This window comes from Geoalkalibacter ferrihydriticus DSM 17813, assembly GCF_000820505.1.
Taxonomy (GTDB): Bacteria; Desulfobacterota; Desulfuromonadia; order Desulfuromonadales; family Geoalkalibacteraceae; genus Geoalkalibacter; species Geoalkalibacter ferrihydriticus.
This window is the reverse complement of sequence record NZ_JWJD01000001.1, coordinates 112,470-170,140: the sequence shown is the minus strand read 5'-3', so window position 1 is coordinate 170,140 and position 57,671 is coordinate 112,470. Positions and strand designations below refer to the sequence as shown.

General features: G+C 54.5%; 50 protein-coding genes and 7 pseudogenes (1 of these 57 only partly in view). 18 read left to right on the top strand and 39 right to left on the bottom strand.

The window, feature by feature from the left end:
* The first annotated feature begins 104 nt into the window (after positions 1-104).
* Both GFER_RS00845 and GFER_RS00840 read left to right on the top strand, forming a co-directional pair.
* Positions 105-2,567, top strand: coding sequence for a two-component system response regulator (locus tag GFER_RS00845; RefSeq protein ID WP_040095222.1), 2,463 nt, complete (start codon positions 105-107; stop codon positions 2,565-2,567).
* A gap of 175 nt (positions 2,568-2,742) precedes the next feature.
* A complete protein-coding gene (locus GFER_RS00840; RefSeq protein ID WP_074669545.1) occupies positions 2,743-4,500 on the top strand; it encodes a thiamine pyrophosphate-binding protein in 1,758 nt (585 codons plus the stop codon).
* A 60-nt stretch (positions 4,501-4,560) separates the two neighbouring features.
* On the opposite strand, the gene GFER_RS00835 is transcribed toward GFER_RS00840, so the two are convergent.
* From GFER_RS00835 to GFER_RS18965, 5 genes are all read right to left on the bottom strand, one after another.
* Positions 4,561-5,286, bottom strand: coding sequence for a citrate synthase family protein (locus GFER_RS00835; protein WP_200889275.1), 726 nt, complete (start codon positions 5,284-5,286; stop codon positions 4,561-4,563).
* Between the two features lie 91 nt (positions 5,287-5,377).
* Positions 5,378-6,208, bottom strand: a complete 831-nt coding sequence (locus GFER_RS00830) for a citrate synthase family protein (protein ID WP_040095218.1) — start codon at positions 6,206-6,208, stop codon at positions 5,378-5,380.
* 2 nt (positions 6,209-6,210) lie between these two features.
* Positions 6,211-8,364 (bottom strand): TonB-dependent receptor plug domain-containing protein, encoded by a 2,154-nt coding sequence (locus GFER_RS00825; RefSeq protein WP_052445823.1) that lies wholly within the window; start codon positions 8,362-8,364, stop codon positions 6,211-6,213.
* 94 nt (positions 8,365-8,458) lie between these two features.
* The gene (locus GFER_RS00820; protein ID WP_040095216.1) at positions 8,459-10,105 is read right to left on the bottom strand and encodes a sensor histidine kinase; all 1,647 of its coding nucleotides are present in this window, start codon (positions 10,103-10,105) and stop codon (positions 8,459-8,461) included.
* A 10-nt stretch (positions 10,106-10,115) separates the two neighbouring features.
* On the bottom strand, positions 10,116-10,829 hold the full coding sequence (locus GFER_RS18965; RefSeq protein ID WP_161807368.1) for a type 1 periplasmic-binding domain-containing protein: 714 nt from the start codon (positions 10,827-10,829) through the stop codon (positions 10,116-10,118).
* A gap of 497 nt (positions 10,830-11,326) precedes the next feature.
* Between GFER_RS18965 and GFER_RS00810 the strand changes: the two genes are divergently transcribed.
* The 4 genes from GFER_RS00810 (at position 11,327) to GFER_RS00795 (ending at position 15,873) form a co-directional block, all read left to right on the top strand.
* Positions 11,327-11,959, top strand: coding sequence for a hypothetical protein (locus GFER_RS00810; protein ID WP_040095215.1), 633 nt, complete (start codon positions 11,327-11,329; stop codon positions 11,957-11,959).
* Between the two features lie 254 nt (positions 11,960-12,213).
* Positions 12,214-13,566, top strand: coding sequence for a nitrogenase iron-molybdenum cofactor biosynthesis protein NifE (gene nifE, locus GFER_RS00805; protein ID WP_040095212.1), 1,353 nt, complete (start codon positions 12,214-12,216; stop codon positions 13,564-13,566).
* Entirely contained in the window at positions 13,554-14,849 is a 1,296-nt protein-coding gene (gene nifN / locus GFER_RS00800) for a nitrogenase iron-molybdenum cofactor biosynthesis protein NifN (RefSeq protein ID WP_040095209.1), read from the top strand. The genes nifE and nifN overlap by 13 nt, the downstream gene beginning before the upstream one ends.
* 7 nt (positions 14,850-14,856) lie before the next feature.
* Positions 14,857-15,873, top strand: a complete 1,017-nt coding sequence (locus GFER_RS00795; RefSeq protein ID WP_040095206.1) for a nitrogen fixation protein NifQ — start codon at positions 14,857-14,859, stop codon at positions 15,871-15,873.
* Between the two features lie 81 nt (positions 15,874-15,954).
* Here GFER_RS00795 and GFER_RS00790 read toward each other — a convergent pair whose 3' ends face one another.
* Positions 15,955-16,647, bottom strand: coding sequence for a superoxide dismutase (locus GFER_RS00790; protein WP_040095204.1), 693 nt, complete (start codon positions 16,645-16,647; stop codon positions 15,955-15,957).
* Between the two features lie 108 nt (positions 16,648-16,755).
* Positions 16,756-18,072, bottom strand: coding sequence for a protoporphyrinogen/coproporphyrinogen oxidase (locus GFER_RS00785; RefSeq protein ID WP_040095202.1), 1,317 nt, complete (start codon positions 18,070-18,072; stop codon positions 16,756-16,758).
* 160 nt (positions 18,073-18,232) lie between these two features.
* On the opposite strand from GFER_RS00785, the gene GFER_RS00780 reads away from it, so the two are divergent.
* The 8 genes from GFER_RS00780 (at position 18,233) to selD (ending at position 31,669) form a co-directional block, all read left to right on the top strand.
* Positions 18,233-18,610, top strand: a complete 378-nt coding sequence (locus GFER_RS00780) for a hypothetical protein (RefSeq protein ID WP_040095200.1) — start codon at positions 18,233-18,235, stop codon at positions 18,608-18,610.
* A gap of 80 nt (positions 18,611-18,690) precedes the next feature.
* The gene (locus tag GFER_RS00775) at positions 18,691-18,876 is read left to right on the top strand and encodes a hypothetical protein (protein WP_040095197.1); all 186 of its coding nucleotides are present in this window, start codon (positions 18,691-18,693) and stop codon (positions 18,874-18,876) included.
* Between the two features lie 235 nt (positions 18,877-19,111).
* On the top strand, positions 19,112-20,350 hold the full coding sequence (locus GFER_RS00770; RefSeq protein ID WP_040097082.1) for a molybdopterin molybdotransferase MoeA: 1,239 nt from the start codon (positions 19,112-19,114) through the stop codon (positions 20,348-20,350).
* A gap of 52 nt (positions 20,351-20,402) precedes the next feature.
* Positions 20,403-22,346, top strand: coding sequence for a molybdopterin biosynthesis protein (locus GFER_RS00765; protein ID WP_040095195.1), 1,944 nt, complete (start codon positions 20,403-20,405; stop codon positions 22,344-22,346).
* 129 nt (positions 22,347-22,475) lie between these two features.
* Positions 22,476-27,020, top strand: coding sequence for a CheR family methyltransferase (locus GFER_RS17350; protein ID WP_074669546.1), 4,545 nt, complete (start codon positions 22,476-22,478; stop codon positions 27,018-27,020).
* A gap of 143 nt (positions 27,021-27,163) precedes the next feature.
* Complete coding sequence (gene selA / locus GFER_RS00755; protein ID WP_040095192.1) at positions 27,164-28,582, top strand: L-seryl-tRNA(Sec) selenium transferase; 1,419 nt, start codon at positions 27,164-27,166, stop codon at positions 28,580-28,582.
* Positions 28,575-30,500, top strand: a complete 1,926-nt coding sequence (selB, locus tag GFER_RS00750) for a selenocysteine-specific translation elongation factor (RefSeq protein WP_040095190.1) — start codon at positions 28,575-28,577, stop codon at positions 30,498-30,500. Before selA ends, selB begins: the two co-directional genes overlap by 8 nt.
* Positions 30,501-30,628: 128 nt before the next feature.
* Positions 30,629-31,669: a selenide, water dikinase SelD gene (selD, locus tag GFER_RS00745; protein ID WP_082047731.1), complete on the top strand. Its 1,041-nt coding sequence runs from the start codon at positions 30,629-30,631 to the stop codon at positions 31,667-31,669.
* A 22-nt stretch (positions 31,670-31,691) separates the two neighbouring features.
* On the opposite strand, the gene GFER_RS00740 is transcribed toward selD, so the two are convergent.
* Together GFER_RS00740 and GFER_RS00735 are read right to left on the bottom strand one after the other, a co-directional pair.
* Positions 31,692-32,486: a sulfite exporter TauE/SafE family protein gene (locus tag GFER_RS00740; RefSeq protein ID WP_040095188.1), complete on the bottom strand. Its 795-nt coding sequence runs from the start codon at positions 32,484-32,486 to the stop codon at positions 31,692-31,694.
* A 199-nt stretch (positions 32,487-32,685) separates the two neighbouring features.
* The gene (locus GFER_RS00735; RefSeq protein ID WP_040095185.1) at positions 32,686-32,931 is read right to left on the bottom strand and encodes a YheU family protein; all 246 of its coding nucleotides are present in this window, start codon (positions 32,929-32,931) and stop codon (positions 32,686-32,688) included.
* 181 nt (positions 32,932-33,112) lie between these two features.
* Here GFER_RS00735 and GFER_RS00730 point away from each other — a divergent pair, with 181 nt between their 5' ends.
* Complete coding sequence (locus GFER_RS00730) at positions 33,113-33,379, top strand: GIY-YIG nuclease family protein (protein WP_040095182.1); 267 nt, start codon at positions 33,113-33,115, stop codon at positions 33,377-33,379.
* 36 nt (positions 33,380-33,415) lie between these two features.
* Here GFER_RS00730 and GFER_RS00725 read toward each other — a convergent pair whose 3' ends face one another.
* From GFER_RS00725 to GFER_RS19655, 5 genes and pseudogenes are all read right to left on the bottom strand, one after another.
* Positions 33,416-33,631: a hypothetical protein gene (locus GFER_RS00725; RefSeq protein WP_040095181.1), complete on the bottom strand. Its 216-nt coding sequence runs from the start codon at positions 33,629-33,631 to the stop codon at positions 33,416-33,418.
* A 386-nt stretch (positions 33,632-34,017) separates the two neighbouring features.
* Positions 34,018-35,319: a hypothetical protein gene (locus GFER_RS00720; protein WP_040095179.1), complete on the bottom strand. Its 1,302-nt coding sequence runs from the start codon at positions 35,317-35,319 to the stop codon at positions 34,018-34,020.
* Positions 35,320-35,330: 11 nt separating this feature from the next.
* On the bottom strand, positions 35,331-35,729 hold the full coding sequence (locus GFER_RS00715; RefSeq protein ID WP_040095176.1) for a hypothetical protein: 399 nt from the start codon (positions 35,727-35,729) through the stop codon (positions 35,331-35,333).
* Between the two features lie 92 nt (positions 35,730-35,821).
* Positions 35,822-35,899: pseudogene (locus GFER_RS19660) on the bottom strand (type II toxin-antitoxin system BrnA family antitoxin); the annotation flags it as partial.
* Positions 35,889-36,031, bottom strand: a pseudogene (locus GFER_RS19655) (BrnT family toxin); the annotation flags it as partial. The pseudogenes GFER_RS19660 and GFER_RS19655, both read right to left, overlap by 11 nt.
* A 133-nt stretch (positions 36,032-36,164) precedes the next feature.
* Here GFER_RS19655 and GFER_RS00710 point away from each other — a divergent pair.
* Both GFER_RS00710 and GFER_RS00705 read left to right on the top strand, forming a co-directional pair.
* Positions 36,165-36,386 (top strand): TA system antitoxin ParD family protein, encoded by a 222-nt coding sequence (locus GFER_RS00710; RefSeq protein WP_040095174.1) that lies wholly within the window; start codon positions 36,165-36,167, stop codon positions 36,384-36,386.
* Positions 36,379-36,668 (top strand): annotated as a pseudogene (locus GFER_RS00705) (type II toxin-antitoxin system RelE/ParE family toxin). The gene GFER_RS00710 and the pseudogene GFER_RS00705 overlap by 8 nt, the downstream one beginning before the upstream one ends.
* 164 nt (positions 36,669-36,832) lie before the next feature.
* Here the strand turns inward: GFER_RS00705 and GFER_RS00700 are convergent.
* From GFER_RS00700 to GFER_RS00630, 15 genes and pseudogenes are all read right to left on the bottom strand, one after another.
* Positions 36,833-37,492 carry a hypothetical protein gene (locus tag GFER_RS00700; RefSeq protein ID WP_040095171.1) on the bottom strand — a complete coding sequence of 220 codons (660 nt, stop codon included), beginning with the start codon at positions 37,490-37,492 and terminating at the stop codon, positions 36,833-36,835.
* Positions 37,493-37,632: 140 nt separating this feature from the next.
* Positions 37,633-38,226: a HEPN domain-containing protein gene (locus GFER_RS00695; RefSeq protein ID WP_040095169.1), complete on the bottom strand. Its 594-nt coding sequence runs from the start codon at positions 38,224-38,226 to the stop codon at positions 37,633-37,635.
* Positions 38,219-39,268 (bottom strand): DUF262 domain-containing protein, encoded by a 1,050-nt coding sequence (locus GFER_RS00690; RefSeq protein ID WP_040095167.1) that lies wholly within the window; start codon positions 39,266-39,268, stop codon positions 38,219-38,221. The genes GFER_RS00695 and GFER_RS00690 overlap by 8 nt, the downstream gene beginning before the upstream one ends.
* A 106-nt stretch (positions 39,269-39,374) precedes the next feature.
* Positions 39,375-39,683: a hypothetical protein gene (locus tag GFER_RS00685; protein WP_040095165.1), complete on the bottom strand. Its 309-nt coding sequence runs from the start codon at positions 39,681-39,683 to the stop codon at positions 39,375-39,377.
* The gene (locus tag GFER_RS00680) at positions 39,680-39,886 is read right to left on the bottom strand and encodes an addiction module protein (RefSeq protein ID WP_040095163.1); all 207 of its coding nucleotides are present in this window, start codon (positions 39,884-39,886) and stop codon (positions 39,680-39,682) included. Before GFER_RS00680 ends, GFER_RS00685 begins: the two co-directional genes overlap by 4 nt.
* 57 nt (positions 39,887-39,943) lie before the next feature.
* Positions 39,944-40,444: a hypothetical protein gene (locus tag GFER_RS00675; protein WP_040095161.1), complete on the bottom strand. Its 501-nt coding sequence runs from the start codon at positions 40,442-40,444 to the stop codon at positions 39,944-39,946.
* 126 nt (positions 40,445-40,570) lie between these two features.
* A complete protein-coding gene (locus tag GFER_RS00670; protein ID WP_040095159.1) occupies positions 40,571-41,167 on the bottom strand; it encodes a hypothetical protein in 597 nt (198 codons plus the stop codon).
* 194 nt (positions 41,168-41,361) lie between these two features.
* Positions 41,362-41,847: pseudogene (locus GFER_RS00665) on the bottom strand (tyrosine-type recombinase/integrase); the annotation flags it as partial.
* A gap of 552 nt (positions 41,848-42,399) precedes the next feature.
* Complete coding sequence (locus GFER_RS17345; RefSeq protein WP_161807366.1) at positions 42,400-44,115, bottom strand: PAS domain-containing sensor histidine kinase; 1,716 nt, start codon at positions 44,113-44,115, stop codon at positions 42,400-42,402.
* A 95-nt stretch (positions 44,116-44,210) separates the two neighbouring features.
* A pseudogene (locus GFER_RS19650) lies at positions 44,211-44,357 on the bottom strand (addiction module antidote protein); the annotation flags it as partial.
* Between the two features lie 111 nt (positions 44,358-44,468).
* Positions 44,469-45,539 carry an AI-2E family transporter gene (locus GFER_RS00650; RefSeq protein ID WP_082047729.1) on the bottom strand — a complete coding sequence of 357 codons (1,071 nt, stop codon included), beginning with the start codon at positions 45,537-45,539 and terminating at the stop codon, positions 44,469-44,471.
* A 465-nt stretch (positions 45,540-46,004) separates the two neighbouring features.
* Entirely contained in the window at positions 46,005-47,078 is a 1,074-nt protein-coding gene (locus GFER_RS00645; protein ID WP_040095152.1) for a hypothetical protein, read from the bottom strand.
* 242 nt (positions 47,079-47,320) lie between these two features.
* Entirely contained in the window at positions 47,321-48,052 is a 732-nt protein-coding gene (locus tag GFER_RS00640; protein WP_052445818.1) for a helix-turn-helix domain-containing protein, read from the bottom strand.
* Between the two features lie 93 nt (positions 48,053-48,145).
* Positions 48,146-48,829: a hypothetical protein gene (locus GFER_RS00635; RefSeq protein WP_139172125.1), complete on the bottom strand. Its 684-nt coding sequence runs from the start codon at positions 48,827-48,829 to the stop codon at positions 48,146-48,148.
* Positions 48,830-48,834: 5 nt separating this feature from the next.
* A complete protein-coding gene (locus tag GFER_RS00630) occupies positions 48,835-49,221 on the bottom strand; it encodes a hypothetical protein (protein WP_040095148.1) in 387 nt (128 codons plus the stop codon).
* Positions 49,222-49,545: 324 nt separating this feature from the next.
* Between GFER_RS00630 and GFER_RS00625 the strand changes: the two genes are divergently transcribed.
* On the top strand, positions 49,546-50,130 hold the full coding sequence (locus GFER_RS00625; protein WP_040095146.1) for a DUF6448 family protein: 585 nt from the start codon (positions 49,546-49,548) through the stop codon (positions 50,128-50,130).
* 79 nt (positions 50,131-50,209) lie between these two features.
* Here GFER_RS00625 and GFER_RS00620 read toward each other — a convergent pair whose 3' ends face one another.
* From GFER_RS00620 to GFER_RS00585, 10 genes and pseudogenes are all read right to left on the bottom strand, one after another.
* A complete protein-coding gene (locus GFER_RS00620) occupies positions 50,210-50,749 on the bottom strand; it encodes a hypothetical protein (protein ID WP_040095144.1) in 540 nt (179 codons plus the stop codon).
* A 2-nt stretch (positions 50,750-50,751) separates the two neighbouring features.
* On the bottom strand, positions 50,752-51,282 hold the full coding sequence (locus tag GFER_RS17340) for an RNA polymerase sigma factor (protein ID WP_052445817.1): 531 nt from the start codon (positions 51,280-51,282) through the stop codon (positions 50,752-50,754).
* A gap of 484 nt (positions 51,283-51,766) precedes the next feature.
* Positions 51,767-52,180, bottom strand: a complete 414-nt coding sequence (gene rnk, locus GFER_RS00610) for a nucleoside diphosphate kinase regulator (protein WP_040095142.1) — start codon at positions 52,178-52,180, stop codon at positions 51,767-51,769.
* A gap of 33 nt (positions 52,181-52,213) precedes the next feature.
* Entirely contained in the window at positions 52,214-52,810 is a 597-nt protein-coding gene (locus tag GFER_RS00605) for a DUF2179 domain-containing protein (protein ID WP_052445816.1), read from the bottom strand.
* 262 nt (positions 52,811-53,072) lie between these two features.
* Complete coding sequence (locus GFER_RS19065; protein WP_167334939.1) at positions 53,073-53,411, bottom strand: cytochrome b5-like heme/steroid binding domain-containing protein; 339 nt, start codon at positions 53,409-53,411, stop codon at positions 53,073-53,075.
* Positions 53,356-53,484: pseudogene (locus GFER_RS19475) on the bottom strand (TetR/AcrR family transcriptional regulator); the annotation flags it as partial. The pseudogene GFER_RS19475 and the gene GFER_RS19065, both read right to left, overlap by 56 nt.
* 175 nt (positions 53,485-53,659) lie before the next feature.
* Positions 53,660-54,373 carry an iron-sulfur cluster repair di-iron protein gene (gene ric, locus GFER_RS00600; RefSeq protein ID WP_040095139.1) on the bottom strand — a complete coding sequence of 238 codons (714 nt, stop codon included), beginning with the start codon at positions 54,371-54,373 and terminating at the stop codon, positions 53,660-53,662.
* Positions 54,374-54,614: 241 nt separating this feature from the next.
* On the bottom strand, positions 54,615-56,279 hold the full coding sequence (locus tag GFER_RS17335; RefSeq protein ID WP_052445815.1) for an ATP-binding protein: 1,665 nt from the start codon (positions 56,277-56,279) through the stop codon (positions 54,615-54,617).
* Positions 56,280-56,537: 258 nt separating this feature from the next.
* Positions 56,538-57,008, bottom strand: a pseudogene (locus GFER_RS19645) (transglutaminase-like domain-containing protein); the annotation flags it as partial.
* A gap of 58 nt (positions 57,009-57,066) precedes the next feature.
* On the bottom strand, positions 57,067-57,671 hold the 3' portion of the coding sequence (locus GFER_RS00585; protein WP_040095137.1) for a class I SAM-dependent methyltransferase. 148 nt of this gene lie beyond the right edge of the window; the window shows 605 of its 753 coding nt (coding positions 149-753); its start codon lies off the right edge, out of view; the stop codon is at positions 57,067-57,069.

Genomic DNA, 57,671 nt, shown 5'->3' with positions numbered 1-57,671 from the left:
ATTTTTTTGCGGTTGACAGGCCTGATTCATAAAAGCTATTTTTTAATCTCACCTCATGCTTTTAATGATGAAATCATTGAGAAAAATTTTCCGGAAGTTCTGCAATGCCCACAAATTCCCATATCCTTTTGGTCAACAGCGCCGCGGAAATCCGCTGCATGTTGCGCAGGTTACTGGAAGAAGCGGGATATACGCATATCTCTGAAGGCCAGTGTGGACTGAGCGCCTCACAGATGCTTCGCACGACCCCTGTTGATCTGCTGATTACCGACATCGAAGTACCCAGCCTCGACGGCTGGCGGTTGGCGCGCCTGATTCGCAGCGGTGTCTTCAGATGCAAAAGTGATATCCCCATCATCGTCGTTGCCAAAACCTGGTGTGAACGCATTGCAGAAACCACCGCCCGCGAATTCGGCGTGAACGCGCTGGTTGCCCTGGAACATTATCAACGTCTGCCACAGGTGGTGCAAAACTGCCTGAACACCCCGACGGAAGCCTTTCGTAATCCAACGGTACTGGTCGTGGAGGACACGCCCGATACGGCGCAAATCGCCCAGCGCGTACTGAGTCACCGTTTCGACGTCGAAATCGCTGTGGACGGCCCTTCTGGCCTAGCCGCCTGGACCGCCCGTCGTCATGATCTTGTGCTGCTCGATACCATGCTTCCCGAGATGTCCGGGCCAGAGGTTCTTGCCGAAATCCTCAAACTCGACAACGCCCAGCCGGTGGTCGTCATGACCGCCTTCAGCAGTGTCGAGCTGGCCGAAAAGCTCATGCATCAGGGTGCCGCAGATTTCATCGCCAAGCCATTCAGGGCCGATCAGTTGCGCCGCGTGTGTGAACTGGCTGTGCGGCGTGAAGATTATCTGGTGAGCAACGCGCAATTTGCCGCGCGTGTCCGCGAGGTTAAGGAGCGCACGGAAGCCTTTCACCAGGTTTCACAAACCCATCAGCGTCTGCTGGACAATCTGCGCACGGTCGTGGTCGAACTCGATCATGATGGAGAAATTGCCTTTCTCAATCAGGCATGGACCGAACTTACCGGTTTCTCGTTGGACGAGTCACTGAACAAGCCCCTCGCCTCTTTTCTGCTGCCCGACGGTGACGGTCTGCGACCGCTTTTGTCAGCCAAATTGCACGAACTTCAGGGTGAGATGCGCCTGCTCGACAAACAGGGTGCCGTGCTCTGGGTCGAGTTCAGACTCAATTCCATGGTATCTCCAGGCGGCCGACGCACTATTTTCGGCTGCCTGGACGACATTTCCGAGCGCAAGAAAACCCAGAAACAACTCGATTTTCTCAACATGCATGATCGCGTCACCGGCCTTTACAATCGCCACTACTTCAATGGCTCCCTGCGTCGTATGGCCGCGGTCAGCGCCCGGGGCAAAGCCAGCCATGCCTTGCTGTATCTGGACATTGATCATTTCAAAGTCATCAACGACAATTTCGGCCACCAACGCGGCGATGCCATCCTGCGTGAAATTGCCGAGTTGATGAAATCACGACTGCGCCGATCCGACGTTTTGTGCCGCTTGGGCGGCGACGAATTCGCCATTCTCATTCCCGACGCCGATTTAACACAGGCTTGCCAAGTGGCCAACGAGATGTCTCAGATCATTCAAGGTCATTCGCTGCAAATGGACGCGCGGCAATCCCTGGAACTCAGTTGCAGCGTCGGCGTCAGTGAAATTGACGGCAGCGCCGGTAGCGCCGAAGAATACCTCAAGCAAGCCGACATCGCTCTTTATGCGGCAAAACGGCGGGGCCGCAATCGCATCCAGATTTATGACCCCGCAGACCGGGAGAATGACGCCTTGCGTGCCAGGCTCAACTGGGTCCGGCATCTTCGTCGCGCCATCGAGGATAATCGCCTGCTGCTGTATTTTCAGCCCATCATGCATATCGCCAGCGGTGAAATTGTCCATTACGAAGCTCTGGTGCGCCTCGATCTGCCCGAGCGCGGCATCGTTTCTCCCGGTGAATTTATTCCAGCCCTCGAGAGCGCCGGCGAAATGACCTTGCTCGACCACCAGGTTATCCGACAAGCCGTCGACCACCTCAAGAACTACCCCGGATTGCGGCGCATCGCCGTCAATCTCTCGGCGCAAGCTTTCAGCGATTTGGATCTGGTGCCCCTGGTAGAGGAGCAATTGCACCGGCACGGCGTCGAACCACGCCGCCTGATGTTTGAGCTGACGGAAAGCGCCAGCATCAGCAACATCAGCGGTGCGCAGCACATGATGACTCAACTCAACGATCTGGGGTGCGCATTCGCCCTGGATGATTTCGGCACAGGTTTCAGCACCTTCGGTTTCCTCAAGCAGTTTCCCGCCGATTACGTTAAAGTCGACGGCAGTTTTATCAGGAATCTCGACCGCGATCCCATTGACCAGGTTCTGGTGCGCTCCATCTGTGAAGTGGCCGCCACCCTGGGCAAAAAAACCATCGCCGAATTCGTTCACAACCAGGTGGTGCTGGATCTTGTGACCAAATTGGGTATTGATTACGCACAAGGCCATCACATCGGCCGCCCCCTGCCGGTGGATGCTCTCGGACTAACCTAGGACCCCGCTCGGCAAGTCGGAAATTATTCAGGAACTGTTCAACTGCAACGTCCGAAAGTGTTGCGGCAAATGTCTGAGCCGCAGGCGAGTTTTTGCCGCACGCGATGCCGCCGCGCTCCACGGTGCCTGCTGAACAGTTACCGTTGCTGATGGTCATTACATCGAGGAGAATTTTATGGGTGACTTCAGGGTATCAGAAATTGTCGACACACCACCTGTGACAGAACCTGCAAGACAACCCGAGTTAGGCGACCTGGTCGTTGAGTATCTGGAAGGCATCGGGGTCGAATATATTTTCGGAGTTCCCGGCGGCGCCATCGAACCCCTCTACAACGCCATGGCGCGCAGCGCTCGGCGCGGCGGGTTGCGCACCATCGTCGCCCGCCATGAGGCGGGGGCGGCGTTCATGGCCGACGGCTACGCCCGTGAAACAGGCAAACTCGGGGTGTGCTGCGCCACCACCGGGCCGGGTGCGACCAACCTCATCACCGGGGTGGCTTCGGCCTATTCCGACAACATTCCGATGCTGGTTCTGACCGCCCAGACCGCCCTGCCCCAATTCGGCAAAAGAACTTTGCAGGAATCCTCCTGCACGGCGGTCAATACAGTGGCCATGTTTCAATCATGCACCCGTTTCAGCAGCCTGGTGTCGCATCGCGGACAACTCGAAGGCAAACTTCTCTCCGCCATCCTCGCGACCCAGGGTCCACCCGCCGGGCCTGCCCATCTGAGTATTCCCATGGATGTATTGGCCTCACCCCGGCGCCTGCGCGCTGATGCCTATACCCCTTTGTTCAAAAGCCTGTTCAATAGTCACGACATGACCAATCAGCAGGCGATCGATGCTCTTTACGATGCCGTTGCAAAAAGTTCGCGCATTGTATTGGTGCTCGGTGAGGATTGCGGCGGCGCCATGTCTCCCATTACGGACTTTGCCGAAGCCACGAATGCCCATATCGTCAGCGGGCCCGCGGGCAAGCGCTGGGCAGACCATGACCACCCCCGGTATCACGGCGTGCTCGGCTTCGGAGGCCACGAAAGTGCCGCCCGGACCATCAATTGCGCAGAGGTGGATCTGATCCTGGCAGTCGGAACGCGCATGGATGAGTTGGCCTTCGGCAAACTCGGGAAAAGCAAAGCATTTCAGGAAAAACTGATCCAGATCGATGTGACTGCCGAAAACTTCTATCTTGCGCCTCTTGCGCACCTGCATGTCTGCGGCACCATTGATACTATCTTTCGCGCCCTCAATGAGCGCCTGCAAAAAGAACATCGTCAGCGGTTTCGCCTCGTGTATGCCCGCTGTGCCCCTCATCACTTGACCCTCAACGAACCAGAAAAATTTCATTCCGATGCCGTCCCTATCAAGCCACAGCGGCTAATGCGTGATTTGCCGATCAGATTTCCCGCCTCTACACGATTCATCATCGATGCGGGCAGTTGCTGGGCCTGGTCGATGCACTATCTTCTGCCTAAAAGCCAAGGGCTTTACCGTATCGCAATGGGTTTCGGCGCAATGGGTTGGGGCATAGGGGCGGCCGTCGGCACCGCGGTTGGTTGTCCGACCGAACCTGTGGTCTGCCTTACTGGAGACGGTAGTTGGCTGATGAGTGGCCAGGAACTAACCGTTGCAGTGATGGAAAAATTGCCCGTTATCTATGTCGTGCTTAACGATCAAGCTCTGGGGACGATCAAGCACGGACAACGTCTAGGAGGGGCCGAACCCGTGGGTTTCGAGTTGCCGCCGGTGGATTTCGCACAGATGGCCCGCGCCATGGGGGCTGTTGGCCTCAACATCCACACCATGGAGGATTTCGACAACCTCGATTTCGATGCACTTTGCCGCCGATCCGGTCCGACTGTTCTCGACGTACAGATCGATCCCGAAGAGGTTCAACCCATGGGTTTTCGCATGAAGACGCTGGAAAGATAAAAAAAACAAAAACTCAAACGGCCAGGGAAAAATCCTTAGTCGTTCGTCGTTTGAACTGGATTAACGCTCGTCCGGCAATGGCACCGGCCGCGGTGGCGGGCCCTGATAGTCAATGTCTTCACAACGCATCGGCAAAAAAGATTCTGGAGGTCGTTCGAAAGTATCGACGTAGCAGGCTGTAACGCCACTGGTCACAAGTACCGCGCACACCTGATAGGCCTCCTGCGCCGTCAAACCCTGATCGGCCAGAAAAGCACAGATGTAGCCGTTAAAGTTCATGGCCTCATCAAAATCCTCAAGCAAAACTTTCTCAATCTCCAAAGCCAAGGAAAGATGTTCTCCGACAGGAAACCCTAGGCGTTTCTGGATATTGAAAAATTCAGCCAAGCGTTCATCGCCTTTGGCTATTGGTCGGGAATATCCCATAAATTTCGGTTTGCCACCATGGCGGGCACACTCTTCCGCCACGATGTATTTTACACTTTTGCCCTTCCTTGCGCCCTTGAAGACCCGTTCGATAAAAGCGAAACCTTCAAGAATGGTTCCTTGACCATAGGCACGAGAATCCGCTGCCAATATTCCTGCAACCGTCGCGGCAACCACCGACGAACGCATGGTGCCTCCTAGAGCGCCAATCTGGTTGCACCAGATACGTGCATCAGGCCAACTCAGCCCGACGTGCATGGCTTCGAACCAATCTGCCAGGGGTTTTTCAACCAGTCGCCCGATGGCATTGAGAATCAGAACCTGGAAAAAGGAAACCTTTCCCATGAGGTCCTTGTTCATCTCAAAGCCATGAGAGAAAACACCCTTTCCCATGACCCACCCTCCCTTAAGGGAGTGTATCTTGCCACGGCGTTCGTCCCAATAGCGGGTATCAGTGGCCATCGGAATCCACCTCGATGAAATAGTTTTCGTCGGACGGAAAAGGAAGGGCAGTCAAGGGTTTGTTGACCATTTCCAGGCCATGGGCGAGCAAACCTGGAGCTTGAAAGTATTGGAAAAGCCCGGCTCCTGCCCTGGGGTGGAAACCTATATCCGCCAACACCGCTGCTGCCACACCTGGAAACTGCCAGCCTATTTCATAGGGGCGAAGGATTTCCGAGAAGGAACATCCCCACAAAAGCGCTTTGCCTGCGCCGGGAAGTCGGCTCAATTGATCAGCTAGTTTCCTTGGCATCTCATCTATACCGCCAAACCGGCTACCAAAACCCGGGACGGGATGCCAATCACCCTCAGTTGGCCGTTTTTCCCTTTGAAGCAATTCGCAACAAACGATTTTCGGATCACGCTTTGCGGCCTGGCGAAAAAAACGCATGGCTGGTTCAATACAGCCGGCGCCTTGGTGGGCGCCTCCCATAATGCTCAAAGATATGGGCAGAATGTGAGCGGGATTTGTTTTTCCGACCCCGGCATGCATGGCGGCGCGAGTTGCCGGATGACGAGGACCGGGATTGATGAGACCGATCATCAACTTTTCCAAGATTTGAGATTGATCGCCGGTTGGCAGTTCCCCGCGAAATAGCAAAAACAGGACATCAATGAAGCTGCGCTTTTCCATTAGCTCATGAAGATCGTAACCATGACAGCGAAGAGCCGATGCAAGGTAAGGATTCTCTTCGCTGGATTGTTCCTCCCAAACCCTTGTTGCTGGGCGCTGGGCAAAGATTTGCTCACGACTGGTAATGTTCTCATGTTTTGATTTCATGTTCAGAACCTGTAACTGATTTCGGCCCACGCTTGGCGGCCCTCAAGGGGGTAGTCACCGGCAATGACTGAGCTGCTCGGCTCGCGAGCATCCTCGTCAAAAATATTGCGCACCGCGAAGGCCGTGTCGAATAGTCCAAAAATACGATTTTTTCTAATAATCACATCAACCAGAGAATAGTTGTCTATAACCCCTCGAGGGTCGCTTATGGCACGTTTACGGCTTCCGATCCATCGATATTGAGGGCAAATCTCCCACTCTGGAAGAAATTCCCATTTCGCCGCTAAATAAACCATTTGCCCAGGTGCATCCGCAATCCTTTGCTTCGTTTCCACGTCTTTGGAACGCTGCCAGGCATAATACCCCTGCAATCGCAGTGTATCGAGAGCCCGCCAATCCATTTCCAGTTCAAACCCATACCCGTCTTGATCCCGGGCATTCTGCGCCGTCCGGGTAGTTCCTCCGGGATCGGCAGCAAACTCAATTAAATCCCTGGCGCGATAAGCAAACACGGAAAGATTTGTCTGTAAATCAAACGTGGGCCTGTAGTCAAAGGAAAGTTCGAGGGTATCGATTGTTTCAGGATCCAAATCGGGATTACCCAAGCCCACAGGATTGTTAATGGAGAACTGTTCACTGAATGAAGGAGCGCGAAACGCTCGGCCATATAGAATTTTCGCGGTCAGATCGTGGCGAGTGGCCCAAACCAAAGCGAGTCGCGGATTTACCGTGTCGCCAAAGTCCGAATAATGATCATAACGAACACCAGCGGTCAGTTCCCAATTGGGCACAAATTGCCATTCGTCCTGCAGCGACAGATACCAGACGGTGCGTGAAGCATCACGCAAAAAGACAAATTCGGTGTTTGTTATGTTCGTTAACGTACCATCAACGACCGGTCTGGTTCCATCGATAACGCCAGGACCAAAATTTTTTTCTTCTTTTTCAAGCTTGAATCTAAAGCTTTTGACACCAGCACCAATTCGCCAGCGATGATCGGCCATGCCGGTGTAAACCGCGGCGAAATCGATGCCGCCGCCGTCTTCCTCACCCACGGGTTTACCGATCATTCCCTCGGTAAACAACACGGAATTGGCGGTTTCGGAAAAACTCAGATTGCCATCGCTTCCTATGGGGAGAATAGCGCCCGGCGGAAACGCCACAAACCGGCTTTCGCTGTCACGATGCAGATAATGTGCATTAAGACGGAAGTCCCAATCCGCAACGAGATCAGCTGTGGAATAGGTTAAATCCACGAGATGCTGAGTCAGACTTTCCTCGCCCACGGGATCTAACGCCAGGGCACTGCCCGCCCCCAGCCCGGCATCCTGTTGCCGCCAAAGCCAATAGCGCAACTGCCAGTTATCACGACTCAGATTCAAATGCGTATCGAGCACATCATAACGGGTACTCAGGGCCCCAGGGGCAAGTGAAGCGTTCGTGTTAAAACGGTTATCGATAATGGTCTGTTGATCCGCTGCAATCCGACGGTCCCGGTCGCCGGCGCTTTTTTGCCATTCCAGAGAGAAAGCAAGGTCCCATTCACCGTACGGTCTGCCATGTTGAAGCCATAGATCTTGGGTATCAAACGATCCTGCCCGACCTCCGATCTCAGTGCCCTGAATGTCGGAGGCATCCTTGGTAATGATATTGATCACCCCGCCAAAAGCATCGGCGCCATAGACCGCCGAGCCGGGGCCGCGAATAACCTCCACCCGAGCAATGGCGTTCACTGGCAGACGGAAATGAAAGGGCCGTCCCCCGGAGAAATGAGGGAAAGGAATACCATTCATCAACACCAGCACTTGAGGATTGAAGCTGGTGTGAATCCCGCGGATGGAGTAGATCGAGTCAAGACGTCCTTGAGTGGACGGCACCACATGCAGCCCGGCCACGGTTTCCAGCACCTCGTCGAGATTACGCGCGCCCATGGCCTTGATTTCCGCGGAGGTAATCACCGTGGCCACGGCCGGTGCCTTGTAGATCGGTTTGCGGCTGCCGGTGGCAATGGTGATAAAGGCTTCGTCGCCGTAAAAATCACGCATCTCCTGAAGCATGGGGGATTCGGGGTCCAACCCCTCCAGTGCTTGCGCCGAACCGCTCCAAGGCAGGGATAGGAGGACCGTCAGCCCCAGGCACATCAACCCATTACGCATGAATTTACCTCCTTTTGCACTGGCTGCGCCACTCCCCTTCATTGCTGCAAATGACGGATTAACTCTTTCAGAGGTCCAGTCACTGCATCCATCTTCACTGCAAACCATCTCCCGATTCGAACAGAGTCGTATCAAAACTTAACTGTTCCTCACCTGCCTGAGCCGGCGCATCCCCGGCGACAGAAACAGGCAGGGGAATATAAATGGTAAAGGTCGAGCCGCGGCCTGGTTCACTCTGCACATCGATGGTTCCCCCCATCATTTCACAGAACCGCTTGGTGATGGTAAGACCAAGCCCCGTGCCCTCAAACTTGCGGGTGTAGCTGCCATCGACTTGTCGGAATTCTTCAAAAATCATGCGTTGCTGCTCCAACGTCAGACCGATGCCGGTATCGGCCACCAGGATTTTCAACAACCGCGGCGTCTGCGCCACCTTAAGCGCTATTGTGCCGGAAGTGGTAAACTTGGCGGCGTTACTGAGCAGATTGAGCAGGGACTGGAGAAGCTTTTCACGGTCGATTTCAACATCCGCTTCGGCATGGATATCCAGCGAGAGACGATTATCGTTTGTTGCCAGCAGGGGTTGCATCGTTTCAACGGCATCCTTGACCAAAACATGCAAATCCACGCTCTGTAACCGCACCTCCATGCGACCCGCTTCGGCCTTGGCCAACAGTAAAATATCATTGATCAGCGACAACAGGCGGTTGGCGTTGTGAATCACCCGCTCAAGTTCCTGAGCACTTGCATCCATGCCTTCCATTTCCAGATCTTCACGGACCACGTCGGCGTAGCCGATGATCGCCTGCAAAGGGGTACGCAGTTCGTGACTGATGCTGGAGAGAAACTCGGATTTGTAGCGATTGGCGCTCAAGGCGGCATCACGGGCCTGCACAAGTTCGCGAGTGCGCAGCGCCACCTCGGTCTGGAGAACCGCCTTGTGCTGGCGCAGTCCCCGGTCGCGCTCCTGCAAACTGGTCATCATGCGGTTGAACACGCCGGCCATGTGGGTGATTTCTTCAGGTCCTTTGAGATCGGCAAACACATAACCGTTTTTTTCTTCGGCTTCGCGCATGAGCGCCGATAATTCATCCAGCGGTCGCAATAAGCGTTTGATGCCGATATTCAGGCCGAACACAATGACTGCGGCAAAAGACAAGCCGATAATCAGGTTGTTGATGAAAATATCCATATTGAGGGTATGCAGGGCTCGCTTGTTCATGGTCACGTAGGCAAACCCGAGAAGTTCTTTAGGCGGCGCCTCCAAATCGAAGGGAGATTCTGTGGGATTTAACATTTCGCTGGAAGAACCTGCGTAAACCGGCGATACAAAATGCCAGGAAAAAGGCGTTTCGCGGGCCAGGGCGGGGACCCCGCCCGCTGCGATGCGTCGCACGGGTGGCAGGGACGCGTGATCGGCACCGACGATAAGCAGAGCCCGGCCGTCCGGATCAAAGATTCCGGCATAATCGACATGGGGAAATCCCATGATGGCCAGCAGAGGTTTTTCAGCGTTCTCGCGACTACCGAACAGAAGAGCCAGCGCGCTTTGTCCGGCAAGAGTATCCGTCACCTGAAGCCCCTGGGCCACCATCTGCGCACGGGTTCGATTACCACTCACCCAGGCCGTCATCAGGGCGGCAGTCAAAGCCAGGCAGAGAATTCCCAATGTCACGATCCCCAGAAGGCGTGTGCGGAAACTGGAAAATAATTTTCGTTTCTCGGCGAAAGCGCGCATCATTACCAAATCTTCAACGGGTTGGGAAAACCAGATCAAATCTCTCTTGCTGGCGCGGGGTGAAACGCAACCCAAGATGAAATGCCGTACGCAGGTTAACGGCCAACTGCACATCGGCCAGCGGAACAATTCCGGTGGATTGCTGACCTGAAGTGGCCATCCGCGCCAGACTTTGTCCCATGGCGAAATGCTCGGGAAAAACGGTAAAAAGAACCCCACGTTGAGCATGTGCGGGCTTGCTTGAAAAAACCACAAGTCCTCTTTCGAGCGATCCCTGCAGAACCAGTGGCAGTACCAGCTCATCATCGGCTGTGATGTTATCCAGAGGTAGCCAGATTGCTTGTGACGGACCGCGCAACGTTTGCAGCAAGTTGCGATATTCATGCACCGCCTCGCGCAGATCCTGAACCCGGTAAGCGGTAAAATCCAGCCCCTGAGCGGCAGCAGCGGACTCAGCCCAGGGGATCAACCAGGCATTGACCTCGGAATAGACGACATGAATATCTCTGACCTTGGGCGCCAGTTCTCTGAGATGCCGGAACAAGACTTCTGGAGCGGGGGACAGGCTGATGCCGGAAAGGCCTTGTACCGCGGCAGGCAATGCGCCGACGATAATTTTTGAGGGTCCCTTCAGGACTTGCGCGGCCCGCGCGCCTTGACGACCCAGAACAATAACCGAATCAACCTGTTCAGCCTCAAGCCAGGCATCAAGGGCCTTGGTATCCAAATTTTCAGGCAGGGAAAAGGATCGGACGCTGAGACCTGGATCAGACTCAACACCTCTGAGAATGCTTTGGAATACAGAAAGAAAGGGTTCTTGAACCTGAGGATAGAGCACGGCAACCCTGGCTTGCGCCCAGCAGGTGCCGGTCACCGGAAAAAACAGAAAAACCCATAAGAAAATGAGCAAAAACAGTGAAGAAAGCCGGCGTCGAAACATCAATCCACTCGGGGTTCGGAACCCAGGTCAGATAGGGCAGATTTTGAAAAATTCAAAATTTTTCTTAATGTCTCACAATGAAGTCCTATAGGTCAATCATTCAAACGACCTAAAGGAAAGTTTATTTCAAGATTCCAACGTTAATGATAACTCCCTTTGATTCCAGGGAAAATCTCCCTTTTCTGATTTTTTTTAACTAAGGGCATAATTCCAGCCTATTATCCCTGCGGACAAATAAATTTATGGTATTGTTTTGCATGAAACTTCAACCTGAGGAGACTCTTATGAGAAAAAGTATCATTTTTGTTCTGGCAATTCTTTTATTCCTGCCCCTCGGCGTCTCGGCCAAAGTCTATGAAATTCGCAGCGACTTGGCCGTAGTGCTGCCCGAACTCCCCGAACCCTGGGTTGTCTCGACCGAAGCGAGCCCGACCCTGGTGGAGCATCTTGCCGAACACCTGCTGGAAGATGCGGAAAGAGCCGGACGCAGCCTCTCCCAGGAGGAAGCCCTGAGGGGAGCGCGCCAGCGTCTGGCGAGTAACGATCTGCTGATTTTCAATGAGCAAAGCGAAGCCCACGTGCTGATCAGCTTCTCCCCCATCGGCCGCAGACAGTCCGATCCCTCTGCCGACTCGGTAGCCCTTTCGGCCCGCTATGCCGCCGAAGGCGTCTCGGACGAAGGATGGACCAAAGTTTCCGAGGAGCACCGCGCGACTCAGGTCAAAGGCGCGCAACAGGCTCAGTATTTCAAGATCGATTACACTGAAGATGGCGAAGAGCACCTGTTCATGGGCATCGTTGGATACGCTCGGCCTTACTGGTTCTGGGTCTATGCCAACGACCACCTGAAAGATCCTCTTGACCGCCCGACTCTCGATAATATTTTGAGCACCATTGAAATCCGCGTCAGTCGCTGACGTTTTCTGCAAATCCTGCATAAAATCTCAGGCCCCTGACCGGTTATGCGGTCAGGGGCCTGCTGCATCCAAATGCCCAATTAATGGGCTCTCTGCCTGAATTTTCTCCAGCTTTACACCCCACCCCCCTCGAAATTCCTCAAAAAAGCCTTTGATCCGTTCTGGCGAACCTCTTGCAGATACACTGATTCAGCAGTCACAACAGGGATTCGAGCCCATGCTGTCCGGCAGCCTTCAATAGAAAGGATTAGGTTTTGGGAAAAAAGCCGAAAATCAAGGAGCTTCTCGTTGAAAGCGCCTGTGCGCACAGCCCCACTAAAAAAAGCGCCTGCAACACGCAGACTCCCGGTGCCACGACCGGCGGTTGTGCTTTTGAAGGTGCGCAAATATCTCTTTTCCCCTACGCCGATGCCGTGCATCTGGTCCATGGTCCCATTACCTGCCTCGGCGCGTCCTGGGAGACCCGCGCCACGCCCACCAGCTATTCCGGTCGAGACTTTACGCAGATGGGTTTCACCACGGACATCTCGACCAACGATGTGGTGTTCGGCGGCGAAGACAAACTGCGCGACGCCATTGCCTACATCATGCAGCATTATGCGCCTGAGGCCATCCTCGTCTATGCCACCTGCGTGACCGCCCTGATCGGTGATGACATCGATGCCGTGTGTCGCCAGGCGCAAAACACCTATGGGATTCCCATGGTTCCGGTGCATGCACCGGGCTTTGTCGGCAGCAAGAATCTCGGCAGCCGCCTTGGCGGCGAAGCCGTTCTGGCCAGCCTGGTGGGAACCCGTGAACCTGAAAAAACCACCCCTTTCGACATCAACCTGATTGGTGAATACAACGTCACCGGTGATATGTGGCAATATACGCCCCTGCTCGAAGAACTCGGCATTCGTGTGCTCGCCACCCTGAGCGGCGATGGCCGCATCGCCGATATCCGCACCGCCCACCGCGCCCGACTCAACGTCATCGTCTGCGCCAAGTCGCTGATATCCCTGACTCGCAAGATGCAGGAGCAATACGGCATTCCCTTCATTTCCCTCTCCTTCTACGGAAAGCGCGACACCAGCAACGGATTGCTCGCCCTTGCCGAGGCCCTGGGCGATAAAGACCTGTGCGAGCGAACCCGCATCCTGGTGACCCGCGAGGAGGCCTGGCTGGATGAGAAGCTTGCCCCCTACCGCCGCCTCTTTCAAGGCAAGAAGGCGATTTTAAACACCGGCGGCAACAAATCCTGGTCCATTGCTTCGGCATTGCAGGATCTGGGCGTCGAGGTCGTGGCCACCTCGGTGCGCAAGGCGACGGAAGACGACAAGGAAAAAGCTCGGCAGTACCTGGGAGAAAATGGGGTATTGATGACCAACCCAGGCACCGAACAGGCACAGATCATCGACCGGACCGGCGCCCATCTGCTCTTGGCTGGAGGCCGCAGCCTCTACACGGCGATCAAGAAACGCATCGCCTTTATCGACGTCAACCAGGAGAAAAAAAAGAGCTACGGCGGCTACAAAGGTCTGCTCAACCTCGCAGAGGATGTCAAAAACGCCCTGGAGAATCCGGTCTTCACCATCGTCGCAAAGGAGGCACCATGGGAGAAGTAACACGTAAAGCCAATAAGCCTCTACAGATCAACCCCATTAAGCTCTCCCAACCCATGGGCGCGGCGCTGGCGTTTCTTGGGGTCAATCGGTGCATGCCGCTGATGCACGGCGCCCTGGGTTGCGCATCCTTTACCAAGGTGTTTCTGACACGTCATTTCAGCGAACCCATCGCCATTCAAACCACCGCTGTAACCGACATTACCGCGATTCTCGATGGCGGCGATTACAACATCGTTGAAGCGGTGAAAAACATCACGGCCAAGGTGTCTCCCCGCCTGGTCGGACTGCACACCACGGGGCTTACCGAAACCAAGGGCGACGACATTGCGGGCGTCGCCGCAAAAATCGATGTTCCCCTGGTGCATGTCAATACCCCCGACTACGAGGGCGGCCTGGAAAGCGGCTGGGCCTTGGCGACCCGCGCCCTGATTCGACAACTGGTTCGTCCGACGACAGAGATCAAACCTGGCAAGCTGGTGCTTCTACCCCACGTCGGCCTGCAGCCCATCGAGGTCGAGAAAATCAAGGATTTCATCACCCTGTTCGGCTTTGAAGTTCATGCCCTGCCCGATCTTTCCACCTCTCTGGACGGACACCTCGGGCAAAAACAAGGCGCCCTCAGCGGCGGCGGCATCGAGGTGGAAGACATCAAGAACCTTGCAGAAGCGGGCCTGGTGGTCACCGTCGGCGCCTCGATGAAGCCCTGCGGCGCGGCTTTTCTGGAAAAAAATCCCGGCGCCGCGGCCTTTCATTTCGACCACCTCCAGGGCCTGGAAGCCACCGATGCCCTGGTCGCGATGCTGCTCGCGCAGAGCGCGACGCAGGTTCCTCATCCGTCCGTGGTACGCTGGCGTCTGCGCCTCCAGGATGCGCTTCTCGATAGCCATTTTGCCCTTGGCCAAACACGCTTTCTGGTGGCCGGTGATCCTGATCAGATCGCCGGCATCTGCCAGGCACTCCATGAAGCGGGAGGACGCGTTGCCCTGGCGGTGGCCAGCGTCGACTCACCTCAACTCACAGAGATCAAGGCCGCCCGGATTCTGGTTGGTGATTTGCAAGACGCCGAAATTCTGCACGACGAATACGACATGATCCTCGGCAACTTTCATTGCGAAGCGTTGGCTGACAGATATCGAAAGGGGCTTGTGTTGAGGGGCTTTCCCAATTGGGAGCAGGTAGGAAATCAACTGAAAAACGATGTGCTCTACGAGGGCGGAAGTTATTTTCTCTTTGAAGCGGCCAACGCCGCCGAACACATGAGAACACATTTCGCAAAAGGGTAAAAAAACCATGTCCGGTTATACCGAAACCATCCGCCGCTGGGCGGCCGACAACCGACGCGCCGGCACCCTGCCCGACGCCGACGGCATCGGCGAAGTCGGCCTGGGCGAAGACGAGGCCGGCAAACGGTTGGCGGCGCGGTTTTTCCTGCGCATCCGCGAGGATCGTATTGAGGAATTGCGCTACCAGGTTTTCGGCTGCGGTTTCTCCATGGCCGCCTGTGCCGCGGCAGCCGAACTGGCCCTGCACCGCACCCCGAATGAAGCCTCGAGGCTTTCCCGCATCGAAGTGGAAAAACTGCTCGGCGGGCTGCCACAAGAACGCGGCTATTGCTCCGAACTGGCGGTGGAAGCATTGCACGCCGCGGTGGATGCCGCTCGGGTCGACAGCCGCCGGATTGAGAAAATTCTGCCCCCCCAAGAAGCACACGGCCCACGTGTGACGGCGGCGGATCCTTTGTACCGCACCCTGATGGACAGCCCCTGTCCTGCCCACGTCGATGCGCACGACCGCCACCTGTTCACCTGTCTGTTGTGCGTAGCGACAGAGGAATCTCAGCAGCCGGCCACCGCTCTCGGCCTGAGCAACGAGGATTTTGAGGACATTCTCAACACCTTATTTCCCGACATCCCTCCGGGCCTTCTCGGCGATTATGTAACGGCCGCCCCGCACCTGGCGCCGGAACAATCTGACGATATTCTTGCACTGCTGATGGCTCACATCCCCAATAACAGCAGTGGAACGCAGTACAAAATGGCTCGCTGGCTGGTACGAATCCTCACGGCGCGCGCCGCCCGTCCCGGTCACCTGTGGGTCGCCATGGGGCTTTTTGAGCGCCCCCAGCTCAGCGCCGCCATCGCCCGCCATCTGCCGTCCCTCGCAGCAGCCAACCATCAGGGCATGCGCTGGAAACGCTACCTTTACAAGCAGGTGTGCGAACAGCAAGGCGGGCGCCTGTGCAAGGCGCCCGCCTGTGGTCTGTGCAGCGATTACGCAATGTGCTTTCCTCATCCCTCGAGCGGTTAATTCGGGCCTGCGTCGACGCGCCTTGCCAGCAAGCAGGCAAGATTGCTCAGAATTATCTGAACGGACTAACTGCACGAGGCACTAGCGAAGAGCTTCCGCATAGCGGCGATTGACTTCGTTCCAGTTCACCAGGTTCCACCAGAAATCAAGGTAGGCGCCCCGGCGGTTCTGATAGCTCAGATAATAGGCGTGTTCCCAGACATCGAGGGCGAGAATCGGGGTTCCCTTGACTTCGGCGATGTCCATGAGCGGGTTGTCCTGATTCGCCGTCGAGGTGACCGCCAGTTCCTTGTCCGCCGTAACGATCAGCCAGGCCCAACCCGAGCCGAAGCGCGTCGCGCCCGCCTGATTGAATTGCTTTTTCATCTCGTCCATGGTGCCGAAGGCCTTATCAATGGCCTTGACCAACTCGGAAGAGGGTTCGCCACCCTGCCCCGGCGGTGCCATCACCTTCCAGAACAAATCGTGGTTGTAATGCCCCCCGCCATTGTTGCGTACCGCCGCGCTGAAGGTCGAGATTTTCCCCATCATCTCTTCCAGGGACATGCCTTCAAGCTGCGGAAAGTTTTTCACCTGGGCATTGAGATTGTTGATGTAGGCCTGGTGGTGAAGACCGTGGTGGATCTCCATGGTCATTTTATCGATATAGGGCTCAAGGGCGTCAGATGCATAAGGCAGGGGTTCAAGGGAAAAGGGCTTGGCGAAGGCAGTCGCGGCGACAAGCGGCACCACACACAAAAAAACGACCGATAATACGAATTTACGACCGAACATGACGAACCTCCCTGACGAAAGAAATAATGGCGGATTAAAGCACCGTGCTTGGTCATTCAAGCAGATTTTTTGCGAATTACAAGCAAGTCCCACCAAATCTGCGGCGTATCAATCACCCTTGGCCGCAATTGTTCGCGCCGCCCATAAACCGCTTTCAACGGCACCCTCCACGTTCGGTGCGCCCATGTAATCTCCGGCCATTAAAACCCGGCCGCGCGAACCTTGGGCGCGATAGGCCTGCAGATCGCGACAACGTCCGACGGAAGTTCCCGCGCAAGCCTCGCGCCAACGGTAGGCGCGCACCATATCGAGGCGTGCCTTGAGACCAGGATAGTAGGATTCGAGTTCAGGAACGACCTCGGCAAGAATATCGCTTAAGGGTGCATCGAGCAGGCGCTGTGACGCAGCGCCGCTGAGCATCACGGTAAGCATTTCTCCACGATCGACATGAATGGGACATTTTCGCGACGCCAAGATGACGCTGCCAAGGATGCGACGCTCGCGGCGCGGAATCATGATGGCGTGAACGTCACTCGGCATCGGGCTCTTGGGCAGACCGTCGGGTATCAGCAGGGACAGGGCCACAGCCGAAGAATAAGGCGTCAGCAACAACCTGCGCTCAACCTCATCGACGGGCGCATAAAGTGCCTGCGCTACGGGTGCCGGTACAGCAAGCACGACATAGTCGGCGGAAAAGCAGGCCTCGGCCGTGCGAACCACGACCTGATCGGCCTCGACCTCAATCTCTTCAACGGCAGAGCGCAAATGAACCTCAAGCGTTTTTGCCAAGGCCTCGGCAAAGTCCTCCATGCCCCCAAGAAGAACGCGGGGCTGCTTGCCGCGCCCGCCGAAATTCCACAACAGCATGGCCAGGGCACGCGACAGATCTTCCGGCTCCTGAAAATAGAACCCTTGCAGCATGGGCTCAAAAATGTAATCGAGAATCTGAGGATTAAACTGGCGAATAAGCCACTGATCGGCCACCTCGTCATCAAAATCCGCCCAGCGGGAGAAATCATCAAGGGGCAAGGCACTGGTTGCCTTGAACATCTGCCGCGATCCGTTGGCGAGAACCAAGGCGTCGGACATCCCCAAAAGGCCGCTGGTGTTCACGCTCCATGGACGATCGGAACTCACCGCCCGCCCCTTGCCGTCGTGAACCACCGCAGTCCACGGGCTGGCTGGGCGTAATTCGTCGCGCAAGTCTAACTCATCGATCAGCCGGCAAACATTGACATAACCATCCGAGAGAAACTGCGCACCCCGATCGAGCACGCAATCTTCGACGAAATCGCTACTGGCGCGACCGCCGACGCGGCTGCCCGCCTCCAGCACTCTGACCTCAAAACCCTGATTGCGCAAAGCATACCCGGCACTCAAGCCAGCCATGCCCGCGCCCACAACCACGATGGACTTTTTTCTCATCACTCCCCCAGGAAATTTTCAACACAAAATGTTTTCCGTCTCAGAAGGATAACAGGCAGTTGTCCCCCGCGCATCGCCTTTTTCCCATAAACTTCCTGCGCTTTGGCACGAATACGTTAAAATAGAACGGTGGAGATCGTAAACCAGTGAGAGTTCAGATATGAACAAGGACAATGTTCTCAATGTACTTGAACAATCCGCCGACAAAACCCAGAACTTTCTCGCAGCCTGGAAACGCGGAGTCGATTTTCTCGGTGGGCATCTTTTCGGACCGGCAACCACGCAAGAGGCGCGCGACAAGGATCAACTGCGCCCCCTGCGTGACCAGGTTGAAGAGGTATTCGCCCGGGAGAGCGGAGGGGAAGAGCAGCTTCTGGCAGCCATGGTGAGTTTTTATGACCCGGCCTGGGGTGAGGAGTTGGCGGCGCGCATTGACTGTTACAAATCTTTTTGCGGGCTGACCTTCAACCTTGATCACGAACGAGTCGAGGTCTTGTGCGAACTGTTACGCAATTTTGAAGGATGGAGCGAACTCTGAACTTTTTATGGCCCACCATTTGCATTAAGACATATGATGCTCCACGCCACTTTTTCCGCTCGACCAAGGAGACCTGTCTTATGCGCCTCGATTTTACCCTCGACCAAATCCTAGGCCGCAATCCACGTGAGGTCAGCCGCCTGTTCAAATCCCTCGGCCTCGACCCCGATCGGCCCTATCGTGCTCAAATTACTCTCAACAACGTCATCATTGAACAGGATACATTTTCGGAGGAAAAGACTGGCGGCAGGCACGCTCTCGAATAGCGGTTCCTGAATATCTCCTGCCAAGCAAATTTGCTTTACGTTCGCCTGCGCCAACCGCGGCACAGTCTCAGCGATATGGCACATCTTTTTGACTTATCCTGAGGTGTTGCTTGCTGCCTTGCGCTTGCACCCCGCCCCTTGGTTGTTCTTTTTTTATCTCAAGGACAAAAATTTTTCATCTTTCCGACTTTTTCTGTATAATTACATTCTTATCAGAATATTATCGGAGTTTTTCATGAGTAGTCGTTTTCTTTCGACCTTGACCCGTGCCGAATTCACCAAGCTTTTGCAACAATTCAACGCCACACCTGATGAATCCATCGCTTTTTCCGAATCCCTCGATCGGATTCTTGCCGCCGACCTCACCGCCTGCGAGGATTTGCCGGCCGGAGACCGCTCCTGCATGGACGGCTATGCCCTGGCCGCGGCCGATACCTTCGGCGCCGGCGAAGGCAATCCGGCCTACCTTGAATGCCGCCATTGCATTGAGGTCAATGTTTTTCCGAACTTTAGCCTGCAACCCGGTGAATGCGCCTGGATTCCCACCGGCGGTTTTCTGCCGCCCGGCGCCGACAGCGTGGTCATGGTCGAATATACGCATGATATCGGCGACGGCACCATCGAAGTGCGGCGCAGCCTGGCTCCCGGAGAGAACCTCATGTTTCGCGGCGAGGACGCGCGCAAGGGCTCTCCCCTGCTGAAACGAGGCACGCGCTTGCGCGTTCCCGAAATGGGGCTGCTGGCAGCCCTGGGCCTGACGCAAATCCGCGTGCATCGGCGACCACGCGTCGCCATCTTATCGACCGGCGATGAAATTGTACCGGTGGAGGCACAACCGCGGCCCGGTGAAATGCGTGACGTCAACTCGCACGCTGTTGCCGCCATGGTGATGCAAGCCGGGGGTGTCGTCGAACCGCTTGGAATCGTTCGCGATGATCTTGAGGCTTTGCGCGACGCTCTGGAGCGCGGACTGAAAAACAGCGATGCTCTCCTTTTGTCCGGTGGCAGCTCCAAGGGAACCCGTGATCACACCCTGGACGCCATCGCGCAACTGCCGGGGGCACAGATTCTGGCTCACGGCGTCGCCATGGCGCCCGGTAAGCCGACGATCCTCGCTCGGGTCGGCGCTAAACCCATCCTCGGGCTGCCCGGACAAGTCGGCTCGGCGCAGATCGTGATGCTGGTACTGGGCCAACCCCTGGTGCGGCATCTGGCCGGTGACGGCCGTGCTTTTGACGAGAGCCGCAGGTCACTGCGGCGCGCCCTTCTCACCCGTAATGTCCCCTCCAGCCAAGGCCGCGAAGATTATCTGCGGGTGCGCCTGGAAGAAACGGCGGACGGCCTGCTCGCCCATCCCGTCATGGGCAAGTCGGGCCTGTTGCGCACCCTGTTGCACAGCGATGCTCTGCTGGTCATCTCTGCGGAAACTGAAGGTTTACTCGAAGGCCGCCCGGTGGATGTCTGGCTGATTTGATTTTCTCCTCATTTACCCACATTTTCTTGCGGTTACAGGGAGCCCACATAACATGTCCCAACGCAACATCTACCTTCAGACTCTGACCGTCGCTGACGCCCTGGAGCGAGGGCGCACCGCCCTTGAGCGTGACAGGCTGGTCGCCGCCGTGACAATTCAAACGCACGAGGCCGCCGGTCGGGTGACGGCGGCACCGGTTTACGCCCGCGTCTCCTCGCCCCCCTATCACAGTGCCGCCATGGATGGGTATGCGGTCCGCGCGGAGGAGACTTTCGGCGCTCGCGAAGAGACCCCCCTGAAATTGACGCCGGGGCGCACCTGCTTTCCCATCAACACCGGCCAACCCCTGCCTGACGAGACCAACGCGGTCATTAAGATTGAAGACATAATCCAGCTGCCGGGCGGCGAAATTGAGATCGATGCCGCAGCCTATCCCTGGATGCACGTGCGCCGCATCGGCGAGGACATCGTCGCCACCGAACTGTTACTGCCGCAGAACCACCTCCTGTCTCCTTACGACATCGGTGCCCTGCTTACCGCCGGCGTGTGGGAACTGGAAACCTGGGAAGAGATTCGCATGACCTTCATTCCCACCGGTGATGAGGTTCTCGATTTTACCACCCGACCGACCCCGGCGCCAGGCCAGGTCATTGAAAGCAATTCCCAGATTTTCTGTGCCCTGGCCCGTCAATGGGGCGCCCAACCGCGCCGGGTGTCGCCGGTAGCCGACGACCCGGACAAATTGCGCGCTGCGGTTATTGCCGGCCTCGAGAGTGATGCCCATGTGGTCGTCGTCGGCGCCGGATCCTCCGCCGGCAGCAAGGATTTTACGCGTCGCGTTTTCGATGAACTGGGACAGGTTCTCGCCCACGGTCTGGCAATCAGTCCCGGCAAGCCGACCCTGCTCGCCGTTGCCCGAGGCAAACTGTTAATCGGAGCGCCGGGTTTTCCAGGCAGCGCCATCGTCTGCTTTGAAGAAATCCTGGCGCCCCTGGTGGCCTGGCTGGGTCGCCGGCAACCCCCGCAACGGCCGCGAAAAACCGTGCGTCTGAGCCGCAAGACCCCCTCTCGCCTGGGCATCGAGGAAATCCTGCGCCTGGCGGTGGGCACCTGCGGCGCCCAAGCTATCGCAACTCCGTTCGGCCGCGGCGCGGGCCTGCTCTCCACTCTTATCCGTGCCCAGGCCCTGGCCCGCATTCCCGCAGCCGGCGAAGGCATCGAGCAGGGTGCCGAAATGGAGGCCGAGTTGCTGGTGCCGGAATCGAGCCTCGAGCGGGTTCTATTGCATGTCGGCAGCCACGACAACACCCTTGATCTGCTGACCAACGAAATGATGGGCCTCACAGAGCCCTATCGTCTGGTCTCGACCAACGTGGGTAGCCTCGGCGGGTTGACCGCCCTGAAAAATGACGCGGCGATGATCAGCGGCTGTCATCTCTTTGATCCGCAGACACAGGACTTCAATTTTCCCTTTTTACAACGCTACCTGCCCGATCTGGCGGTGACCGTGGTCAACCTGGCGATTCGGCATCAGGGATTCATCGTCGCGCCCGGCAATCCCAAGGGCATCTCGAGCCTGGCGGATCTCGCCCGCGCTGATGTCAGCTTCGTCAATCGTCAGCGCGGCGCCGGTACGCGCATCCTGCTCGATCACCATCTGCGCCAGGCCGGCATTGCGCCCCAGCAGATTCGCGGCTATCAGCGCGAGGAACACACACATATGGCGGTGGCGGTCAACGTGCTCTCCGGCGCATCCGATTGCGGCCTCGGCATTCTCTCCGCGGCCCGCGCCCTGGGCCTGGATTTCGTGCCATTGGCACCGGAGCGCTATGATCTGGTGATCCCCGACTCTCTGCTCAATGACCCCCGTATTCTCACCCTTCTGGAACTCTTGCGCACTGAGGCTTTTCAGAAAAAAATCCAGGATTTGGGCGGCTACGAGACGTGCCTGACAGGCCAAATCATGACGGCGGGACAAGGATTGGGCAGAGAATAATTCGCGCCGCGCAGTGCTTCGATATTGTCGATCAACTGATTAGGTCTCACAAATACTATTGCTGTTCAGGGAAATAAAAAATACAATCACCGTGCACATGAATTTAATTTATTATTGAGGGCAGATGACATGGCATCACGCAATTCGGTCCATCGAGAGGATAGGGGCGACGCTGGCAGATCTTCGCCCTGCCCCATTATTGCTGTTGGTGCTTCGCCGGAAAGCCTCGAAGCCCTCAAGACCTTTCTTCACTCGCTTTCGGGCAATACCGGAGCAGCCCTGGTGGTTCTCGCCACCCTCCCCGACGGACAAGATCGCCGCCTCGCACTGGTTCTCGGCCGCCATACCGCGATGAAAGTGACCACGGCGCGCGAGGGCCTGGCACTCAAACCCAACCGGGTTTATGTTCTGCCCCCGGATCGTTTCTTGCGCGTCGAGAATGGGCGACTACGCCTCGACCCGCCTCCCGTTGGACACACCCCCCTGGCACCCATCGGCCATTTCCTGCGGTCGTTGGCCGAGGAGCAGGGCGAGCGGGCAGCCGCCGTAATGCTTGCCGGCACCTCCAAGGACGGCACTCTCGGGATCCGGGCACTCAAGGCGCAGGGCGGACTGGTGCTTGCACAGGCGGTTGAAGGCCTCGAACATTGTAAGCAGGCTGACTGGAGTCTGCCCCCAGCGGACCTGGCAGAAAAACTCACTCAGATCATTCCCTTTCTCGGTGGACAGCCACAAGAAGAAACTCCGGCGACTGCCGACACCAAGGCATTGAAGGGGGTTCTTGCCTTGTTGCAGCGCCGGCATGCTCAGGACTTCACCTGCTACAAGCCCAAAACGCTGCTGCGCCGCATCCGCCGCCGGCTCGTTATCCGTGGACGACGAAACCTTGGAGAATACCTGAAACTGCTGCGCGATTCCGAAGAGGAAATCGATGCCCTGTTTCGTGATCTGCTCATCGGCGTCACCCGTTTTTTCCGGGACGAGCAGGCGCAAGTGCTGTTGCAGCAAAAAGTCCTCCCTGCTCTGCTCGCCGCTCATGACGGGTCTCAACCCTTACGTGCCTGGGTCGCGGGCTGCTCAACGGGAGAAGAAGCTTACTCCCTGGCCATCCTGTTCAGCGAAACCCTCGAGCAACTCAACTCCAATGCCGAAATCCAGATTTTCGCTACCGATCTCGACCCCGAGGCCATTTCTTTTGCGCGGTGCGGATTTTATTCTTTCGGCATCGCCCGGGATGTTGCTCCGGAGCGTCTGGAGCGTTTTTTCGAACTTGAACCAGACGGCTATCGCGTCAAAGAAACCCTGCGCAAAAAAATCCTTTTCGCCCATCACAATCTGCTCAAAGATCCACCTTTTTCTAGACTTGATTTCATTTCCTGCCGAAACCTGCTGATTTACCTTGAGCCCCAAACCCAGCAGAAAGTGCTGGTCAGCTTTCAGCAGGTGCTGCGTCCCGGCGGATACCTGTTGCTGGGGGCCTCTGAGCATCTGGGCGAAACAGCCGGCTATTTCTCTGCCATCGACAAGAAATGGCGCCTCTTTCAGCGGGGCGAGAATCAGGCTCCCCGCGACCGGCGCCTTGCCCCAATGACTTGCGCAGTGGCGGCTCTTTCGTCGCTCAAAACTTCTGATTCCCGGGGTTCCCAAATCTCCCTCGGTGCGCTGGCCGAAAAAAAACTGCTGCGCGAGTATGCCCCCGCGGCGGTGGTGGTCAACCGCGACCTTGATGTCGTCCACTTCCCCAGCGGTACGGGAGATTTTCTCGTGCCGCCCGTCGGCACCGCCAATTTCAACTTGATCCGCATGGCCCGGGAAGAACTGCAGCCGGCATTGCGCTCCCTCATCTTCAAAGCGTTTAAGGATAAAAAAAAGACGACTTACCAGGGCCTGCGCCTGAACTGCGGGGGGCGCCCTCGCCACCTCGACATTATCGCCGACCCCTTCAGCACCGGAGTCGAAAATGACCTGCTGCTGGTCGTGATTCAGGAACATCCCGTTGAGCCGAACGCGGAAATAGCTGTTGAAGATGCCGCCGCGCCCACGCCAGGCGTGCATGACAGGGATCACCTCATCCAATACCTGGAAGAGGAGCTCAAAAGCAAAACGGAGCAACTTAGCAGCTCGGTGAGCGATTACGAATCCTCTCACGAAGAGTTGATGTCCATCAACGAAGAGCTTCACTCCGCCAACGAGGAACTGGAGACTTCGCGGGAAGAGCTGCAAGCCCTCAACGAAGAGTTGATCACCGTCAACGCCGAAGTCCAATGCAAGAATGAAGAACTGGCCCGCACCAGCAGCGATCTCTCCAATCTGATCACGAGCGCCCAGATCGCCACGGTTTTTCTTGACAAGGAGGCTCGAGTCCGACGGTTCACGCCTGCGGCCGCTGAAATCTTCAACCTTATAGAATCAGACCTCGGTCGACCTTTTCACCATATTGCGGGCAAGCTCGACACCACGCCGATTCTCGCCGGAGCCCGCGCCGTATTGCAAAAGCTCAACGAACAGGAGCAGGAGATGTGCACCGAGGAGGGTCGCTGTTTTCTGCTGCGTATCTTTCCCTATCGTTCGCTACAGGATGTCATCGAAGGGGTGGTCATTTCCTTTATCGACATCAGTCTGCGCAAAGAGGCGGAAGAAGACCGAGAACGCCAGCGCAAAATTGCCGAAGCCCGCGCCCGCGAAGCCGAGGAGTCGCGCAGGATTCTGCAGGCAATTATCGATCACATCCCCATGGGGCTGGGAGTTGCCGACCGCGACGGCAAGCTACTCATGATCAGCCGCTGCGGTCTCGATCTGTGCGGCCTGACTTTGGAACAGGTGCGTTCCGCGACGGTGCGTGAATACCCAAAACTGTGGGGGATGTTTCATCTTAATGGCGAACATCTGACCCGGACAGAGGAATTGCCGCTGGTCAGGGCCATCCGCAAAGGCGAAGTGACCACGGGTTCCGAATGGCTGTTGCGCTGCACTGACGCCGAGCCGATCGTGGCAGCAGTGCATGCCGCGCCCATCCGCGATCGGTCGGGAGACATTTCGGGGGCCGTCGTAGCCTGGAACGACATCACGGAAGCACGCAAGCAGAAACTGGCCCTTGAAGACAGCGAGAGGCGGCTCAAGGTGGTCGTCGACAACCTGCCGGCCATGGTCTTTGCCGCCGATGAATGTGGGCAAATTGTTTTCTGGAACCGCGAATGTGAGCGGGTCACAGGTTATCTGGCCGAGGAGGTGGTCGGCAATCCCATGGCTCCCGAGCGGTTGTTCGCCGATGCCGACAACCGCCGCCGCTGGCTGCAGGAGATCTGCTCGGGTGAAGGTACCGCGGCCGAACTCGAATTGGCGATCCGGGACAAAAGAGGCATGCGCAAAACCATCCTCTGGTCCAACGGCGCCTGTACCTGCGCTATCCCCGGCTGGACCATCTGGGGCAGCGGTATTGACATCACCGAACGCAAGGAAACGGAAAAAGCACTCAATGAGGCACGGCAAGCCGCCGAAAATGCAAGTCGGGCCAAAAGCGATTTTCTCGCGAATGTAAGCCACGAGGTACGCACACCTCTTACGATCATCAAGAGCGCTCAGGAATTACTCGGCGAGACACAGCTCAGCCCCTACCAGGAGCAGTTTCTGCACATGGCTCAGTCTTCATCGGAGACGCTGCTGCGCCTAATTGAGGATCTGCTGGATTTTTCATGTATCGAGGCGCGACGCTTGATTCTCGAAGAAACCCCTTTCGACCTGATCGATGGTGTTGAGACCACCCTGGCCGGATTTGCCATGGAGGCCGCCAAGAAAAAGCTCCCTATCCACTTTCACGCTGATCCCGCCGTGCCGCGACACATCATCGGTGACTCGCTACGCCTGCGCCAAGTGGTGACTAACCTGCTGTCCAATGCGGTTAAATTCACCGATAAGGGCCGCATCGATCTGCATATCTGCCTTAAAAAAGATGAAAAAGTCGACCCCGGCAGCGCCATGTTGTTTTTTTCCGTTGATGATACCGGGATCGGCATTCCCCCCGAAAAACAATCCCTGCTCTTCCAAAGCTTCAGCCAGATCGACAGCTCCGCAACCCGCCGCTTTGGCGGCACCGGTCTTGGATTGGCCATCTGCCACCGAATCGTGCGCCAGATGGGAGGAGAGATCTGGGTCGAGAGCGAACCTGACAAAGGCAGCAAATTCCTCTTTACCATTCCAGCCCGTCCGGTCCTGGAACCCGAGGCGGGGACCCTCATTCGAAAAAGGCAATTTTCGCGGCAACCTGAACGTCCCAGTCACCAAGACAGCCCGGCGCGGATTCTCCTGGCCGAAGACGAAGCGATGATTCGGCACCTGGTCTCCACCGTCCTCAAACGAAAGGGCTGGGAGGTCATCACCGCCACCGATGGGGCCGAAGCCATGGAGCGGCTTGAAAACGATTCGTTTGACTTGGTGCTCATGGATATTCAAATGCCGCAGCTCGACGGCATGCAGGTGACCCGTATTCTGCGCCAGAAAGAAGCAGAATTGGGGCGGCGCACCCCGGTCATTGCCCTGACCGCCCATGCCGGAGAAGATGACCGGCGCCGCTTCCTGCGCGCCGGCATGGACGGGCGCATCACCAAACCCATTCAGGTTGGGGAGTTTCTGCAAACCATCGAAAAGACCCTCGGCGTTGCGTCCGATGGCTCCTGAATTTCGTTTCTCCCCCACGCCTTGCCTGAGCGCGTGGGGAGTTCTTGTCCCATTGCGGTTTTTTATGGTATTGGTGTGAGCCTGCATGCAGGGGTAACCACGCCTCTCATGGCCAGGATTCCGACCAGCCAAGGCGACTATTCATGTCTGATCACAACAACGCCCTTCGTGCCCTGCCGGCCATAGATCGTCTTCTTCAGCAGCCCGCCCTGGCGACCCTGGCTGGGCGCTGCCCGGCGATCCTGCTCAAGGAAGCCGCCCAGGAAGCAGTTGCGGAAGTGCGCCGCCGCATTCTTAACGATTCGTCGCAAATCCCCCCCGAGGTCATGGACGAGGAACATATCGCGCGCGCGGCCGCGCAGCGTGCCCTGGCGCGCTTGGCCCCGAATCTGCGCCAGGTTATCAACGCCACCGGCACCCTGCTCCACACCAACCTGGGTCGCGCACCCCTGGCCCCCTCGGCCCTGTCGGCCATCGACCAGACGGCCCGCCGATATTCCAATCTCGAACTCGATCTGAGCGACGGTCGGCGCGGCCACCGCCACACGCATGTGGAAGAATTGCTTTGCCGCCTGACCGGCGCCGAGGCGGCCGCGGTCGTCAACAACAATGCCGGCGCGGTCTATCTTGCTCTGGCAGCCCTGGCACAGGGCAAGGAGGGTATCGTCTCGCGCGGCGAACTGGTCGAGATTGGAGGCGCCTTTCGTATCCCCGAAGTCATGGCGGCCAGCGGTGTGCACCTGGTCGAGGTGGGCGCAACCAACAAGACCCATTTGCGCGACTACGAGGGTGCCATCGGCGAAAATACCGGTCTGCTGCTCAAAGTCCACACCAGCAATTACCGCATCGTCGGTTTCAGTGCCGAGGTTTCCGGCGCCGAACTTGCCCAATTGGGCCGCCGCCACGGCATAACCGTCATGGAAGATCTCGGCAGCGGCATGCTCTTCGATCTCTCCGAGTACGGCTTGCCGCGTGAGCCCACGGTAGCTGAAGCCGTAGCGGCCGGCATCGATGTGGTCACCTTCAGCGGTGACAAACTTCTGGGGGGGCCGCAGGCGGGCATTCTTCTGGGTCGTCGTGAATTGATCGAAAAAATCCGCAAGCATCCCATGGCTCGGGCGCTGCGCATGGACAAATTGACCCTGGCGGCATTGGAGGCCACCCTGCGTTTGTACCTCGACCGCGACGCCGCCTTGCGCGAAATCCCGGTCCTCGCCATGCTCGCCGCCACCGCCGAAGAGCTGCGCATCCGCACGGAGAGTCTCGCCGCGCGTTGTGCACGGCAGCTTGGCGATGCAGCAACCCTCGCGGTCGTTGCGGCGACAGCGACGGTCGGCGGCGGCGCCCTGCCCCTGACCGAATTGCCGGGTTTTGCGTTAGCCCTGTCACCACGCGACGGCTCCGTCGACCAGTTGGCCGCGCGCCTGCGTCGCCAGATCCCGCCGGTCATCGGCCGCATTCACGAAGATCAGTTGCTTCTCAATCTGCGCACCCTGAGCCCCGAGGAAGAAGATCTGCTCCTGCAATCCCTGAAGAAGGCTATGAACTTATCTGATGAGTAAATCCGCATCCCCATCCGAGCGCCATGTCATCATCGGCACCGCCGGCCATGTCGACCACGGAAAAACCGCCCTGATCGGCGCTCTGACCGGTGTTGAAACCGACCGCCTCAAGGAAGAAAAAGCCCGCGGCATCTCCATCGACCTGGGCTTTGCCCCTTTTCGTCTGCCCAGCGGCCTGATTGCCGGCGTCGTGGATGTACCGGGCCACGAGCGCTTCATCAGCAACATGCTGGCCGGTATCGGCGGCATCGACCTGGTTTTGCTGGTCGTCGACGTGAACGAAGGGGTCATGCCCCAGACCCGCGAGCACCTGCAAATCCTCGATCTGCTGCAGATACCCAAGGGAATCGTGGTGCTGACCAAATGCGATCTGGCGGAAGAGGACTGGATCGATATCGTTGAAGAGGAAGTGCGTGAAGAAATCGCCGGAACTTTTCTGGACCAAGCCCCGGTGGCCCGGGTTTCTGCGATATCCAAAACGGGGCTTGATGAACTCGTCGCCCTGATTGAAAGTCTGGTTCGCACCCTACCGGAAAAAGACAGCGACGGCCCCATGCGGCTGCCCATCGACCGTCACTTCACCCTGCCCGGCTTCGGTACCGTGATTACCGGCACCCTGCTGTCCGGCAAGGTACGCCCCGGCGACATGGTGGATGTACTGCCCCCCGGCCAGGGAGTGCGGATCCGCGAAGTGCAGGTTCATGGCAAACAGGTGAACGAAGCCAGCGCTGGGCAACGGGTCGCTCTCAACCTTGCGGGACTCAACCGCGAACTCATCCGTCGCGGCGCGGTGGTCGCCACGCCCAAGGTTTTTGAGCAAACCACCTGCATCGACGCACGTCTCAGCCTGTTGGCCGGTGCACCACGGCCCCTGCGTTTTCGTGATCCGGTGCACCTCTATCTGGGCACCGCCCGTGTCGTCGGATTGGTGGCGCTGCTCGACCGCGATGTTTTGCAACCGGGTGAAAGCGTCATCGCCCAGATTCACCTTGACCGCCCTCTGGTCGCCCATCGCGAAGACCGCTTCATCGTTCGTTCGTACAGCCCCATGACCACCATTGGCGGCGGCCGGGTGCTTGATCCTCGGCCAGTCAAACACCGGCGCTTCCGCGCCGACATCATGGCGGGACTCAAGGAACTTGAAAGCGGCGAAAAGTCCTTTCTCTTGCAGAAGCTGGCCGAACAGCAGACCTCTACGGTAAAAAATCTGGAAATTCTTTCCGGCCTCGGCCGCGACCGGGTGGAACAGAATCTGCGAACCCTCGAAGAGGAAGGACTCGCCTGGCAACTGGTCGATCAGTGGGCAACCAGTGACGCCATTGCTTCCTGGCGCCATCGCCTCATTGACGAACTAACCCGCTTTCACGAGGCAAACCCTCTGCAGCCGGGCATTCCTCATGCGACCCTCAAAGGGGCGCTGCCCGACAAGGTTTCCCCCAAAGCCTTTCAAAAACTTTTACAAATGGTGATTGATGACGGTCAGTTGGTGCAGAAAGCCGAGTGGTTGCGTCTGCCCGATTGGGAGCCGCGCCCCTCTCCGCACCAGGCCGAGATGTTGAAAAAGCTTGAGGAAACCTACCGCGAGGAAGGAGCCCTGGCGAAAAACCGCAAGGAAATGATGGATCGTCTCGGCATTTCCGCCGCCGAGGCGGATCTCTATTTTTCTTTTCTGTTTGCCGAGGGGAAACTGGTCAAGCTCAACGAGGAGAGCTTTCTCCATATCGACACCTATTCTCAGGCACTGCGCCTCCTGCAAGAGCATTTTGCCGGCCACCAGACCCTGACCCTGGCGCAGTTTCGCGATCTGTTCGGCAGTGCGCGCAAACAGGTACAGGCGCTGCTCGAACATTTTGACGCTCTTAAATATACGCGCCGCGTCGGCGATGAGCGCGTGGCATGGAAGCTGCCGAACCAATAAAATGTCCGGGGCACGCCTTGCGCCTGCCCCGGACTGATTTGCCGCGCCGAAGAACAAGACCGGACCACCAGGCCAAGGCCGTAACGGCGGGCAACCACAGAGGGTTACCCCAACGGAGAAAGAAAAACATGAACCACAAAGTTCGGTTGACGAGCTTATCACGCTCAGCGGGTTGAGCGGCCAAAATCGGGCCCGAAACCCTGGCGCAGGTTCTGCGTCAACTGCCACAATCCACCGACCCGAATCTACTGTCGGCCGCCATTCCCTTCGCCGATGCCGGTATCTACCGCATCTCGGACGAACTGGCACTGGTGCAATCAGTGGATTTCTTCACCCCCGTGGTGGACGATCCCTTCGTCTACGGCCAGATTGCCGCGGCCAATGCGCTTTCCGACATCTATGCCATGGGCGGCCGGCCCATCACCGCCCTCAACCTCATCGGCTTTCCTCTCTGTCAACTGGGGGTTGAGACTCTCATCGCGGTTCTGCAAGGCGGGGCCGACAAGGTCGCCGAGGCCGGAGCGGTCATCGCCGGCGGCCATTCGGTCGAGGATGATGAACCCAAGTACGGTCTTTCCGTCACCGGCTTGGTTGATCCGCGCAAAATGGTCACTACGGTCGGGGCGCGCGCCGGAGATCTTCTATTTTTGACCAAACCCCTGGGGACCGGAATTCTCACCACTGCTCTCAAAGGCGAGATTTTAAGCGAAGCGGATCTGAGCGAAGCCATCACCGGCATGGCAACCCTCAACCGGCGCGCCGCCGAGATCATGCTCGAGGTTGGTGTCAACGCCTGCACCGACATCACCGGCTTCGGCCTGCTTGGTCACGCCCTCGAACTGGCCATGGCCAGTCAGGTATGCGTAATCCTGCAAGGCGATGCCCTGCCCGCCTATCCCCGTGCCCTGGAGATGGCCGCCATGGGCCTGATACCCGAGGGCAGTTACCGCAACCGCAGTCACTACCTGCCACAGGTTCTCGACGCCGCCCGGATATCCACGCCAATTCTCGATCTGCTCGCCGACCCGCAAACCTCCGGCGGTCTGCTTATCAGCGTCGCCGCCGACAAATCCGCCGCCCTGCGCGACAAACTCTTATCCGCCGGCTGCGCCGCCTTTCTCATCGGCCGCATTGCCGCCGATCCCAGCGGGCGGCTGCAGGTGGACTGACCCCCCGGCACGCTCCACCGCCCTACATCAGGGTCAGCAGCAAGCGTGTTCCCATAATAATCAAAAAGATGGCAAAGATTTTCTTCAAGCGCCCTACCGGCAGACTGTGTGCGAGACGCGCTCCAAGGGGCGCAGTGCAAACGCTGGCCAGGGCAATACCGAGCAAAGCCGGCAGATGAACAAATCCAAGGGTTTCAGCAGGCAGACCGTCAACCCAAAGACCATTGAGAATATAACCGGCGGCACCGGCCACGGCGATGGGAAAACCGATAGCCGCCGAAGTTCCCACCGCGCGATGTATGGGCACGTTGCACCAGGCGAGAAAAGGCACTGAGAGACTCCCCCCGCCGATCCCCACCCAGCTCGAAATCCCGCCGATGATATTGCCCACTCCGAACATTCCTCCCCGACCGGGCAGAGTGCGCGATGGCTTGGGGCGCGCATTGAAAAGCATCTGGGTAGCAACTGTGTAAGTGAACAGAACGAAGAAACCGGCCAGAAAACGGCTGCTGAACTGCGCCGCCACCCAACTGCCCAAAAAAGTGCCCGTCAGGATTCCCAGAGAAATGGTTCGCACGACCGCCCAATCCACCGCGCCGCGCGCATGATGCGCACGAAAGCTGGAAATGGAGGTGAACATGATGCTGGCCAGGGAGGTTCCCAGCGCAATGTGCAGAATATAGCCTTCCACGAGCCCCTGCGCCGTGAAAACAAAGGTCAGCAGCGGCACGATGACAATGCCTCCGCCGACGCCGAGCAGGCCGGCCAAAACGCCGGCGAAGGCTCCCGTCGCCAGGTATAGAATCCAATAAATCATGCTCGCTCAAGCCTTGTCGTCATTTCGAATCCATGCGATAGAAGTGGATCCGGATTCACAGAAGATGAAATTTTTTGAACCGAAAACGGTCATTACCATGCAAATGATTCGCAACCTCCATAAGGGTCTGGGCATTGCGGCGGAGATACGCATCCAATCCGCACCTGCCCGCCGGAGAAAACACACGTATCCACAACCACTAAGGCCGAACGATGATATTCGCCGTTTCGGTCTTCAAATCAAACACGACCCTTGCCTTGCCGGTTTTGAGCTGCCGGAGGACCTCATCGACCTTGTCCTCCAGACTGCATCCGGCATCGCCCCAGTCCGCACCGTCTCTGCTGACGAATTCCTGGATCAGGTTGCGCAGGGTTTCCGGGTTGATCTTCGCGTAGGGAACATCAATCCCCTCTTCCACTTGCCTGAAATCTTTTTCCCGGGTCAAGAGTCACTCCTATTGATGATGCCGCCAAAACAATAAAGATCTCGATTCGGCGACCGCTGAGCTTGCCCCTCCCACCAGCGACACATTGTATGATAGATTCACGGGCGGGGAAAGGCTCATCGGCTGCATCAAGTGACCGGGAACCGCCGCCGGAGCCAATTATCGCCCCGTGGAATATGTCATGAACTGGCAAGTCTACATTATTCTTTGCTCGGACAATTCGCTCTACACCGGGATCAGCACCGACCCCGAGCGCCGCATGGCCCAACACCTGGCCGGCACCGGCGCCAAGTATTTTCGCGGGCGCACGCCCCTGCGATTGGTTTATCTGGAGAGCGGTCACGACCGCGGCAGCGCCGGCCGCCGCGAGGCGCAGATCAAGCGTCTGCCGCTGACGGCGAAACGGCAATTGATCGCGGCGGCAAAATTTCCAGCTCCGCAATTCTGATGAGCTTTACACGGAAGATCAATCGGCGGTGCGCATTCAGCCGGAATGCTTTTCCAGAAGCGGCTTGAGAAATTTATCAAAAGTCACCCGCTGCTTGGCGGTAAGCAGATCGACGTCGCCGTCATTGTCGAGCAAAAAGGTGCCGACGCCGATGACGGTTCTGGGCAGATAGCCGGTTCCGGCGACGATCTGTTCGATCTCGTCGGTGTGTTTGGTGATCAGGGATTTGAGCAGGTCAAGGTCGATTTCCATTGTTCCGACTCCATGAAGTTTCATTGCAGTGCTCAGCGGTATTCTCTATGCGCAAGCCGGCCGCGCCAACAAGATTTTTCTCCCTCGGTCAGCAAGCCAGGAAACCTCGCCGCAAAGCGGTACCAACATTGCTCTCGCGCCGTTCATCGTTACCTAAATCGTCCATGTCAAGACTTTGCAACCGCTCCTACCAGCCCGCAAGTAGATAGCGCGCACACTGGCCAGAGGAGGTCTGCCGCCCTGCTCTTTCACGACATTCAAGGTACCGATCGACCTGCGGACAACCTGCAAAGCGCGTCCTGCGAAGGCGGCTGGCGCGGACTTCGCTCCCCGAAGGAGGCAGACAAAGCGCTTTGTCGGGCCCATCCGCTTGTGAGGCCCCAGCGTTACGGATCACGCGCAAAGGCGTTTGGTGGGAGGCCGAGGCGAACGGCAGTTTCGGCCGCTTCCAGGGCAGCGAAGCGTGCCTTCGTTTCGTCCACCGCGGCGCTCAGGGCGGCGGCGTCGATCGACCAGGGCCAGTCGGGAAACGCACTCACCGTTGCTACGAGGTCCCTGTCGTCAAATCGGACGAGCGGGGGGGCAAACATGCCGCCAAGCAGGCTTCGGAAAGTCGGTTGCCCGGGAAGGGAAAACACCGGCCATCGATCGGGCTGTGTCACCAAGGCTTCTCGAAGTGCCATCGCTCCATCGATGTCTTGAGCGGCGTCGGGCGGCGAGTTGAAGAGGAACCGCATCCGCTGATTCTTCCTCAGGCTATCGAGCGCCTCGTCCAAAGACATCATGCGCGCACACAAGTGGCGATAGACGGGATGGTCCAGGAATGCCTTGTTCTCCAGGACACCAAAGCCAACCCAAGGAGCCAGCCAGGTCGGCAAGTCGATGCGCTTTAGCGTCTTGGACAGTCCGTTGGCAAGCACACTCCAGAAGTCGAGCCAGTCGAGGTTGATAGCCTTGAGCGGATTGCGCCGCGCCGACGCTTCGCCCAGGACATCCTCTGACAGGCCGCGCTCGAACCCCGCCACGAACGCGGCGACCGGTGCGTCGGTGTTGAGGGCAAGAAAGCTCGCGACCGGTAGCAGAAGATTAACTGACCAACTTGCGGATTCCTCCACGGGCCCTGGCAACGCGTGGACGGCGGGCGCCGCACGGGCACGCTCCAGCATCCAGCGATAGGGCTTTGCGTAGACCTTGCAATCCGGCCCTGTCAGCATCACAGTATCGAACTCCAAGCTGGCATAGCTGCCCTGGGGTCGGATCGCGTCGATTTCCCGAAGCCTCCCCCCGAGGTCGCTGCCCTCCTCACGGATGAGTCGCGTCGGGCTCCGCGTATGGACATCCCAGAACCGCGCAAGACACTCGATCAGATCACGCACGGAAAAGGGCTCGTCCGCCGCGGCGCGGCCGAATGACTTTCGCAGCTCCGACCGGGGCAGCACCGCGCCGTCTTTTTCAAACCTCAGGAGCCGTTCCCACTCAGCCACGACAATCATTTGGAGGTGGCGCGACGATGCAAGCTGCCAATAGTGCAAAGACTCGTGATACAACTGGCGCGGAAGCGCAATGCCCCACGCGGGGTCGTTAGGCCTTTGGAAAAAGGGCTGAAGACCGCTGTCCCCAAGAAGCGCAACCGGGCACGGTGCGGCGATGCAGGCAACGCCCGTGAACCAATTGAATTCGGTTTTCATTGTGGATCGTCCTATTTAAACGCCTTGCCCAGCAGGTTCGTGAGGTCGTTTCCGGGGCTATCGGCGCGGACGCTCTCCGTGGTGCCATCGGGGTGAATGATCACGATAAAGCCTTGCGGCACACCTTTCAGGACGGACACATTGGGCGGTTTATCGCGCGCGTCCACCAACACGCCCTGGCCCCGCTTGGCCAGCGCAAAATGGAGAAGCCGCTCTGCGAGCACAGCAACGGTGAGGGCGACAACCACTGTGACGGGCTCGATAAAACCGGCTTCCATTGCTTCCGGATCGGGCGGCAGAGATTCGGGTTCGCCGAGCGCGTAATCCTCGCTTGCGGCCTTCGATTCGGCTTCATACATGTCGCGCGGTAGTTCCAACCGGATCTCGGTTTTCGTCCCTTCGGTGTTCATAATTCTACCTCCAATCAGACATCGGCGCCCGATTCGGAGCTAAGCGGCTTAACGCTCTGCTATTGTGCGCCGCTTGCGGTGTCACCATTAGGCGCCGTGGACAAATCAAGATCATCAATGATGTCTTTTTTTCCTTGGTCAAATTTCTTATCAAAATCTTTAGCTTTCATACAACTCTACCTCTCTTATGCGAGAACGCCTCACAGAAATGAGTCGAATTTTCCGTTTCTATAAGTGATGACCGCGGACCAGTGTTTTGGGCCGATAAGACCTATGACCAAAAATCGAGGCTCATCATCCGATCAAATCGATGCTTTTCTCAGTGGTTTCAAATATTTGGGCAGGTCCGACCCCGCACAAGCTTTCATGATCGACTTGCGACGATTGATGCAATGCGCTACAATTGCTGCAAGATGAGCACAGAGGAGGTTTATTATGTCTACAGCTAGTGTACGTCTTGACCAAGAGTTAGTTGATAAGGCCGCCATTATGGCAAAAGCCTTTCACCGTACAACGCCAAAGCAAATTGAGCATTGGGCTAAAATCGGTGAAATTATGGAAGACAACCCCGATCTGCCATATGAGTTTGTTCGGCAGGCTATCATTGCAAAAGCAGAAAAAGAAGCTGGCAAGCTTGAGGAATATAGCTTTGGTTAAAATTACCCAGGTCCTTCAAACTCCGGCCTTTAAAAAAGCTGTCAAGAAGCTCCATCCGGACCAGAAGATGGATTTGGATAAAGCTGTTAAAGAGCTTATTAAAGATCCTCTTTTGGGAGATCAGAAGAAAGGGGATCTGTTATTTCTGCGCATTTACAAGTTTAAAATGAATAAGCAGCTCACTCTTCTTGGTTACAGCTATCAAGAAGGAACGGTTACTCTTGAACTAATGGCTCTTGGTTCTATGAAAATTTCTACCGAGACATCAGAAGTATTTACTGATTCGAATTAAATCATAACGGTTTGGGGTCTGCGGCAGCAATATTTGGTTGAAAACTGCAAAAAAATAAAAGGGAAGCAGGGCCGCGCCTTCTGTCCGCTGACTCTCGTGTTAGGGCAATTATTGATTTTGGGCAGGCCATTTGGCCTGCCCATCTTTGCAGCAATTACTTTTGTGTAAATTTCTCGCCCGAGTCTAGCCAAGGTGTACCTTGAATCTCGGGGTACCCCTCAAGGAAGGTTACTGTTGAATTGGTTTTATTATTAATTTCCCTGATAACGTCAAGGAAGGTTTTCTCTACCCATTCCTCTGGAGTTCCAACCATTGCATTCGCCATTGATCTACTCAATTGCATGATGCCACCTTCTTGTTTAATAAAGTGGCCATAAAGATCAAGATGATAACCTTCGGCATAAGGGAACAAACAGGCAGTCAAGTTAAGGTTAAAGCTGCCGTCAACATTCTTGGTAGCATTTGCCGTCCAGCTTGCACCATCACATGTTGCCATTTTCAACCCCAAAGAACCACCTTGGGAGGCAAAAGCTGCCAAAGCAGTTCCCTTAAAAGGCTCCGTAACTTGAAATCGGCCAGGAGTGGCCGGGAGGGCGTTTGAGGTCGGGATAGGCCTTGCTTCATTTGCGTTGCCAACATTTTTGCCTAACCCATTACTGGCTGCAGTTGCAATTTCATTTTTCGACGCAGTTGTTTTGATGTCAAAAATTCTATAATATTCGTGACTTTTTGTTTTGTTAGCCAATGCATTGTTCATGGTTCCGCAGGCAGTCAGAGACAAGGAAAGCAGACAAAGCAGAATCAGTCGAAGCATTTAATTCCTCCAAAAGATGATAAGGGCTAGGTACAAATTTCACTGCAATCAGGTTGTGAAATGGGTCTATTTTCCTCCTTTCTTTGCCTTAACGCTCGCATCAGCGGCGCTGATCTACCGTGGCCGACTGCATGCGTTTGTTATGTGGTTTCTGATTGATTTGCCAATGCCTGCTCTATTGATTTCATATAAACCAAAACCACGTCGATGTATGACAGGATATCCGTAAATGAAATATCATTGGCACTGTCATTATGATGAATAATATTGTTTCTTTTAACAACAACAGAATTTACAAGATCCTTGTTATATTGAAACTGTTTTTCAATCGACAAATCGACTCCTAAAAGTCGAAATAGCTTAATCGTCTTGTAGGGATTACCTGAGATATCTTCTGAAATTTCCTTTTTAACAATATTAAATTCAGCATCCGAAAATTTCAGGTCCTTTTCTTTAACTTCTTTTGAAACTTTCCAATACAAAAAGTTATACGGAACACAGGCACTCTTCACACGATTGTTAATTTTATTAGCATGATCGAATGCAACATCTTGTAGGTATGCTTCTAGGTAGGTGCACACGTTTATCAAATATGATTTAACAAAGAAGTTTACGTTATTTGAAAATAGGTCATCCGGAACGTCATTAATTACTCTTTCTTGAGAAATTCCAATGATTGCTTTCAATTTAAAAAATAGCTCTTCATATTTCTCGTATAAAGTAATGCTAAGCATCGACTACAGCCTTTAGTAATTCACTCCATTTATTTCTACGCCTTACTATTCTGGACTTGTCCTGCAATCCACCTGCTAAAGTTCTTTTGAACTCCTCACTTTCACAAAGAGTGGCATATGCTTCACGAATTGCAGTAGCTTTTTGATTGGCAATATCTTCTGAAAGCTCACCGACTGTTGTCATCACAAGATCATAATGCACCAAGCCCTTACGCTTCTTTGCTACAGTTGGGTTAACAAATGCATCCTCTCCAAATACCCCTTCACAAATACTCAAGGCTTTATTGAATCGCTCTCTATGCTCAGAAATTTTTTCATCATCCAGCTCTGAGTTGGCCTCCATATAGTCATCGAGAAACCCTTTTAGATTACTTGTGAATTTCTCCAAGTTTTTGTCATCAGAAAATGCAAAAAACCGCAAAACTTGTTCTTCTGGCTCAAGCCCATCTTTTTCATTCTCGTTATTCTCGGCCATACCAAATCTAGAAATGGCGGGTGCAGAGGCAAGTTCAGCAAGTAGCATATCCAGTGATCCTGGGTAGATAGCATGCCTAATTTCTTGATCAGACAGTTCAACAGCCCCCTGGTTTAGCCTAGAAAAAATTTCACGAATCAGACTCTTCGGATTATCTTTTCTCAGAACGATGCATCGAATTGTAGTTGTCTCTAGCTCTGTTTGAAATTGGCCTATTTCAGAAAACTTCAACCCCTCAAGTTCCTTAAACTTTGTAAGCCCCTCTAGTGCAAACTCATCATTGAAAAATCTATTAATTGTTGTTAAACGCTGCAGTCCATCAATCACCATGTGGTTGCCATCATCATCCTCAGCAAAGTAACATGATGGGAGAGGTATCCTCATTAAACAGGACTCAATAAACTTCGACGACCTTACCCATCCATCATTATCCCACTTATATTTTCTTTGGAAATCAGGGTCTAACTTTAACTTAGCCGGTCTTGCGTTGATTCTATTTACCAACGTTTCGAATGGGTAGTCTATTGGATAAAGACTCAGCATTTTGTCTTCAATTTGGTTGCTCATATATAAATCCTAAATAAATGTGATTAAATATGTTTACGGCGCTGACGTTGCCGGTCACCGGTGGCCATGGAGCGGCAGCGTAATGGCAATCCGGTGGACTGGCGGGTTAGCGCCTATCCCCTATTTGCTCGACAATCCATGCTGGATCTCGGCGCATGGGTAATACTGCGACGACATAAGCAAAATTGTTTTCGATTTCATAATAAATGGCATAAGGGAATCGCTTGGCAAACATTTTATACAAACCGAACCCCCTCTTATGAATTCCTGCATAAATGATCAGTGATTCAATATCGGAAATCAATGAATCCCAAAAATATTCACCGACCCCGAATTCTCTGAGGTTATAAAAATCTTTCCCTTCACTCATATCATCAACGGCTTCTTCCAAAATAAAGACGTCATTGATCTTCATTGGTTTCGGATCGCTTTCAATTCCGACAAGCTGATAAATTTTGCTTTTCCGCTGTTAATTTTTGCTTGCCGTTTTTCGACAATTTTTTCATGCCATTCCGGGCTTTCCATTTCCTCATTCTCATATAAAAGAGAATCCCAGAGCGCCTCCATAGTTTTTAATCGTTCGACTGTACTCATTTTTTTTATATCTGCTAAGTTCATTTCTTTCTCCTTTGTTCGTTGCGCTAACGGGGCAATTAGGCAAATTTGAATAAGTCACTATCTTTTCCTTGATTGGGCTTTCTTTAAACAATTGTCGTACAAGCTCAAATTAGTTTCAACATCTTCTGCGGCCTGGATCAGTGTTACAGTATACATACCCAACTCTTCACTGAACATGTGAATCTTTTTTATTTCGTCCTTTCGACGTGATGAATTATAGAGCTTAACCAAGTCCGAAAGCCTTTCAAAGTATAGACGTCTGTAATTATCTATTAAATTTCCTGCACCGGAACAGCTGTTATCTGCCTGTGGATCGTCCTCAAAAGTCTGTTCAAGCTCAGACCAGTTTGGGTGCTTTGCTCTTATGTTCACTATCTTTGTGTTTATTTGAATAAAATGTTCATTCAGCATCATGCCCACATAGTCTTTTCCTATATTCTCAATTTTTTCCAGATACATAATGTTTTGCTGTTGAAAATAGGTATACAACGAAAAAGATGCGCTTGTAATGGCAACAACAAGAGCAAAAACAGATATAGTTATTTCTATTCTTTTCATTGAAGTATTCTCAAATCTGGATTCAGCCTAACGGATTTGAATAACCGGCTGCGTCGTACTGGTTCAATTTAGTAGAGTCCTTTTCGAGAACCGCGGCTGATTCAACAGTCCGTGTTCATGCTTGTGTTAGAAATTCTTTTTATCAACAAGTTCATTTATGAATCTGTCTCTAAGTTGTTTATAATGCATGTCTTCGGTTATAAAGGCTGGAATACTTTTGTCTTTAAAATTCGCCCAAGTAATCACACCCTCAAGCAAACCTTTCAGGTCCTCGTTTTTTGCTACCCTAATACTCATTTTTATATCTTTATGATCTTCTGTTGCTTTTTTTAGGCAATTATAAAAGTTTTCTGTCATTGCCCAACCGCCATGATTCCCCTGAAAAGAAATTTTCTGCCCAAATGGAAACCAGTCACCGGTTCGATTGTCTTCAATGACAATTGATACAAGGTTATAAAAAGTGCTCGGCTGCGCTTCGATAAACAAAAAAATATTTACAGATTCTATGCTTTTTAATAGGCTAGGCATAATTTTGTAGAAACTATCCCAGCCATCCCCCAGTGGCTTAGCTTTGAGATAATATTCGTTTTTGCTTATGTTCTCTTCAATAATCGTCGAATTTATACTTTTTGATTCTTCTTTGTTAATGGGTGGAATCTTTTCACTGATTTTGTTAGCGACAATGCTAGAAATTACATTTAAAAAAACCTCAGTGATGCCCATTTTTTCTTTATTCTCCTTTTAAATTTCTAACAATAAATAGACAGTTCTGTATATAAAAGTAAACACAGAAAGTCCGAGCTGTATATAATTCCCGACTGAATTGCTGACAAACCCGCATTTGCCAAATACTTCGGCATGTTGCAGTCACTAATGCCTTTACCGTGACTGGTATATACAGATATGCCTAAGCTGGTTCAAAGTCCATCCAAAGGGCTGCTGACTCCCTTTCCGCCCTTATTCAAAACGTGTGTGTAAATCATGGTGGTACTGATATCTTTATGCCCCAATAGTTCCTGAATGGTTCGAATGTCATAACCCGCTTCCAACAAATGGGTGGCAAAACAGTGGCGAAAGGTGTGGCAGCCGACTCGCTTAACCACTTCGGATTTAAAAACTGCCTCTCGAACGGCCCGCTGCAGAATGGTTTCGTGTATATGATGCCGCCCCTCTTCGCCGGTCTTCTTGTTTTTCCAGCGGTTGCCCTGGGGGAAAACCCACTGCCAGCGCCAATCCCATGACGCTTTCGGGTATTTCCGGTCAAGGGCGTTTGGTAACGGCACCCTCCCCCAGCCATCGTTCAGGTCTTTTTCATGAACCTTCTTAACATGGTTCATATGCTCTCTTAAAGCAGGCACCAACGACTGCGGCAACATGGTGCGCCTGTCTTTGCCGCCCTCCCCTGTTGATCATACCCCCCTCACAAATGTACAATGCTTGAAACAGAAAAACGCCACCGACCGGCATAATGCCGACGCGGTGGCGTTTGATAATCAGTGTGATGATTCCCTCATCTTCAGCCCCCCTCTGAAAATGCAGTTTTGTCTTGATACCTCATTAGTAAATTATTGTCAATCGGCAGATTCCTTCAATCCTGATCTCGAAGCCCTGTTGCGAGATCCGGGTCAGGCTTGTAAACCAGCAAACTGGGCAATCCATCTCCTGCATCTGAACGATTTTCTGCTGCAGAGCTGCATCTGCCCGGATCCGCGTAGTGAAACGCCTTGCGGCAGAGCTCAGAGAGGTGGCGTCCCCTCCATGGATTGCGCCCAGTTCTGTCAGTAAGGCGCGCCTGGATAAAGAATGCGAGGTTTTCTGGGCATATGGAGAGAGTACCTGGGAAGAATGCAAGTGGGACCGTAATTACAGAATCCATACCATTCCATCAGCCATTCTTGCATCTGGTCGATCTCCTCCTGCTGCCCTTCCACGATGCCTTGGCACATTTCGGTGAGTTAAGGATGGAGAATGCGCACTGCCGAGTTTGATCCTTCCGTCACAGCGCCATCCCCCGCTCCAGAAGGTTCCGGCGCATTTGGATATTTCAAGGGCACGGTAAAAGTGAAAACGCTTCCGCCACCCTTTCTGTTTCGAACCGTTATTTCTCCGCCCATCAGTTCCACCAAGCCCTTGCAGATCGCCAAACCCAGCCCCGAACCGCCATACCGGCGGGTCAGGGAGCTGTCAGCCTGACTGAAACTTTGGAAAAGAATCTCCTGTTTCTCAAGCGGGATACCAATACCCGTGTCGGCGATGGCAAATTCCAAGCACTCATTTTGGGGGCGCACGGATAGGACAATCTCTCCTTGGTGGGTGAACTTGACGGCATTGCCGATCAGGTTGACCAGTACCTGCCCAAGCCGGTGAGAGTCGCCAATGACTTTGTCAGGGATGTCATGAGCCACATTCAGCTCTAACCGGAGGCTCTTTTTCTGAGCAGCCATGGTGAACATGTCGAGCACTTCGCGAATGCAGTCGCGCAGGCAGAAAGGGGTATTTTCGATCTCCAGCTTTCTTGCTTCGATCCGGGAGAAATCAAGGATATCTTCGATAAGGTTTCGCAGGCGCTCTGACGAGGCTTCGGCCATCTGCAATAGTTCCCGCCTTTCGGGATTTGTGTCGATCTGCAGCAGATGCTCAATGGCCGCCATAAAAACGGTCATGGGTGTGCGGATCTCATGGCTGGTATTGGCCAAAAATTCGCTTTTCGCGCGGCTCGCGTCTTCAGCCGCTTCTCTGGCGGCAATCAGTTCCTGTTCGAGTTCCTTTTGGGCGCTGATATTCGTGCAGGTGCCGATCCAGCGCTCGACTTCAGATGATGGCCCTTGCTTCGGGACCCCCAGGGAGAGAAACCAACGGTAGCGGCCATCTTTTCCCCTGATCCGATATTCGACTTCATAGGGCTCGCGGTTGGCCACCGCAAAGGTCCACCTCTCCTGGGCATGCGGCACGTCTTCGGGGTGCAGAGTGTTCAACCAACCGAGATTTTTCGCTTCCTCATAGCTCTGCCCTGTGTAGGAGAACCACTTGGAATTAAAGTAATTGGCCCTGCCCGAAAGGTCAGAGGCCCAGACCATCTGGGACATGGCTTCGCTGAGAGCGCGAAATTTCTCTTCACTCTCCCGGATCGCCAGCTCGGCCTGTTTTCGCTCGGTGATGTCCTCAGAGAAAATGATGATGCCGCCTATCGCGCCAGAGATTTCACGCCAGGGTTGGATTTCCCAATGCAGCCATTGCACGCTGCCATCAGCGCGTTCGAAGCGATCCTCCCTGGCCGTCACCACTTCTCCGGTCAGCCCCCTGCGGTGGGCCGCCTTCCAGATATCCGGAATTTCCGGGAAGATCTCGTAGTGGGAAACCCCTTTGAGGTTGCGGTCTTCTAGCCCAAAAACTTGGCGCCAGCGCTGACTGGCTTCGACATAGCGCATCTGAAGATCGAACATCGCAATGGCTACCGGAGCTTGCTCGATAAAAAATCGCACTTCCGAATTCTCGCGTATTTTACTATCTGTGCGAGACTGATCGGAAACGCCATTATCCGCATGCTGATATCCCTGCAGCCGGCGCAGTTGTTCCAGTGCGTTTTGGCGATCTTCCTCAAGTTTCTGGATTTTTTTCTTCAAGGCCTCGATCTGATCGGTCCAAGCCCCGCTTTGGGCATTTTTCGACATGCTTTCGGCCATTCTCAAAAGGGCAGCACATAGTGTGTAAAATCCCCGGATCAGCTTCAACCCTTTAGGACCTGAGATCTTTACAATACCAGAGCTCACCCGTGCCGCATAGCGGCGTCGGGCGGCGCAGTTTGTTGGGCATGATTAGGGATATGCACCGCTTCCGCATGCAACTTCAAACCCAGCGCTGCCAGGACTTTTAGGATGGTGTCGAATCCGGGAGTTCGTTCTCCTGAGAGCGCGTAGCCACAAGGCTACACTTTGTCAATCGGACCTTCGTGCCCAACGCCCGGCTCATGCGCCGGTTTGGTTTGGACCGGGATCTCCCGGATCCTTGGACAATCCTCCCTGATTCAACTCCCCAATATCTCAACATCTTCTCCCAGGACATCTTCCACGTAGAGGAGTTGGATGGTGACAGCGACAACCACAGCCAGGGGGGTTGCCACTATGACTCCGGGGATACCGGCGATAACGCCGCCGGCGAGCTGGATGATGACGGTGTAGGCCGGGGCGATGTGGACCGCCTTTTTGTTGGCCAAAGGGGCGATCAAGCTGCTTTCGGCAGTCTCGACCACCAAATAGAGGATGGCCACGTAGAGTACAAACATCGGGCCTTGCAGCAACGCGACCATCAGAGCCGGAATTGCGCCCAGAATCGGGCCGATGTAAGGGATAAACGTTGCCACTCCGGCAATCAGGCCCAGCGTAAAGGCCATTGGCACCCCCAGCAGCATGAGCCCAATCCCGGCCAACACGCCCACGAACACCATGGACACCAGACGTCCCAGCAACCAGAAACGCAGGCTCTTGGTCTGGGCCTGCATCACTTCCTCGGCGCGTTTACGCTGGGCGCGGGGCACCAGGATCAGCAGATTCTGTACGTAGGCTTTCGGGGACAGGGTGAAATAGATAGCAATTAAAACGATCAGGGAAAGGTTGGTGATGGTGCCCAGCGTGGTGGAGAAAACCCCTAGCAGATGGCTGGGTATATTGAAACCACTGTCGCCATTGTTATTCCCGCCACTGCCACCGTCAGTGTCACCGACGCTTTCAATCGCTCCCTCGACCCAGGGCATCCGGCCAGCCATTTCGCTGAGTTGTTCAAACGCTTCTGGAACCTTTTCGATGAACTTCGGTATCTGCTCGGAAAGCTGGGGCCAGATCACGGCGCCTGCACCGGCCATCAGTACGACGATCAGCAAATAGGTAGCGACCAGCGACCACCTCTCCGACAGGGGCGTACGGTCATGGATGATGCAACGCACGCCGGTAATCGCGACAGCCAGCAATACTGCCGCAAAGATCACCAGAAGAACTTCGACCAGCAGGCCGAAAAAGTAGACAGTCAACCCGGCCAGCACCACCAGACCGATGGTCGTCAGCACACGTGAGACAAAGCCCGATCCTTCATGTACTGCCACGCATCACCTCCATTCCGCCGTGATCGGGCTTCTCGCATAACGTCCATCCCCGTACCAGTGGCAGATTGACGAAACCTCACCGATCGATCGAAACTAAGCCGGGTCGGACCTGCGCAACATAGCGTTAATGCGTCACTTCCTCGCAAAAAAAGCCGCCCCAGAAGCCTTAGAGACCACTTTTTGATTGTAAAATGCCCCATCTAAGCTCGTTTTCCCGCAAAATACACTCCCGGACGGCATTTCTTACTTCCCGGTATCGGCCCCTGATCCCCAGACCGTCTTTTATCTCCTCAACAAACTCTGATTGCGAAGACAGGTAACTTGCCATCCCCCTCCTTTTGCCTAATGCGCTGATTTCCCCCTCAAAAATCGCCCCATAGCCTGTTTTCAAAGGGTAATTTCAGGGGATTTTCTTTAAGTTTTAGGCACTTGTCTTGGTCCGACCCCAAGAAGTTAGTTTCACCATTACCCGCAGGAAAAATGATTTTCTCCCAGTATTTTGGCACATTCCCCCGAAACAGCAGCGACCATTTCGTGCTCAAGTTTTTCCAAGGTCCGCTGCGCGGAGGCCATTTCGTCCTCGAGGGCCGCGATCTCCGGGATCCTGTTCACCTCTCTTGCGACTTCGTCCTCGAGTGTGCTGACCGCCTGCCTCATGGGGGCGAGTGCGAGATTCGCGATTTTGCCCACCATCTGATTGACGCATGTGTTGGCGCTGTCCAGCTTCTTTTTGATCTTTTCATATAAATCCGGATAGGTATGCCGACCCACCCAGGTAAAGAGATACTCGACTTTCTTTTTCCCATAGGAGGCGGCCGTGTTGACCGCGTTTTCCACCTCGCGCAGCGCCTTGGAATAGAGGCTCAGGTCCTCGTACACCGTCTGGATCATCTTCAGGTAGCCGTCGACGCGGTGGAAGGCGTTTTCGACGTTCTTCAAGGGCGAGAGGTATTCATTGAGCTGCTTCGCGACCTGCTCTCTGGCGCAGCGCAACTCGTCGGCAACCGTCTCGATCCCTTCGTTGAGTCCCTTGGCGCACTTCTCGACGTTCTCTGGCGGGTGGTCTGCATAGCGCTGCATCAGGGCGTGCGTGCCGTTGACGAGCGAGTGGACGTCGAATGCAACGCCGTGAATCACCTTGAGAACTTTTTGGATAGCGCCCTGAGCCTTTTTGAGTTTGTTCTGCAGGGGGGTGAGAATCACATCGATCTCGTTGAGACTGGTTCTGATCTCGCCGATGCCACCGGCCGGCGGCGGCTCCTTCACGACGGGCAGCAGGGCTTTCGAGAGAGAACTTGCGACCTGTCCGACTTCGGGAAGCCAGTCCGCGTCGCTGGCGATGGACTGGATTTTCCCGAGGATCTCGCCAATGGTTTTCAGATCGTCGCTGAACGTCTTCGGCTTGCCGAGAAGATCGATGACGTCTCCGAGCAGGGTATTGAGCTGTTCGATGGGCGTTGCAATGACAGCGATATCGTTGTCGATATCCACGAGATGGCCGTGCAGGATCCGCAGTTGGCTCGTTTTATCTTTTCCCATGATGTCCTCCAGGGCAGAACGGCTTTTGCTCGACGTGCTCTCGGCATGGTGATCCTGGCAAGGCCGGGGCGGTGCCGGTGCAAGAAGCCTTGCACTAAAAAGATACCACTTTTGGTGAAGATTGCGCCCGGAATCTACTCGGCGCCGGTGACTGACGAAACGCCAGAACTCGCGGGGCTGTCAACTTCTGACAACCTTCCATCTTGAGAATTTACCTTGAGGGAGGGCCTGTGCGTCTGGGGTCAGGCTTGCGAACTTGCAAACTTGTCGACCAGCACCCGTAGCCGAGAGATCTTCAGCTGCAGATCCGCATCTGCCTGGGTTCGTGTGGTGAGCCGCCGGGCGGCAGAGCTTAGAGATGTGACGTCCCGTCTGAGCGCACCGCCCAGATCGGTCAGTGTGGCATCACTCAGCTCTCTGACCGCCCAGGCGGCCATGGCCCTGGCCTCGGATATTTTGCGGCCTTGTCCCGCGCCCGACAGGTCCTTGTCGCCGAGATCGTAAAGTTTCTCAACGGCCGTCAGGATGACCGCAAGGCCCGGCTTCGTCAAGGCGACCTCGCCTGTTTTTCTCAGCACTGTCTCAACGAAAGCGTCCTGGCCAAGGATTCGCCCGTCGCAATTGCCGCCGTGAAATTCCTCGCGGTGGCCTTCACCGTACTGGTCAGCCACCAGATCATCGAACAGTCTTCTCGCCTTGACCGGGTCGCCGGAGAGCTGTGACAGAGCCAGCCGGGTGGTGAGCCAGGGGATAGTCTCCAGCCCAAGGTAGGCGCGATGACTGCTCCACGGATAATCGCCCGGGACTGTGCCCATGCCGGCGCGTAGAGGATTGAGGTGCAGGTAGCCGATCAGTTGCACAAGATACGCATCCGTCTCGACCAGAACCGCCTTGTAGCGACCCTGAAAAAGATGGCCACTTCGGTTGTGTCGCCAGTTCACCCACCGGGTATAGCGAAAGGAGAGATTCTGCATGATTCGGGACAGCGGGACATCGCCGACTTGAATCGCCGTTAGAAATAAAACCGAAATCGACTTCCTGACAGAAGATTTTTATAAAAAGAAAAACTACTTCGGAGGAGCATCTTTATCGGATTCTTCTAAGGTTTTTTCTTGAACCTGATGAACCCCAGGTTCTGATAAGGATTTCAGAGTCAAGTCGCCAGAGAAAAGCCTATCTACAATCCATGCTTTATTTGAGTTTTTATCCATGAGGATATAATTTTTTTGATCATCAGCCCCAACTTGATAGAAAATTATTTCATTGATTTTTTCTTGCCTGTCATTATCAGAGAAAATCTTCATAAATCCAAAACCAACGAGGATGAACATCCCCAATGCAAAAGAAAAAATCAATATATTGAAATAAAAAGACTTGTTTTTATTTAACTGTTCAATATCCTTAGTTTTATCAATCTGACTTTTCTTTTCTCGGTACGAAGCCAGTTCGATTAAGTTTAGATGAGACAAGATTCCAGAAAAAGCAGCGACAAAAAAGAAAAATCCAGACAAAGAAAAAATAATTTTCTCATATAAAGAGTGTTCACCTTGTTGAAAAAAACCAAAGGCAAAAACAATTGCTCCGGACGATAGCGCAACCAACCATTTTGTCGCGTCGCGGTAATAATCAATTCCTTTTGGAATGGAATACACGGATTCTTGTGAATGAACCTTCTCTGTTTGTTGGCCAAAAGGAATTTTTACCTCCTGACCTTTTTCATCGACAATGTGAACCTCGATGTTAAATTTCATCTGATTCATGCCTCACTCAAGGGCTCAACTCGACCTCTTAACATGACGGGCGTCTTGTCACTACCAAATTCGGGCATTTTAGGGCACCGTGCAATTCCATTATTAATAACATCATCGCCGATGATTGGGATTTCATCACTGCCAATAGTGATAACGTGGCCTTTCTCTTTTGCCTCTTCGATCAAAATTTCAAGGAAACTTTCTCTGTTTGATTCCCAGCAATTCACCAAGGTATTGGGTGAGTCAAATTGTTTCGCTATTTGTTGTCCAAAGTAATCAACGAGAATCCCCATCGCAGATGCGGTAAAACAAATTTTTCCGCTTTCTGCGAAAAAATTCCGCAAAAAAGAGTTGAGTTGAAAATATTCTTCCTTTGTCATCGTGAAAGTCACCTCCTTCTCCTTCTGTTTAAAAAGAGAGTAACTTTGATCCTTTCAAAGTCAACTTGCCTGTAGGTTTGGTCTCGCTACCCCCCTGTAAACTGGGGGAGACTTGAAAATCTCATCCACTTCCCATGGAATGCGGATTCCGGGCCAGACCGGCCTCTCACTGATTCAGGTTTGAAAGAGTGTGCCCTAATACTATTCTTTCTGTCACAAACTAGCCGGCTCCTGCGTTTCAACCTGTAAAACCACGATGCGTCTACTTATCAGAGCGACGCGAAATCCCTAACCGAGGGTCACCTGGCCCATTCAATCAAAAGGAGATTGGCTGTGATGAAGAAAAAAGTGTCTGGCAAAAAGTTTCTGGCGGTTCTGGTCGGCACACTGGCATTTATGATTCCCCAGATGGCGGCTGCACACTGTGATGCCCTGGATGGACCGGTCATCACTGAAGCGAGGGTTGCTCTCGAAAAAGGCGATATCACCCCGCTTCTCAAGTGGGTCATGCCTGAGTATGAAAACGAGGTGCGCCAGGCATTTGCGCAAACCCTGCAGGTTCGAGGACTTGGGCCCCAGGCACAGGAGCTGGCCGATCTGTATTTCTTCGAAACCCTGGTACGCGTTCACCGTGCTGGCGAAGGAGCGCCCTATACCGGCATTAAACCGGCCGGCACCATTGAGGCGCCAATCGCCAAGGCGGATCTGGCTCTTGAAAAAGGGTCTGTTGATGAGCTGGCCGATGCCATTTCGTCCCATGTGGCCAAGGAAATGCGCAGCCGCTTTGCCCATGCCCTGGAACTTCGCAAACGTGCTGATGAGAGCGTTGAGGTCGGCCGTGAATTTGTCGAAGCCTATGTCCAATATGTTCACTTCGTTGAAGGGATCGTCGCCGTAGTTCATGGCGAGCACGCCCATTAATAGAGGCCACCTCCACAAAAAAAGGGCAGATGCCGCCGGCACCTGCCCTTTTTTTGTGTAACTCGTCAAATCCTATATTCTAGATGCGCAAAGCTTTCAGTCGTCGCCCTAGTCCAAATCCGACCAGATGGGCGGCCACCCCGCCAAGAATCCAGAACACAGAGAGCAACAGAAACGACTCGGTTCCCAGGAGCAGCAGCGCCAGGTAGGCACAGAGACTGTAGCTGCCAAAGAAAAGATATTTGCCGCGCCCTATGGCTTTGAGCTCTCGACGATTCGCAGCCAGGCCGCTGAGCAAAGCGCCAAAAAGAACAAACAGCACCCCGCACGACAGATAGTAAAGGGCCGGGTGAACGTGGGCGTGAAGGGCATGCAGTGCGCTGTTATGGTCGCCTGTTCCGATGCCGAACTGAGGACAAGCAGCCAACGTCAGCAGCCCGGAAGATACCTGGATCGCAAGAAACTTGGTGACAGCCGCGCGCGCTGAAGTTTTTTGGCCAACACGGGCCAGACGCATGACGGCATCCTCGGTATGCTGGCGCGGCGAGAGCCCGGGTGCATCGAGAAAGCTTGCAAATTCATTGAGTTCCTGACTCTGCTGATCCCGTTTTCGCATCATTGTTATTTCCTTGCACCCAGTGCCTTGCGCAGATGACGAATGGCACGACTGACCATCTGTCGGGCATTGCCGCTGCTGGTCTGAAGCCTGGCGGCAATTTCATCAAAGGAAAAATCCTGATCAAAGCGAAGCTCAAGGACTTCGCGCTGTCGATGGCTGAGGGTAGCCAGCCCGGCGAGGGTATTGCCGACAGGCGCATCAGAGCTTTCAACAGCAGCGGCATTCATGATCGACTCATCATTGAACACCAGATTTTTTCGGTACACCTGATTCCTGCGAAGGTGGTCGATCAACGCGTTGCGGGCAATGGTAAAAATCCAGGGCAGAAAAGGGATATCCTCGCGATATCTGTCTCTGGCCGCATGCAGTTTGGCAAAGGTTGCCTGGAACACTTCCTCGGCCCCGTCACGGTCACGCAGCTTGTTGTACAGGTAGCCCAGGATGCGTCCCCTGTGCCGGGCATACAACAGCTCAAAAGCCTGCATATCTCCATCGGCATAGGCCGTCATGAGTTGCTCGTCGGAGGGATTCATGGTTATCCATCTTTCCAGGTATAACGTTGTCGTCACTGGTTTTGTGACATCGGCCAGAGCAACGCTCTCGCAAGGCTCCCATACGCCCAACGAAAGGATGCCAGGACCGCGACCTAGAATGAGGATAACCCTTACACCGTCAGAATCATTTGATTTATGTCAATTCAAGGCCCACTCCTTCGTCACAGCCGATAACAACCGTCGAAATATCGTGAGAAAGAGCATAGCGTATCCACGGACGTTCGTTTCCCTCAGGTTGACGGCCGGGCTCCTCCGCCCGTCGATTTTTGTTTGTTGTGTGGAAAAGAGCTGCCTCACTCATCAAGGGCTCGCAGTTCGTTCAAATCAAGTGGGCGGGTCACCATCCGTAGCTCGCCCTTAGCGTCTTTCGGCCACAGCATTCCAAGAAAAACCCCGCCGGACGATTAAAGGCGGGGTTTTTGCGTTCAACCAGCGGTATCTTTTAATATTTTTTTGCCCTCGATTAGAGGTGAAAATCCCCAGCACTTTCTGGTTGATAGAGAATCTTTTCAATCCGCAGCCGCTTGACCCCGGCCTGCACCTGCCATTTAATCTCATCACCAACCGCATAACCAAGCACAGCGGTGCCAATCGGAGAGGTCACCGATAACCGTCCGGCGGCAAAATCAGCATTAGCCGGCAGCACCAGGGTCACCTCCAACTCTGTATTTTTATCCAGATCGCGCAGAAGGATGCGCGAATTGAGGGTCACCACGTCGGGTGGCATCTTGCTGGCCGCCACCACATTGCCCTTGCCCAGTTCATCCGCCAGGGCATCGAAACTCCCGCGTTTTGACTCCGTAAACCGGTAGCCATCGAGAATATCCTCTAAACGCTCGACATCATAATCGCTAAAAACCAGGGTACTCTCATTCATCTCTACATTCCTTTACCAGATTGGTTATAAAGCTCAAGCCGTTTTGACCGAGCGGAATCGAAAAATCTTTCTACCTCGGGTCGCCCGCGCAACCGGAGGGTGGGTTTCGTTAAAAAAGCGGACATCCTCAATAGTGTAAAAAGCGTTAGGGTTAAATTGTCGGATTAACCCCAGGGCTTTGGGTAAATCGCGGCGTTTAACGACGGTAAAAATAACTTTTACCGGGCCCGATTCTCCCCGCGCACAGACACTGGTCACGCCAAAATCAGCATCCCACAGCGCCTTGGTCAGGGTTGTATCGTCATTCGGCGTGATCACCCGTAAAATCAAATTACCGAAAGCCAATCGCTCTTCGATCAGCAAACCAACATAATTACCGGCACCAAACCCCAGAGCGAACGCCAGATAGGTGAACCAGCTGTCGAGGTGCTGCATCACCTGTGAGATCGCCAGCACCCAGATCAGCGCTTCGAGAAATCCTAGGGGCGCGGCTAAGTTCTTGAGTCCGCGATACACCATGGAAATCCGCAAAGTAGCCAGACTGACATCAAGAATCCGAGCCAGAAACACCAGTACTGGGATAGCTACAGTAGCAACCAGGCTGGAACTGCCAGCAAACTCAGAAAACATTTTTTCTCTCCTTGTGACTCGTATTGCGAATAAAGCCCAAACAAAAAAAGCCACAAACTTGAAAAAGTCTGTGGCCTGTGTAAACGAAATATGGAACGAATCAGAAGTCTTGATCAGACTCCATCACTGCGCCCCAAAATGCCCACACCTGGCCATGGATACACCAATGGCGTATTAACCTGGCTCTGTTGTGGACGTATTGGGAAGATAATTTTCATAGTAACGGCACCATAGCAGAAACCAACAGATGAAGCAACGGCAATCACCCTCTATTAGCCACAACATTTTGTAGGGGGGATTCGTGAAAGCCCCCGATCTGGTGATCGGGGTGTTTCCAGTTCAAGAATGGGTGATTTAATGGATCGTTCGAGCTTGCATGACTCAAGACATCCGTCAGGTCAGATCCGGCCTGATGGCGTGCCAATGCGGACCTTTTTTCCACAAAGTACTTGAGATAGGCAAAATACGCCTTTTGTCCTTCCTTGCCGTCGAATTCAGCAAGCTGACCAGTACGACTAGGGTGCGTTTCTGGATGGGAAAGCGTTTCATGGCATATTCCTGATACCGCGGCAAAAAATGGCAAAGACCTTCGGCGCATCATCGCGAATGCGATCCAGATCACTGGCCAGCAGCGATTGCATCACCAGCCCCTGGATAGTACCGATGAAGAGGCTTATGCGTCTGGTCGATTTTGTCAAGAGAGATTGCAGCAAATGAAAAAGATGCCTTGCCGTTACTACGCAGAAAAGCTTTATCTTTTCGTTAGATTGTGCTGCTCTTTGTTGGTAACAGGTTGAGGCGCAAAGGCCTAGGTGAAGAATTCACAAATACCATTTGCCATGCCACCGATCAGAGTTGAGCCGCCTTTAGAAAGAGGATGTTGTTTTCGAGATGGACATGCTTGTGCAGATCATCCTCGAATTCCTTGAGCTTCTTATAAGTAATCACAAACGTATTGCAGGCGTCCTCCGGAATCGCATAATCCGCAGCTAGATGCCGAATTTTGTGGATGGCATCGCCAATCTGCTCATGCTCACGATGCAGCTTTGTCAGCTCGGATTTGATCAGGGCGCGGTCATCAGATTGCGGGTCCTGCCCGCTGCTGACGGCCGTATCGACACGTTTGACCGCTGGAAAGAAAACCTCTTCTTCGGCTTTTAAGTGGACTGCCATATCATCGGCAATCTTGGCAAAGATGGTGGCGATTTCGATCACCTCGGGATGATGTACCCTATGCACCTCGGCAATCTTGCGGGCGTAGGCGACAATGTGCGCGTCATTCTCTTTTAGATAGGCATGATGAGTGTTGACGATGTAGTCAATGAGAAACGGCAGAGACCAGGTCGCAAAGTTTTCACTGCGACCAATCGGCTCCTTTTTCACAGTTTCCATCTCCTGCAGGATCTTCGTCAGGTCGAGATCGTTCTCCTGGCAGGTGGCGGCAAGGGTTGCCTGACCACCGCAGCAGAAGTCGATGCCGTGTTTCTCGAAGACGTCTGCAATCCGGTAATCTTCGGCGACCAAGGCGCCTATGGTCATGTTGCCGTTTTTTTCCTGGGACATGATGAACTCCTCTGTGAATTCTTTTCGACCAGTCGCTGGAACAGAATTTTCCAAACACCCTTAAGTCGTTGCAGTTTTTGAGATATTTTAAATCTTTCCCTAAAGGAAGCGCTGCGCCACCTAGGCCTGGAAGATCAATCCATCGCACTGGCTGATCTTTTTATTCTTCCATACCTCCAGCCTGCTGCGCGAGTTGGGTCAGAGCGGTTCCTTAGAAATGTCCGGTGCGACGGATTCCCATCTATTCATTGCGGCCGGAGCGCTCCAGCTCCTCTTGGGACTGGATCTTCTCCATCACAAGGGCCGTGGTATTGGCCAGCATCTTCAGTAGCTGCAACTCGGTTTCGCTGGTCACGTGTGGAATCGCCCAGTAGGCTCCGATCGCCGCCACCGGCGCTGTCGTTCCGATCGGCACGGTCGTCAGGCTGCGAACAAAGGTAGAGGTGTAGGCCTCCTTGGGAATGCGGTCATCGGCGGAGATGTCCTCCACGAGGGCCGGCGCGTTGTGAAGAATGGTCCACCCGCCGATGCACTGGTCGAGGGGAAAGCGCTTGCCGACGAAAAGGGGGCTGATGGCGTCCTCCGCCGCGTAATAGGAGAATTCCCCCTCCCGCAGAATGAAGGTGGCCCCATCGGCGCCCGTCAGCTCCCGGACGGCCCGACGGACGATCGCCATGACCTGTTCCAGCCCGCGCGCCCTGCTGAGCCTCTGCACGACCTCCGTCAGCCGCTCGACCCTTCTCATTTCCGGCTCAACCTCTGAGATAACGGGGCCTGGTTCGCTCCTGATGCTCCCCTTTTCTTCCGGTTCAGCCTCCTGGCGCCTTTCCATGATCTGGGCCTGGTCGTGGGGGGAAAGAGCTTCGGTTCCCAACCATGGAAGAGTGAAAGAAACAGTCGTGCCCCGCCCCGGGGCACTCTCCACCCGGATGGTCCCCCCGTGAGCTTCAACGATCCCTTTGGCGATACTCATCCCGAGCCCGATGCCACCCACAGCGGTGGTGGAGGTATCGGCGCGGTAGAACCTGTCGAAGACTTTTTCAACCTGCTCCTGCGTCATTCCGATCCCCTCATCGGTGACGGATATCAGCACTTCCCCCTCACCGGCCACCGCTCTTACCCGGATCGCTCCGCCACGGGGAGAATATTTGATGGCGTTTGTCAGCAGGTTTTCGAGCACCTGCAGAACCCTGGAGCGGTCCGCACTGACCACGATGGAATGGGGTGGCGCCTCAACAATGAAGCGATGGTTCGCTCCTGCCTTCCGGAAGGGATCGACCGAGTATTCAAGCAGTTCTCGAAGGTTCCAGGATGTTCTCTCAAGATTCAGGGGCTGTCCGCTCTCCATCCGTCCAAGGTCCAGGAGGTTGTCCACCAGGTGGGACAACCACTCACCTTTTTCGGCGATGTACCCTAGAAATTCACTTTTCTGCTCCGCGGTTAGGTGCTCGGATTCCTGTAGCAGCTCGACATAGCCGAGAACGGAAGTCAGAGGGGTGCGCAACTCGTGGGCGGCAGTGGCGAGAAACGCGTTTTTCATCCGGTCAAGTTCGTGCTCCCGTGTCACATCTTCCAGAAGTAGAATGACCCCCTTTAACCGTCTACTTTTTTGAGGGTAAGCCGAAAGACGCACCCGGAAAAACTGGGATAAGCCCCCCTCTCCCTGCCAGTGAATATCGAATGTATTTTGGTCCTTCTCACCTTGAAGCAGCGCATTGAGGCGGAAGTGTAGAGAGTCTTCAGGGATCAGCGAACGAACTGAAAGGCCGACCGTGGCGGCAGAGGCAACTCCGAGCATCTCCTCTGCCGCAGGGTTCATGAGAACAATTCTCTCCTCTTGGTCGGCGACGACCAGTCCGTCCGACAAAGAGTGCAGAATTGTTTTGAACCCCTCCTTGTCTGTCATGGGCGCTCCTTTTGAAAAGATTTTTCTAACTCTACCTCAGCTGGGGGAGAAGTAAAGGAAATGGGCTTTTGTAGCAAGTCCACTTTCTGAGACTGCCAGAAAAGCGTATCGGGGTTGGGTGAATTTACGAGAAAACGAAATTCGAATGATTATGATGGTCGGCCGGCAGGTCTATGAACTCGCCAACGGACAGTGGGACATCCCCCATTTGCGGACGTTGCTGGAAGAGGTGTTGCCGAGATTCAACACACCTTTGAACAGATCGGCCTCTCCATCTGAGACTATCGAGAATGCTAAACGCTCAATCGGAGGACAGAAATGGGCCGAGACACCGGCCTTGTTTCCCCTGGCATCAATTCGGTACCAGCCATGCCTTTCAAGATACACAGCATTTAGACCATGCAGACAGTACGGCGGTTTATCATTGCTGATGGTCAGACGTTGATAGCACAAGCCCGCCGGAATGCCGTTCGCACGCAGTAGTGCAGCAAGCAAGTGACTTTTTGCATAGCAATAGCCCGTACCCTGTTTAAGAACATCGGATGCTTTGCACGTTACCTGATTGCACTCATAATCTCAGCTATGCTTAATCTCATCCCGAACGAAGACAAAGCATTTCTCTGCGATTTGGTCAAGGCTCACCAAGCCATCAGCCAACGACTTCGCTTTGGCCAATACCTCCGGGGCTTTCCAATCAATGTATTCCGTTGACTCTAGGTATTCACGCACGTACTTAATTTCCTATTGCTGCTAACGTGGTCAGGCGGCTGCAGGTCTTGCTCACTTTTTACACCATCTTTTTTGCGACATAGACCCCGTAGCTGATGTAAGCCTTGTACCTCTCGTAGAGGTCGATTTCCCTTCGTTCCGCAGCCACGATTGCGCGTGCTTTTTCACTGTTTTCATTCCGGTCCAGGAAGTTTTCGAAACGGGCCTGCATGGGTCGGTAGTACTGGTCTAGCCAGCAATGTTCCGGTAACACGAAATACCCAACGGGCGAATAGCCGTGCTTTTCCAGAATCCTGATCTTGGCAGAAGCGACATCGATTTCGGGATATTCGCTATTCCAATGGTCCTGGAGCTCCTGCGGTCGCGAGCCGGTGATCCATGTAATCTCGGACGCAACCAACAAACCACCCGCCTTCAGGTAACGTCGCCAGTCCGCTACACCCTTTTCAAATCCAATATTATAGATTGCGCCCTCGGACCAGATGACATCTAACTCTTCGTCGGCGAAAGGCAGGTTGTCCATGGAGCATGCAAGCGTCGAGATTCTGTCCGCTACCCCCATATTTTCGGCTTTTTCCTTGAGCACGTCCAGAAAGTCCTGAAGGAAGTCCACCGCCGTAACTCGGGCATTCAAGAGTTTAGCAAGCAGGAGGGCAGATGCTC

What these genes read in the sequence shown, in the direction of transcription:
- GFER_RS00845 (WP_040095222.1), top strand. Translation starts at nt 105, where the DNA reads ATGCCCACAAATTCCCATATCCTTTTGGTCAACAGCGCCGCGGAAATC.
- GFER_RS00840 (WP_074669545.1), top strand. Translation starts at nt 2,743, where the DNA reads ATGGGTGACTTCAGGGTATCAGAAATTGTCGACACACCACCTGTGACA.
- GFER_RS00835 (WP_200889275.1), bottom strand. Translation starts at nt 5,286, where the DNA reads ATGAACAAGGACCTCATGGGAAAGGTTTCCTTTTTCCAGGTTCTGATT.
- GFER_RS00830 (WP_040095218.1), bottom strand. Translation starts at nt 6,208, where the DNA reads ATGAAATCAAAACATGAGAACATTACCAGTCGTGAGCAAATCTTTGCC.
- GFER_RS00825 (WP_052445823.1), bottom strand. Translation starts at nt 8,364, where the DNA reads ATGCGTAATGGGTTGATGTGCCTGGGGCTGACGGTCCTCCTATCCCTG.
- GFER_RS00820 (WP_040095216.1), bottom strand. Translation starts at nt 10,105, where the DNA reads ATGATGCGCGCTTTCGCCGAGAAACGAAAATTATTTTCCAGTTTCCGC.
- GFER_RS00810 (WP_040095215.1), top strand. Translation starts at nt 11,327, where the DNA reads ATGAGAAAAAGTATCATTTTTGTTCTGGCAATTCTTTTATTCCTGCCC.
- nifN (WP_040095209.1), top strand. Translation starts at nt 13,554, where the DNA reads ATGGGAGAAGTAACACGTAAAGCCAATAAGCCTCTACAGATCAACCCC.
- GFER_RS00795 (WP_040095206.1), top strand. Translation starts at nt 14,857, where the DNA reads ATGTCCGGTTATACCGAAACCATCCGCCGCTGGGCGGCCGACAACCGA.
- GFER_RS00790 (WP_040095204.1), bottom strand. Translation starts at nt 16,647, where the DNA reads ATGTTCGGTCGTAAATTCGTATTATCGGTCGTTTTTTTGTGTGTGGTG.
- GFER_RS00785 (WP_040095202.1), bottom strand. Translation starts at nt 18,072, where the DNA reads ATGAGAAAAAAGTCCATCGTGGTTGTGGGCGCGGGCATGGCTGGCTTG.
- GFER_RS00780 (WP_040095200.1), top strand. Translation starts at nt 18,233, where the DNA reads ATGAACAAGGACAATGTTCTCAATGTACTTGAACAATCCGCCGACAAA.
- GFER_RS00775 (WP_040095197.1), top strand. Translation starts at nt 18,691, where the DNA reads ATGCGCCTCGATTTTACCCTCGACCAAATCCTAGGCCGCAATCCACGT.
- GFER_RS00770 (WP_040097082.1), top strand. Translation starts at nt 19,112, where the DNA reads ATGAGTAGTCGTTTTCTTTCGACCTTGACCCGTGCCGAATTCACCAAG.
- GFER_RS00765 (WP_040095195.1), top strand. Translation starts at nt 20,403, where the DNA reads ATGTCCCAACGCAACATCTACCTTCAGACTCTGACCGTCGCTGACGCC.
- GFER_RS17350 (WP_074669546.1), top strand. Translation starts at nt 22,476, where the DNA reads ATGGCATCACGCAATTCGGTCCATCGAGAGGATAGGGGCGACGCTGGC.
- selA (WP_040095192.1), top strand. Translation starts at nt 27,164, where the DNA reads ATGTCTGATCACAACAACGCCCTTCGTGCCCTGCCGGCCATAGATCGT.
- selB (WP_040095190.1), top strand. Translation starts at nt 28,575, where the DNA reads ATGAGTAAATCCGCATCCCCATCCGAGCGCCATGTCATCATCGGCACC.
- GFER_RS00740 (WP_040095188.1), bottom strand. Translation starts at nt 32,486, where the DNA reads ATGATTTATTGGATTCTATACCTGGCGACGGGAGCCTTCGCCGGCGTT.
- GFER_RS00730 (WP_040095182.1), top strand. Translation starts at nt 33,113, where the DNA reads ATGAACTGGCAAGTCTACATTATTCTTTGCTCGGACAATTCGCTCTAC.
- GFER_RS00725 (WP_040095181.1), bottom strand. Translation starts at nt 33,631, where the DNA reads ATGGAAATCGACCTTGACCTGCTCAAATCCCTGATCACCAAACACACC.
- GFER_RS00720 (WP_040095179.1), bottom strand. Translation starts at nt 35,319, where the DNA reads ATGAAAACCGAATTCAATTGGTTCACGGGCGTTGCCTGCATCGCCGCA.
- GFER_RS00715 (WP_040095176.1), bottom strand. Translation starts at nt 35,729, where the DNA reads ATGAACACCGAAGGGACGAAAACCGAGATCCGGTTGGAACTACCGCGC.
- GFER_RS00710 (WP_040095174.1), top strand. Translation starts at nt 36,165, where the DNA reads ATGTCTACAGCTAGTGTACGTCTTGACCAAGAGTTAGTTGATAAGGCC.
- GFER_RS00700 (WP_040095171.1), bottom strand. Translation starts at nt 37,492, where the DNA reads ATGCTTCGACTGATTCTGCTTTGTCTGCTTTCCTTGTCTCTGACTGCC.
- GFER_RS00695 (WP_040095169.1), bottom strand. Translation starts at nt 38,226, where the DNA reads ATGCTTAGCATTACTTTATACGAGAAATATGAAGAGCTATTTTTTAAA.
- GFER_RS00690 (WP_040095167.1), bottom strand. Translation starts at nt 39,268, where the DNA reads ATGAGCAACCAAATTGAAGACAAAATGCTGAGTCTTTATCCAATAGAC.
- GFER_RS00685 (WP_040095165.1), bottom strand. Translation starts at nt 39,683, where the DNA reads ATGAAGATCAATGACGTCTTTATTTTGGAAGAAGCCGTTGATGATATG.
- GFER_RS00680 (WP_040095163.1), bottom strand. Translation starts at nt 39,886, where the DNA reads ATGAACTTAGCAGATATAAAAAAAATGAGTACAGTCGAACGATTAAAA.
- GFER_RS00675 (WP_040095161.1), bottom strand. Translation starts at nt 40,444, where the DNA reads ATGAAAAGAATAGAAATAACTATATCTGTTTTTGCTCTTGTTGTTGCC.
- GFER_RS00670 (WP_040095159.1), bottom strand. Translation starts at nt 41,167, where the DNA reads ATGGGCATCACTGAGGTTTTTTTAAATGTAATTTCTAGCATTGTCGCT.
- GFER_RS17345 (WP_161807366.1), bottom strand. Translation starts at nt 44,115, where the DNA reads ATGTCGAAAAATGCCCAAAGCGGGGCTTGGACCGATCAGATCGAGGCC.
- GFER_RS00645 (WP_040095152.1), bottom strand. Translation starts at nt 47,078, where the DNA reads ATGGGAAAAGATAAAACGAGCCAACTGCGGATCCTGCACGGCCATCTC.
- GFER_RS00640 (WP_052445818.1), bottom strand. Translation starts at nt 48,052, where the DNA reads ATGCAGAATCTCTCCTTTCGCTATACCCGGTGGGTGAACTGGCGACAC.
- GFER_RS00635 (WP_139172125.1), bottom strand. Translation starts at nt 48,829, where the DNA reads ATGAAATTTAACATCGAGGTTCACATTGTCGATGAAAAAGGTCAGGAG.
- GFER_RS00625 (WP_040095146.1), top strand. Translation starts at nt 49,546, where the DNA reads ATGAAGAAAAAAGTGTCTGGCAAAAAGTTTCTGGCGGTTCTGGTCGGC.
- GFER_RS00620 (WP_040095144.1), bottom strand. Translation starts at nt 50,749, where the DNA reads ATGATGCGAAAACGGGATCAGCAGAGTCAGGAACTCAATGAATTTGCA.
- GFER_RS17340 (WP_052445817.1), bottom strand. Translation starts at nt 51,282, where the DNA reads ATGAATCCCTCCGACGAGCAACTCATGACGGCCTATGCCGATGGAGAT.
- rnk (WP_040095142.1), bottom strand. Translation starts at nt 52,180, where the DNA reads ATGAATGAGAGTACCCTGGTTTTTAGCGATTATGATGTCGAGCGTTTA.
- GFER_RS00605 (WP_052445816.1), bottom strand. Translation starts at nt 52,810, where the DNA reads ATGTTTTCTGAGTTTGCTGGCAGTTCCAGCCTGGTTGCTACTGTAGCT.
- GFER_RS19065 (WP_167334939.1), bottom strand. Translation starts at nt 53,411, where the DNA reads ATGATGCGCCGAAGGTCTTTGCCATTTTTTGCCGCGGTATCAGGAATA.
- ric (WP_040095139.1), bottom strand. Translation starts at nt 54,373, where the DNA reads ATGTCCCAGGAAAAAAACGGCAACATGACCATAGGCGCCTTGGTCGCC.
- GFER_RS17335 (WP_052445815.1), bottom strand. Translation starts at nt 56,279, where the DNA reads ATGACAGACAAGGAGGGGTTCAAAACAATTCTGCACTCTTTGTCGGAC.